Below are 57671 nucleotides of genomic sequence, written 5' to 3' on the forward strand. Positions count from 1 at the left end.
CGGTGGTCCCACCTGACCCCATGCCGAACTCAGAAGTGAAACGCCGCAGCGCCGATGGTAGTGTGGGGTCTCCCCATGCGAGAGTAGGGAACTGCCAGGCATCAAACCAGCGACGGAGCCTCAGCGAAAGCTGAGGCTTTTTCGTTTCTGTCATCAGAAAGATAGCTATCCGGGAAAACCAAAAAATACATTCTGCCGTTAAGCGCGCCAGCATCCTGCCAGACCAGACCAGACCAGACCAAACCAAACCAAACCAAACCAAACCAAACCAAACCAAACCAAACCAAACCAAACCAAACAAGCCAGACCAGACCGAATTTCTCCGGCCCGGCCCGCGTTAACTTTATCCTTAATGAATAACCTGCGATAAAAAAGTACGAGTTCGTTCAGATTTGGGATGAGCAAAGAACTCTTCCGGCGGCGCTTGCTCGACAATCTCACCACGATCCATAAAAATTACGCGGTCGGCAACCGTGCGGGCAAAGCCCATCTCATGCGTGACACAAAGCATCGTCATTCCATCCTCAGCCAGTCCAATCATCGTATCCAACACTTCCTTTACCATTTCTGGATCGAGCGCCGAGGTCGGTTCATCAAACAGCATAATTTTAGGCTTCATACAGAGTGAACGGGCAATGGCCACTCGCTGCTGCTGTCCCCCAGAAATCTGTCCGGGGAATTTATGCGCATGTTCAGCAATACGCACGCGTTCCAGGTAATACATAGCAAGCGCTTCGGCCTCTTTTTTAGGCATCTTGCGCACCCAAATCGGCGCCAGCGTACAGTTCTGTAAAACTGTCAGATGGGGAAAAAGATTAAAGTGCTGAAATACCATTCCCACTTCGGTTCGTACTTTTTCGATATTACGTAAATCATCATTCAAATGAATGCCGTCAACGATAATGCGCCCTTGTTGATGCTCTTCAAGATGATTGATACAGCGTATTGTTGTGGACTTCCCCGAGCCCGACGGGCCGCAAAGGACAATGCGCTCGCGTGGTTTAACCGTCAGATTGATATTTTTCAGCACATGAAATTGCCCATACCATTTATTCACATTTTCGAGCGTAATCATCGCATCGGCAGAATGAGTCACAGGTTTCATTAAAATATTCCTTAGTGCGCTTTACGCCCGGTGTTAAAACGTTTCTCAAGGCGCTGACTGTAGCGCGACATACTAAAACAGAAGATCCAGTAAACGAGGGCAGCAAAAACATAGCCTTCCGTCGACATGCCCAGCCAGGTGGGATCGACCGTAGCCTGCTGTACGCTACTGAACAGATCAAACAGACCGATAATGATCACCAGGCTGGTATCTTTGAACAGTGCGATAATGGTATTCACCAGGCCGGGGATCGTGAGTTTAAGTGCCTGTGGCAGGATCACCAGCAGCTGGGTTTTCCAGTAGCCCAGCGCCAGTGACTCAGCGGCTTCGGTTTGTCCTTTAGGCAATGCCTGTAAACCGCCTCGCACTACTTCCGCAACGTAGGCAGATTGAAAGAGAATCACGCCGACTAACGCCCTGACCAACTTGTCGATACTGGTGCCTTCCGCCATAAACAGCGGCAGCATGACCGATGACATAAACAACACCGTTATAAGCGGCACGCCGCGCCAAAACTCAATAAAGATCACAGCCAGAGCGCGCACGATCGGCATTTTCGAGCGGCGTCCCAACGCCAGTAAAATGCCCAACGGTAGTGCGCCGGCAATGCCTACCGCAGCAATAATCAGCGTCAGCGTTAAGCCGCCCCACTGGCGTGTTTCAACCTGTTCAAGACCAAAAAGCCCGCCATAAAGCATCAGCCAGACGAAAAGGGGAAAGACGACCGCCCAAACGGCAATATAACGTCCCCGGCGCGGCATCCGATTAATGAACATGGGAACAATCGAAAGCAGGCCGATAATTAAGGTGACATTAATACGCCAGCGTAGCTCGTGCGGATAAAGGCCATACATAAACTGACCAAAGCGTGCATGAATAAAGACCCAGCAGGCGCCTTCTTTGGTGCAGTCGGCGCGGCTATCACCAAACCAGTTGGCCTGGAAAATCAGCCAGTTAAGTGCAGGTGGAATAAGGCTCCATGCCAGCCATAAGCAGAACAAGGTCAGCAGGGAATTAAACCAGCTGGAGAAGAGATTTTTACGAGCCCAGGCCGAAATGCGTTTCACTGCATTGGTCGGAACGAGCGGCGTATCGTGTGTAGTTACTGTCATGATATTCCGTACCTTTTAACGCTCAACCAGCGCAATTTTGCGGTTATAGATATTCATCAGCAGTGAAATAAGCAGGCTGATAGTCAGGTAAACCGCCATCGTCATTGCAATGGTTTCAATCGCCTGGCCGGTCTGGTTGAGTACCGTCCCGGCAAATAGCGAAACCATATCGGGATAGCCGATCGCGGCCGCCAGCGAGGAGTTTTTCACGATGTTCAGGTACTGACTGGTTAACGGCGGGATAATGACCCGCATCGCCCGCGGGATAATGACCTGACGCAGCGTAACCTGTGCGGGCAGGGCCAGCGACATTGCGGCTTCATGCTGCCCATGCGGAACCGACTGAATACCGGAGCGAATCACCTCAGCGATAAATGAAGAGGTATAAATAGAAAGCGCAAGCGTCAGCGCCGCCAGTTCAGGAATTAATGCAAAACCGCCGCGGAAGTTGAAGCCGCGCAGTGCAGGGATATTCCAATGCATCGCCGCGCCAAACAGCAGGTGCGCAATCAGGGGAAAGATAATCAGCATTGCCAGCGCGGCGGGCCATGTGCGGCGCAGGCGGCCAGTCTTCAACTGAGAGGAGCGATTAAAACGGAACAGTGCGACGGTAGCGATAATGGCTAACAGAAGCGCAGCAATGAAAGGCAGCGTACCCGGCGTATATTCAGGCCAGGGAATATAGAGACCACGGTTACTGATAAAGGCGATGTCAAACGCGCTAAGCGCCTGACGGGGCCCAGGCAGATTGCGCAATACGGCGAAATACCAGAAAAAGATCTGCAGCAGCGGCGGGATATTGCGGAAGGTCTCAATATAACAAGCAGAGATTTTACGCAGCAGCCAGTTATCAGAGAGGCGCGCCAGACCGATAAAAAAGCCCAGCACAGAGGCAAATACAATACAGAGTGCGGAAACTAACAGCGTATTGGTTAAGCCAACCAGAAAAACGCGGGCGTAGGTATCGCCATCGGAATAATCGATGAGATGCTGCACAATGCCAAAGCCAGCGCCGCGTTCTAAAAAGCCAAAACCAGAAGTAATACCGCGGTTAGCCAGATTAATAACGGTGTTGTGGATTAGGTAACCCACCACGGCAAGGACCGCGAGAACCGCAAAAAGCTGGTAAACCCAGGCGCGAACCGCAGGATTAGAGAATGAAAAGTCCCTTTTTACGGTTGGGCGTTGAGACATGGTAGACCTCAGCAACGAGCATACTGACATGGGCACCGCGAACGGTGCCCTGTATGGGAGCAGAAATTAACGTACGGGCGGTGCGTACTGGATACCGCCATCTTTCCAGAGGGCATTTTGACCACGGGCTATTTTGAGCGGGCTATCTTTACCGACGTTGCGATCGAAACTCTCCTGATAGTTGCCGACCTGCTTGATAATGTTGTAAGCCCACTTATTATCCAGCTTCAGATCTTTGCCAAAATCGCCTTCTGAACCGAGCAGGTGCGCCATGTCCGGTGTGGTTGGTTTAGCTGCCATCTGGTCGACGTTTTTCGAGTTGATGCCCATCTCTTCGGCGTTAAGCATGGCGTAGAACGACCATTTTACGATGGTGAACCAGTCATCATCGCCACGGCGTACTAACGGCCCCAGCGGCTCTTTTGAAATGACTTCAGGCAGAACAATAAACTCATCGGGCTTGCCCAGCTTAATACGTAAGGCATAGAGCTGTGACTGATCGGAGGCCAGCGTATCGCAGCGGCCGCTATCGAGCGCTTTTGCTGATTCATCGGAACGGTCAAAGGTGACCGGCGTGTACTGCATCTTGTTGGCTTTAAAGTAATCCGCCACATTCAGCTCGGTATCGGTTCCCGCCTGAATACAGACGGTAGCGCCATCAAGCTCTTTGGCGCTCTTCAGTCCCGCTTTGTTATGAGTCAGGAAGCCGATGCCGTCATAGTAGTTAACGCCCGCGAACAGGAAACCCATGCCGCCATCGCGCGAAGAGGTCCAGGTAGTGTTGCGAGATAAAAGGTCGACTTCGCCAGACTGCAGCGCGGTAAAGCGCTCCTTGGCGGTCAGCGGGGTATATTTCACTTTGTTGGCATCACCAAATACAGCGGCAGCCGTCGCACGGCAAACATCAACATCCAGTCCGGTGAATTTGCCGCCTGCATCAGCGTAAGAAAAGCCTGGCAGGCCATCGCTGATACCACACTGGACGAATCCCTTTTTCTTAATGGCATCAAGCGTAGTGCCAGCGTGAGCCTGGTTAACGACGGCCATTAGCGACGTGGTTGCAACCAGAGCGGAGAGCATCATTTTATTCATAAATAATCCTGTGTGGCGTAATCGTATTGTTATGTTGGTGACGAGTGCTTTTGCTGCACTTTTCCTGTCTGTGGCGGTCAGCCATCCACAACTGTGCAAAGAAAATGCCAGAGTTGCGGAATCCTGATTATTTGTAGGGATAGTGTTAATAACTGAGGGTAATTGACGAGTTTGGTTACTATCGCGCACCAACATGAGGCGACGTAAGTCGCCGCGATCACAAAGAGTGCAAACAGTTTAACAATATCATCGCAATGTGAGCTGGCGCGCATATTAAAGCGCTATGAAGCTGCGCGCATAAAAAAGCCCGCTGGAGACCGCCAGCGGGCTGTGTTCAATGCAGATTGGGTTATTAATAAAGCGAGGTCACGCCTGCCGGGCGGGTTTTAAAACGGCGGTGCAGCCAGAGATACTGGCTCGGCGCACGCAAGATTTCCCGTTCGATAATTTTATTCATATAAGCGGCGGCGGCCTGCTCATCATCCAGCGGATAATCTCTCAGTTCCGGCTGAATCACCAGTTCATAGCCCTGGCCACGCTCTTTACGAATCAGAACCACGGTAATCATTGCCGGTTTCGCCATGCGGGCCAGCATAAAGGTGCCGCTGGTGGTAGCCGCCTGCGGTACGGCAAACAGCGGAGCGAACACGCTGCCTTTCGGACCGTAATCCTGATCGGGCGCAAACCAGACGGCTTCGCCTTGCTTAAGCGCCTTAACCATGCCGCGCAGATCGCGGCGGTCTATCATCGCTTTATTTGAGCGAGTGCGGCCTTTGGTTTGTACCCACTCCATCAGCTTGCTGTTGTGCGGGCGATACATAGCCATCATTGGCTGACACAGGCCCATGGTGCGGCCTCCCAGCTCCAGCGACATAAAATGCACGCCGATAATCAACGCGCCACGCTTATCTTTTTGCGCCGCCTGCAGATTGTGCAGGCCATTAACGGTAAACCAGCGTTTGACGCGCGCATCAGACCAAAACCAGGCCATACCGGTTTCCATCAGGCCCATGCCTAACGATTCAAAATTATGAACGATCCGCAGCTCCAGCTCCGCCTTATCCAGCTCGGGGAAACAAAGTTCCAGGTTACGTCGCGTAATACGAACCCGGCGCGGCAGGAAACGCATCGAGGTGCGGCCCATCCAGACACCGAGGCGCTCAAGCAACGGAAAGGGAAGCTGAACCAGCAGAAACAGGACGCCGAGTCCAAACCAGGTAAACCAATAGCGGGGATGTAACAGCTCAACAGTAAAACGTGGAGACGATTTCGATTTCATGACGCTCTCATATGCGTGAAAGAAGGATGTAACGCATAAAGGTGCCAATCAGTCGCGGTACAGATTCTCAGACAGCGGTTGGGTAAAGAAGTTAGGTAGGACGGCCCGTATTTACAAAAAACGGACAATTCTTGCGTGCCAGGCATTAAAAAAGGCGCACCCGGAAGATGCGCCTTTTTTTACAGCCGTGAAGATTAGTTCATGCCGTATTTTTTCAGTTTCTTACGCAGCGTACCGCGGTTGATGCCCATCATCAGGGCTGCACGGGTCTGGTTGCCACGGGTATATTGCATCACCATGTCCAACAGAGGCTGCTCTACTTCAGCCAGTACCAGCTCATACAGATCATTCACATCCTGACCATTCAGTTGAGCAAAATAGTTCTTCAGTGCCTGTTTTACCGAATCACGCAGCGGCTTTTGCGTCACCTGATCCTGTGAGTTAACGGTAGAAACGGTCAGTACGTCAGAATTTACGCGTTGTTCGAACATAGTTCTGTCAGCTCTTTATTTCGTTTACGCAAGTTTTTCGAAGTATGCCTCCAACGCCTCCAGCTGTTCGCTGGCATCCTCTATGGCGTTGAATGTGCGCCGAAACTGGTCGTTCGGGGCGTTCTCCTGGAGATACCAGGAGACGTGTTTTCGTGCAATACGGTATCCCTTGCCGTGACCGTAAAAGTCGTGCAGTTCCCGTATATGCCCGATTAGCAAGCGCTTCACTTCTGCCAGCGGCATGGGTGGGAGCAACTCCCCAGTGTCCAGATAATGCTGGATTTCCCGGAAGATCCACGGTCTTCCCTGAGCGGCACGGCCTATCATCAGAGCGTCAGCTCCCGTATAGTCGAGTACCGCCCTGGCCTTGTGCGGGTCAGTAATGTCTCCGTTCGCGATAACCGGAATGGAAACGTTCTGCTTAACTGTCCGAATGCTGTCGTATTCAGCATTGCCGTTGAACAAACAGGCGCGGGTACGTCCATGAATGGTCAAAGCCTGGATACCACAACGTTCAGCCAATTGGGCAATTTCAGTGCAATTACGATTGTCTCTATCCCAGCCGGTACGAATCTTTAAGGTAACCGGCACCTCTACGGCATTAACCACGGCGGTAAGAATATTCTTCACCACATCGGGATATTGCAGCAGCGCGGAGCCTGCCATCTTACGATTAACCTTTTTGGCCGGGCAGCCCATATTAATGTCGATAACCTGTGCGCCGGATGCCACATTAATCCGGGCCGCTTCAGCCATCTCATCAGGATCGCAACCGGCAATCTGCACGGCACGAATTCCGGGCTCGTCACTATGAACCATGCGCAAACGAGACTTATCGCTGGCCCAAACTTCTGGGTTCGACGACATCATCTCAGAAACGGTCATCCCGGCCCCCATCTGATAACAAAGCGTTCTGAAAGGCCTGTCAGTAATACCGGCCATCGGAGCGGCTATCAGTTGATTACGGAGCTGGTGTTGTCCAATGCGCATGAAAAGAAGTGACCGTATCTACTCGCAAGGCGGCGTATATTACGCATTTTTTAATGAAGATGAAAGGCCAAACTTTGAACAATCAGCGGGTAAAAATCATGGAAAAGCCGGTTACTGTTTGACCCTTTAAACTTTATCTTTAAAAAACATGACGTTAAAAATATAAGCCTGAATTGTGAGCAAAGATTTTTCTTAAAATGTGATCGCGTCGGCAGTATAAAAGCGCGTTTCCGACAGGTAAAACCAGAGGAACGACGTGAATAGCGCGCATCAAACTGGTCGTAATAACCACAAAAACGCCTTATTCCGTAATCTGCCTGCCATGCAGCGGCTGCAGCGGACGGTTATTTGCATTACGCAGCGCTCTAGCAAAACGCGCCAGCTGAGCGTGCGAAGCTTCTACCGGCCGTTTCATTACCAGGCAGATAAAGCCTTCGGTACAGGGTGGCGTGGTCAGCGAGCCGCTAAAGCGATAATAGTGTTTATCCTGAGGAAAGCGTTTTTCCAGCATCATATCCTGCTGTAAGGCTTGCTCCTGATGCACCGTCGTTGGCAAAACATCAAGTAAGATATCCAGCGCCGGGTTGGTTTTACCCGGCGTCAGCATGACGGCTAACACGGCCAGCTCGCCTTGACTGTTAGCGTGGAAAAAATGCAGCTCCAGAGGAAAACGCTGTCCGTTAATGTGGTTTTCGCTGGGCGAATGAAAGTGGAACTGTTTTAAATTCCAGATCTGCCCATCCAGCAAAAAATCATCTTCATCATGGACGGTAATTTGGATCGTATGGCCATTATTAACGATCGATTTCACATTGGTATGAAAATTAAAGTCTAACGGCGGCAGGTTGGCGGAAACGGGATGACTGATATTAATGGGCGACTGATACATGCCTTCCTTACAGGTTTGCCACTGTTCACTTAACTCACCCCAGTGTTCGGGCGAGCCTTTTCCTTCATATGACCGGGTCATCTGCGCGCATGTTGCTGAGAAGCAGGCCAGCGTCAAAGCCAGCAGTGTATAAGGGGTTTTTAGCATACCGAATCCTTTCCTGTTAATGCCGGCGCATCATGCGCCTTTAGATAGCCTGAAGATATTAAACGGGCGGAGTATAAAAAATAACCGGGTTAAATTATCAGGAAAGTCAACGATGGGGTAGCGCGCTGCGGCTGATATACGCAGCGCGCCGGGGATTAAGCACTAACGGCAAATACCGGTAATGCGGCACCATTCCTCTTTTTCTGCAACCGGATCGAGCGCAAAGCGTTCTGCATAGGCTTCGCACACGCTCTCTGCCTGGCTGGCGAGAATACCGGATAGGCCTAGATAGCCGCCCGATTTCGGCAGGGCGCTAATCAGCGGTGCCAGTTCACGCAGCGGTCCGGCAAGGATATTCGCCACCACAACATCGGCGCTCAGATCGGCAGGTTGCTGGTGGGGCAGATAGAGCGACAGCCGATCGGACACGCCATTACGCTCGGCATTATCCCGGCTGGCCTGGATCGCCTGCGGATCGATATCAATGCCGATCGCCTGTGCGGCGCCCAGCTTAAGCGCGGCGATCGCCAGGATGCCGGAACCGCAGCCAAAATCGATAACCGTCTTGCCCTGCAGATCCAAACCATCGAGCCAGCTCAGGCAGAGCGCGGTCGTGGGATGGGTGCCGGTGCCGAAAGCCAGACCGGGATCGAGCATGACATTCACCGCGTTGGGATCGGGCACGTCGCGCCAGCTTGGGCAGATCCACAGGCGCTCTCCGAAACGCATCGGATGAAAATTCTCCATCCATTCACGTTCCCAGTCCTTATCTTCGATCTGTTCGATCTTATGGCGGAAACCTTTCCCCAGCAGCGGATCCTGCTCCAGCAGCTGGATTACTTCCGCCATATCCGTTTCGGCATCGAACAGGCCAATCGCATCGGTATCGCCCCACAGGCGGGTTTCGCCCGGCAGCGGCTCGAATACCGGCGTGTCGTGCGTATCCTGGAAGGTTACCGACACGGCACCCTGTTCCATTAACAGGTCACCCAGCGCTTCAGCATCCGCGCCGGTAGTGTTGATCTTAATTTGTATCCAGGGCATAGCAATTCTCTTTATTCGTACAGTGAAGAGGTGTCGTCCGGCGACGACGCCGAACGGCCAAACAAGTTACCGATAATAAAGGCCAGCAGGCTTAACAGCAGCGCTGGCACTATCGGATGGAAGCCAGCCGGTTGCATATGCAGCGCAGCCAACAGCGTATAAGAGGCCGCGCCGGCAATCATGGCGCTCAGCGCGCCCGCGGCATTGGCTTTTTCCCAATAAAGGCCCAATACCAGCGGCCAAAGGAAAACCGCTTCCAGCCCGCCAAAGGCCAGCAGATTTAGCCAGATCAGCATATCGGGCGGGTTCCATGCCGCCAGCAGCAGCAGTAAGCCGATGACCAGCGTCACGACGCCAGAGAGGCGGCGCAGGCGCGGCTCGTTATCCATGTGCTGTGGATACAGACGCAGATAGAGATCTTTCACGATCGTCGCGGACGACTGCAGCAACTGAGCGTTAATGGTCGACATAATGGCCGCCATCGGCGCCGCTAAAAAGATCCCGGCGGCGAAAGGCGGCAACACGGTCAGCATCAGCGTTGGAATAACGCGATCCGGCACCGTCAGATCGGGCAGGATCGCCCGTCCCAGCGCGCCCGCCAGATGCATACCAAACATCAGCACTGCCACCACAACGGTGCCAACGATAATACCGCGATGCACCGCCTTGCTGTCTTTATAGGAGATGCAGCGCACCGCCGTATGGGGCAGACCGATAACGCCAAAGCAGACCAGCACCGCGAAGGAAGAGAGGAAAGTCGGCGTAATGATATTGTCCACGCCCTGCGGCGCAACCAGCTGCGGATCGATATGTTGCAGCTTGCTGACGGCGGCGGACATGCCGCCAGCCGCATGAACGACGGCAAACAGCAGCAAAAACGTACCGACCAGCATCACCAGTCCCTGCATTGCATCGTTCAGCACGCTGGCGCGAAAGCCACCGAAAGCGGTATAGAGCGCCACGGTTCCACCGAAAATCAGCAGGCCGGTATCGTAAGGAATGCCCGCTGCGGTCTCCAGTAGCCGGGCGCCGCCGATAAACTGCACCGTCATCGCGCCGACAAAGGCCACCAGCAGGCTCAGGCTCGACAGCCAAACCAGCAGCGGGCTGCGGTAGCGGGCATAGAGCATGTCATTCAGGGTAACCGCATTATAGCGGCGCGCCAGGATTGCAAACTTCTTGCCCAGAATGCCTAGCGACAGCCAGACGGCGGGCACCTGAATCATCGCCAGCAGCACCCAGCCGAGACCATATTTATAGGCTGCGCCGGGGCCGCCGATAAAAGAGCTGGCGCTGATATAAGTGGTGGTCAGCGTCATGGCCAGCACGAAGCCGCCCATAGAGCGACCGCCAAGAAAATATTCGTTAAGGAAGTTTCCCTGCTGACGTTTGCGCATGGCATACACGGACAGCACGCCAATCAGCAGCAGGTAGCCCAGCAGGGGAAGAATGACTTCAGCTTTCACGATCGTCCTCCAGCGAAATATCACGGAAGCAGATGCGGATCATCAGCCAGCAAAGGAAAATAAACAGCAGCGGAGCAAACAGACAGGAGAGTTCAAACCAGCGCGGCAGGCCGGTGAAGCCGGGCTGCGTGCCGCCGAGCCAGGCAGAGAGCGCCCAGACGGTGAGATAAGCGATCGCCAGCCAGAAAGACCAGCGGGCTTCACGGTGTGCCTGAATAAAGCGCGCATCAGTAATAGTGCTTTTCATCATCAGCAAAACCAAAAAGAGAAAAGGCCGGACAAGCCGGCCTCAGACAGGGCAACAGGAGAATTACTTCTCCGCCAGACCCAGTTTTTTCTCCAGATAGTGGATGTTCGTTCCACCGTGCTGGAAGTTTTCATCGCACATGATCTTCATCTGCAGTTCGACGTTGGTTTTAATGCCGTCGATGATCAGCTCAGCCAGCGCATTCTTCATGCGGGCGATGGCCACGTCACGGTTTTCGCCGTAAGCGATCAGTTTGCCGATCATGGAATCGTAGTATGGCGGCACGGTGTAGCCGGCATAAATATGCGATTCCCAACGTACGCCGAAACCGCCAGGCGCGTGGAAGCGGGTGATTTTGCCCGGACTCGGCAGGAAGGTGTTCGGATCTTCCGCATTGATACGGCACTCCACCGCGTGGCCTTTCACTACCACTTCTTCCTGTTTGATCGACAGCGGCTGACCGGCAGCGATACGCAGCTGCTCTTTAATCAGATCCACGCCGGTGATCATTTCGGTAACCGGATGTTCAACCTGAATACGGGTGTTCATTTCAATGAAGTAGAACTCGCCGTTTTCATACAGGAACTCGAAGGTACCTGCACCGCGGTAGTTGATTTCCACGCAGGCCTGGGTGCAGCGTTCGCCGATATAACGGCGCATCTCTGCGGTAATACCCGGCGCTGGCGCTTCTTCCACCACTTTCTGGTGACGACGCTGCATAGAACAGTCGCGTTCTGCCAGATAGATAGCGTTGCCCTGGCCATCCGCCAACACCTGAATTTCGATGTGGCGCGGATTTTCCAGGTATTTCTCCATATAAACCATGTCGTTGTTGAAAGCAGCTTTCGCTTCCGCACGGGTCATGTTGATGGAGTTTTCCAGCTCTTTATCGCTGCGAACTACGCGCATACCGCGTCCGCCGCCGCCGCCGGAGGCTTTGATAATAACCGGATAGCCGATGCGCTTGGCAATCGAACGGTTCTTATCCATATCATCGCCCAGCGGGCCGTCAGAGCCGGGTACACAAGGAACGCCAGCTTTTTTCATCGCGTTGATCGCGGAAACTTTATCGCCCATCAGACGAATGGTTTCAGCACGCGGACCGATGAAAATAAAGCCGGAACGCTCTACCTGCTCGGCAAAATCAGCGTTTTCTGACAGGAAGCCGTAGCCTGGGTGAATCGCTACCGCGCCGGTGATCTCCGCTGCGGAAATCAGTGCCGGGATATTCAGGTAGCTTTTTACTGACGGCGCCGGACCGATACAAACGGTCTCATCCGCCAACAGCACATGTTTTAAATCGCGATCCGCCGTGGAATGTACCGCAACGGTTTTGATGCCCAGTTCTTTACAGGCACGCAAAATACGCAGGGCAATTTCACCACGGTTGGCAATAACAATTTTATCCAGCATGGTTCGCCTCGTTATTCGATGACGACCAGCGGCTCGTCAAACTCAACAGGTTGACCGCTTTCGACCAGGATAGCTTTAACCACGCCCGCCTTGTCTGCTTCGATCTGGTTCATCATTTTCATCGCTTCAACGATGCAAAGGGTATCGCCGATGTTAACCTTCTGGCCCACTTCAACAAACGCTTTAGCGTCCGGGCTTGGGGTGCGGTAGAAGGTGCCGACCATCGGTGAACGAACAATATGACCACTCAGTTCAGCAGCGGCAGGTGCTTCCATCGCTGGCGTGCTGGCTGGCGCAACGGCGGTAGCCAATGCCGGCTGCGGAGCCGGTGCGGCGTAAGCCTGTTGCATCATGGGATAAGGAGCGGCTGCAGGTGCGCGGCTGATACGAACTGATTCTTCGCCTTCGGAAATTTCAAGTTCAGCGATACCGGATTCTTCAACCAGTTCGATCAGTTTTTTAATCTTACGAATATCCATGAGTGTGGTTCCGTACTCTGTTTAATTTGATTTTGACAGGCGTTTTACTGCCGTTTGTAAAGCCCAGGAGTAACCGTCGACGCCAAGTCCACAGATTACACCGGCAGCGATATCAGAAAGCCAGGAATGGTGGCGGAAAGGCTCGCGGGCATGCACATTGGAGATATGCACCTCGATAAAGGGAATCTCCACCGCCAGCAGCGCATCGCGCAGCGCTACGCTGGTATGAGTAAAAGCCGCCGGGTTGATGACGATGTAATCGACGTTGCCTCTCGCCTCGTGAATACGTTCAATCAGAACGTGTTCTGCATTCGACTGCAAATGGCTGAGTTTCACATTCAACGCGCTGGCCTGCGATGTCAGATCGTCTACGATCCCGGACAGCGTGGTGTGCCCATATTTGTCCGGCTCCCGCGTCCCCAGTAAATTGAGGTTGGGGCCATTCAAGAGCAGAATATGAAAATCATGCGCCATTTTGCTGCTATCTCCTGCAATAAGTGAGGCATCGCGTAAAATACCTTGGGAAAAGCCATTTGTCACCTTTCTCCAGCGAAAAATGGTCCTTCATAGCAACTAAGGTCGGGCATTATATCTATTTCGTTACTTTTCGCAGCTAAATACTGGTCTTATCTGCGAAGATTATCAACCGCAGGCGGGGAAACTTTTAGAGAAGTTAAACAGATATGTGGGATGCGGCACAGATTATGCCGCTATTTAACGAACCACTTACGTATCTTCTTGTGCCGATAAAGCAGCAAGATCGCCGCGATAAGCGCGTATATCACCGGCTGTGGCGAAATGACTTTTACCGACCAGATATAGTGAATCGGCGCCAGAATAGCGACCAGATAAATCGTATTATGTAGCGTTTGCCAGCGCCGTCCCAGTTTGCGCTGCGCCTTTTGAAAAGAGGTCAGCGCCAGCGCCATCAGGATTAGCCAACTGATAATACCGAGTGTTAAATAGGGGCGTGATATCAGCTCAGATCCCAACAGCCGCATATTGCTGAGGCCGAGTTCCAGCAGCGAATAACTCACGAGATGCAGCGTCGCCCAGGCAAAGCACCACAAACCCAGCAGACGGCGCACCCGAATCAGCAGCGGCTGACGACCATAGCGCGCCAGCGGCGTGACCAGTAGCGTGGCGAGCAAAAATTTCAGCGCCATCCTGCCGGTAAAATGTTGTATATCCTTCGCCGGATCGGCGCTGAAGCCGGTTCCCTGCCAGACGGCGAAAACCAGCCACAACAGCGGCAGCAATCCCGCCAGGTGCAGCAGCACCTTCAGGCCGGTCACCTGTTTTAACGTCAGACGCACTCAGAAGTTCTCCCGTAAATCGAGTCCGCGATAAAGCGACGCAACCTGTTCCGCATAGCCGTTAAACAGTAACGTCGGCTGCCGCTTCACATCTAAAATTCCGCCGCTGCCGATAAAGCGCTCGGTAGCCTGCGACCAGCGCGGGTGATCGACATGCGGATTTACATTGGCGAAAAAGCCATACTCATCCGGCGCCAGCTGGTTCCAGGTAGTAGGCGGCTGGTCGCGCGTCAGCTTGATATGAACAATGGATTTAATGCCTTTAAAACCATATTTCCATGGCACCGTTAACCGAATCGGCGCGCCATTTTGCGGCGGCAGCGCTTTACCGTAAACGCCGGTGGAAAGCAGCGTCAGCGGATGCATCGCCTCATCGAGGCGCAATCCTTCTATATAAGGGTAATCCAGCCCGCCACCGATAAAGCGATCTTTCTGGCCGGGCATTTGATCGGGCGCGTAAACCGTTTGAAAAGCGACGTAACGCGCATTGCTGGTGGGTTCGGCGGCTTTCAGCAATTGACTCAGTTCAAAGCCGACCCAGGGAACCACCATCGACCAGGCTTCAACGCAGCGCATACGATAAATGCGCTGCTGTTGCGGGAACCGTTTAAAAATATCATCCATATCCAGCGTCAGCGGCTTCGCCACTTCACCATCGATACGGATCTTCCAGTCTTCTGTTTTCAGCGTGCCGGCGTTAGCGGCAGGATCCGCCTTATCCAGGCCAAACTCATAAAAATTGTTATAACCGCTGACTTTATCTTCCGGCGTCAGGGGAAGCTGCGTCTGCCAAACTTCTGGTTTACTGAATTGCAGCGGACGACCCGCGGGCGCGGGCGGGCGATCGTTGCCCTTGAACCAGGAAAGCACATCGGCGCGAGCGCCTCCCGGTACGCTTAGCGCCGCCGCGCTCAGGCCTAGCGCTTTCAGCACCTGACGGCGCTGCTGATGGAAAATAGATTCGGGGGTTACATCGGCTTCGGTTAGCTTTTTCACCGGCTTCATGGCGTGGCTCCTGTGCAAGCTCCCCGCCATGCAAGCGGGGAGCGAATACCTAAGCATGAAGCAAAAAGCGCATCCGTCGCGCGTTTTAGCGCGAAAATATGAAATTTCCTGGGAAAGCTTATGTACGGCTTATTTTTACCAACGTGCGACCGGTGACTTCATTATTCAGCAGGCGCTGCGCTGCGTCCGCGGCTTCCGCTAAGGTCACTTCGGTGGTGGCCTGCTGGTAGAAGCTGGCTGGCACTGTTTTGACCAGGCGTTTCCATGCTTCAATACGGCGCGCCGCTGGCGTCTGGACTGAGTCCACGCCCTGCAGCCGCACATTGCGCAGAATAAACGGCATCACCGACGTCGGCAGAGCAAAACCGCCCGCCAGGCCACAGGCCGCGACCACGCCGGAGTAGTGCATTTGCGCCAGCACGCTGGCAAGCACCTTGTCGCCTACGGTATCAATCGCGCCGACCCAGCGCTGTTTTTCCAGCGGACGGCTGTCGGCGGCGAATTCGCTGCGCGGCAACACATTGACGGCGCCGAGCTGGCGTAAATAATCCGTATTGCTTTCGCGCCCGCTGACGGCGGTGATCTGATAGCCCAGCGCGCTCAACAGCGCGACCGCCGTGCTGCCAACGCCACCACTGGCGCCGGTCACCAGCACTTCGCCTTTTTCTGGCGTAATGCCGCCATCTTCCAGCGCCATCACACACAGCATGGCGGTAAAACCAGCGGTGCCGAGGATCATTGCCTGCCGCTCACTCAGTCCTTCCGGCAGCGGCACCAGCCAGTCGCCGTTTACGCGTGCTTGTTCTGCCAGGCCGCCCCAGTGCGTTTCGCCGACGCCGAAGCCGGTTAAAATCACCTGCTGCCCCACGTGAAAACGCGGATCTTCGCTGTGATGCACCGTACCGGCAAAATCGATACCGGGCACCATCGGGAACTGACGAATAATTTTGCCTTTGCCGGTAATCGCGAGCGCATCTTTATAGTTAATGCCTGACCAGCTAACATCCACGGTCACGTTACCCGACGGCAGCTGCTCTGGCGAAACATCACTCAATACCGTGCGGTATGCGCCGTCAGACTGCTCGATCAGTAAAGCCTGCATGAGATTCTCCTGAATTTTATTTTTCAATGGTAACGATAAGGTCTCTGGCAACTATACTCGCCGAATGTTAGCAGAGGCTGACCAGCCGCAAATAAACAACGGGCATATTCGGTTATTTTAACGCTGACAACGCTGGCAGTTTCAGATCGTTTACAATCTGGCACCCGCTTAATCGTTAATAGCGTGGTCATAACCGCAGTGAAAAAGGCACAGGGATGCGATTAACCACAAAACTATCAGCGTCTGTCACGCTGCTTATCACTCTGGCAATGGTTTTAATGTTGGTCGGCTGCGCGCTGAGTTTCTTCTGGCTGCGCAGCGAACGCGTTGAAAAACAGGTGCAGTCGCTGATGACAGAAGTGGATCAGGCGCTGCTGACGCAAAGCCCGACGGAGCTGAAGCCTTGGCTGCAACGCATGATGCCGCTTATGGACATTGAGCAGGTTCAGATCCTCGAAAGGCAAAAGGTTATTCTCTCACTTTCCCGCCATCAATATCCTCTGCTGGAGGATGTGCCGAATCGTTTTCGCCGCTACGACCTGCCGCTGCTACATCAGCAAGGCCTGATACTGCGCGTTGAACTGCTCGATCCGGCGAATACCTGGTTTAGCTCTTTTGTCGGCTCTTCAACCATTATTGTTATCGTGCTGGTGGCGGCATTTATGATGCTGTTGCTGCTTCCGACCCATCGTTGGCTATGGCGTCAGTTAAAAGGTATGGAAAGCCTGGAAACGCGGGCTGAGCGCATCCTTGAGGGCGAACGGCGGGGAATAGGGCGTGGTAATGTCAATGAATGGCCGCCGAAAGCTTCGACGGCGATCGATCTGCTGCTGGACGACCTTCAGGAAGCGGGCGAACAGCGTACCCGCATTGATACGCTGATTCGTGCTTTTACGGCGCAAGACGCCGCCACCGGCCTTAATAACCGGCTGTTTTTCGATAATCAGCTGGCAACGCTGCTGGAAGATCAGGAAAAAGTGGGAACGCATGGCGTGGTTATGATGATTCGCCTGCCTGATTTTGACAGCCTGAGCGAACACTGGGGCAACAGCGCCATGCAGGATTATCTTTTCTCGCTGGTGAATATGCTTTCCACCTTTGTTATGCGCTATCCCGGCGCCTTGCTGGCGCGCTACTTCCGCAGCGATTTTATGGTGCTGCTACCGCATCGCACCCTGAAAGAAGCGGGCACCATGGCCGAACAGCTGATAAAAGCGGTAGATGCGTTGCCGCCTACGCCGATGATCGACCGGCAAAATATGATTCATATCGGTATCAGCGCCTGGTGCAGCGGACAAACCACGCAGCAGGTAATGGAAAGCGTAGAGCAGGCCACGCGCCATGCCACCTTGCAGGGCGGCAATACCTGGATCGCTGGCGAAGGCGGCGATATGGAGAGCGGGCGCGGCAGCGTTAAATGGCGCACGCTGCTGGAACATACCTTAAAGCGCGGCGGCCCGCGGCTCTATCAAAAGCCCGCCGTGCTACGTAATGGACAGGTGCATCACCGCGAAATGCTGCCGCGCATCTTTGATGGCGAAAAAGAGCTGCTGGCCGCCGAGTTTATGCCGCTGGTTCAGCAAATGGGCCTTGCAGAAGCTTACGATCGCCAGATGATGCAGCGCATTATGGCGCTATCCGCCTGCTGGCCCGAAGAAACACTGGCGATCCCCGTTACCATCGACTCTTTATTACAGCCGGGCTTTCAGCGCACATTGCGCGATATGTTGCTTCAGTGTACAAAATCGCAGCGGCAGCGTTTTTTATTTGAACTTGCTGAGGCAGAAGTGTGTCAACACTTCAACCGTTTGCAGCCGGTGCTGCGTTTACTGAAAGGGTTTGGCTGCCGTCTGGCCGTCAGCCAGGCGGGATTAACCGTGGTCAGCACCGCCTATATTACCCAGGCTGGCGTAGAGCTGATTAAGCTCCATCCGGGCCTGGTACATAATATTGACCGTCGCACTGAAAACCAGCTGTTTGTGAAGAGTTTACTGGAAGTCTGTAAGATGACGCCGACACAGGTTTTTGCCGCAGGGGTCAAAACGCGCGATGAATGGCAAACGCTGTCGGCGCTAGGCGTTGCCGGCGGTCAAGGCGACTTTTTTTCCACTTCACAACTGGTTAACAGCAATGTGAAAAAATATTCGCAAAGAATTCGGGTTTAGCCGGATGATTTGACATAATAGCGCGCGGTTGTGGAGCCAGCGGCTGTTGCGGCGGCCAGCCGCCGTGGAATTTAAATGTTAGATTTTATAACTGTTATGTCCGCTTACCAGCCCGATTTCGTGGGCATTTAGCTGGTTTTAAGGCTGAATATTGTTGCCTCGCTTCGACGACTTGGTAACAAGCGCGAGATAGCGTGATTTTTCACCGAAGTAGAACGTTTTTGCGCCTTGTGGCGGCTTCGCGTGGTTGGTAAAGTAAGCGGATTTTATTTTCCGCCCCCAGCTTGCAGGATTATCCTTTAGTATGTTTAAAAAATTTCGTGGCATGTTTTCCAACGACTTGTCCATTGACTTGGGTACCGCGAATACCCTGATTTACGTCAAAGGCCAGGGTATCGTGCTGAATGAGCCCTCAGTCGTCGCCATCCGTCAGGATCGTGCCGGCTCCCCAAAGAGCGTTGCGGCAGTTGGTCATGATGCAAAGCAGATGCTTGGCCGTACGCCGGGTAACATTGCCGCTATTCGCCCAATGAAAGATGGCGTCATTGCTGATTTCTTTGTTACTGAAAAAATGCTTCAGCACTTTATTAAACAAGTGCATAGCAACAGCTTTATGCGTCCCAGCCCGCGTGTGCTGGTGTGCGTCCCGGTCGGCGCCACGCAGGTTGAGCGCCGCGCGATCCGTGAATCTGCTCAGGGAGCAGGCGCGCGCGAAGTGTTCCTGATTGAAGAACCGATGGCGGCGGCGATTGGTGCAGGCCTGCCGGTATCTGAAGCAACCGGCTCTATGGTGGTGGATATTGGTGGCGGTACCACCGAGGTTGCGGTTATTTCCCTGAATGGCGTGGTCTACTCTTCCTCCGTGCGTATCGGCGGCGACCGTTTTGATGAAGCTATTATTAATTATGTGCGCCGTAACTACGGTTCACTGATTGGTGAAGCGACCGCTGAACGTATCAAACATGAAATCGGCTCTGCCTATCCGGGCGACGAAGTGCGCGAAATCGAAGTGCGTGGTCGTAACCTGGCTGAAGGCGTACCGCGCGGCTTTACGCTCAACTCTAATGAGATCCTGGAAGCTCTGCAGGAGCCGCTGACCGGTATCGTGAGCGCGGTCATGGTAGCGCTGGAGCAGTGTCCGCCGGAACTGGCATCTGATATTTCCGAGCGCGGCATGGTATTAACCGGCGGTGGCGCGCTGCTGCGTAACCTGGATCGTCTGCTGATGGAAGAAACCGGTATTCCGGTCGTGGTGGCTGAAGATCCGCTGACCTGCGTCGCGCGCGGCGGCGGTAAAGCGTTGGAAATGATCGACATGCACGGCGGCGATTTGTTCAGCGAAGAATAATCTGCCAGAAGGGGAGCGACGGGCGAAAGCCACGCTCCCTCTTCTTGATGTCGGGGAATACGCAGAGTTTATGAAGCCAATTTTCAGCAGGGGGCCCTCCTTGCAGCTCCGCCTTTTTCTGGCGGTTATCGTGGCCATCGGCATTATTGTTGCCGACAGTCGCGTGGGTTCGTTTACCCAAATCCGTAACTACATGGACACGGCGGTAAGTCCATTCTATTTTCTGGCCAACGGGCCACGACAGATTCTGGACAGCGTTGCGGAAACGCTGGCCTCTCGCCAGCAGCTGGAGCAGGAAAATAAAGCGCTACAGCGCGAACTGTTTCTGAAAAACAGCGAACTGCTGATGCTGGGACAATACCGGCAGGAAAACGCGCGTCTGCGCGAACTGTTAGGCTCGCCGCTGCGTCAGGACGAGCAAAAAATGGTGACGCAGGTGATTTCCACCGGCACCGATCCCTATACCGATCAGGTGGTTATTGATAAAGGCAGCGTCAACGGCGTTTATGAAGGGCAGCCGGTTATTAGCGATAAAGGCGTAGTCGGCCAGGTCATTGCGGTAGGGCAAATGACCAGCCGCGTGCTGCTGATTTGCGATGCTTCCCATGCACTGCCGATTCAGGTATTGCGTAATGATATTCGTGTGATCGCCGCGGGCAACGGCTGCACGGAAGATCTGCAGCTGGAACATCTGCCGGGCAATACCGATATTCGCGTGGGCGATGTGCTGGTGACCTCCGGGCTCGGCGGCCGCTTCCCGGAAGGTTATCCGGTCGGCGTGGTGTCGTCCGTGAAGGTCGATACGCAGCGCGCCTATACTGTTATTCAGGCGAGGCCGACGGCCGGGCTTCAGCGTCTGCGCTATCTGCTGCTGCTGTGGGGCGCGGATCGTAACGGCGATCTGCCGATGGCGCCGGATGAGGTGCATCGGGTTGCGAATGAGCGTCTTATGCAAATGATGCCGCAGGTGCTGCCGCCTGCGGGAGAGATGGGGCCGCCGCTACCGCCAGAGGTACAAAATGCGCCAGCGGGAAGTGCCGCGCCCGCCAACGGCGCAGCGGTAAGCAACCCGACCGTCACGCAAAATAATCAGTCTGGCGCGCAGGGACGTCAACCCGCGACATCGGCCACAAACCCATCCGCTAACCCGCGTAATCAAGCGGCAGGCAGCCGACCTGTGACACAGGGAGGCCAACCTTGAGCCGCTACCGCAGTCATGGCCGCTGGGTGATCTGGCTTTCTTTCCTTGTCGCGCTGGTGCTGCAAATTATGCCGTGGCCGGACGATCTTTATATGTTCCGTCCCTCCTGGCTGCTGTTGATTCTGATCTACTGGCTGCTGGCGCTGCCGCATCGGGTAAGCGTCGGCACCGGTTTTCTGATGGGCGCGGTGATGGATCTCATCTCCGGCTCCACGCTTGGCGTACGTGCGCTGGCGCTCAGTATTATTGCCTACCTGGTCGCTTTCAAATTCCAGCTTTTCCGTAACCTGGCGTTGTGGCAACAGGCGTTAATGGTTATGGTGCTGTCGCTGGCGATGGACGTCATTGTTTTCTGGGCTGAGTTTTTAGTTATCAATATCTCGTTCCGACCAGAAATTTTCTGGAGCAGCGTGGTAGACGGTATTTTGTGGCCCTGGCTATTCTTATTGATGAGAAAGATTCGTCGTCAATTCGCAGTTCAGTAAGGACAACTATGCTATCCCTTTATCTTGCCTCCGGTTCACCGCGTCGTCGTGAACTGCTGACGCAGCTTGGCCTGCATTTTGAGCGCGTCATCACTGACGTGGAAGAGCTGCGTCGCGAGGAGGAGAGCGCGCAGCAGTATGTCCGTCGGCTGGCACGAGAAAAAGCGCAGGCGGGCGTGGCAGCCGCGCCGCAGGATCTGCCGGTGCTGGGTGCGGATACCATTGTGGTGCTGAATGGCGAAGTGCTGGAAAAACCGCACGATGCGCGTCACGCGGCGGATATGCTCGCACGCCTCTCTGGGAAAACGCATCAGGTTATGACGGCGGTGGCGCTGGCCGATCGTCAGCGTGAACTGGATTGTCTGGTGATAACGGAAGTGACCTTCCGTTTGCTGACACCGCAGGATATTCACGACTATATCGCCAGCGGCGAACCGATGGATAAGGCGGGCGCCTACGGTATTCAGGGGCTTGGCGGCAATTTTGTCAGAAAAATTAACGGAAGCTATCATGCTGTGGTTGGCCTGCCGCTGGTGGAAACCGGCGAACTGTTCAGTCATTTTCAATCATTGCGTGAGGTAGGTAAGGGGACATGATGACGGCTGAGCTACTGGTTAACGTTACGCCATCGGAAACGCGCGTAGCCTATATTGACGGCGGAATCCTGCAAGAAATCCATATTGAACGTGAAGCGAAGCGCGGTATTGTCGGTAATATTTATAAAGGCCGCGTAAGCCGCGTCTTGCCGGGAATGCAGGCGGCGTTTGTCGATATTGGTCTGGAAAAAGCGGCGTTTCTGCACGCCTCCGACATCATGCCGCATACAGAATGCGTGGCGGGCGAAGAGCAAAAAAACTTTAGCGTCCGGGATATTGCCGAGCTGGTGCGCCAGGGACAGGATCTCATGGTGCAGGTGGTGAAAGATCCGCTGGGCACCAAAGGCGCGCGCCTGACGACAGATATTACATTACCTTCGCGTTACCTGGTTTTTATGCCCGGCGCCTCGCACGTTGGCGTATCGCAGCGCATTGAAAGCGAAGCGGAACGCGATCGCCTGAAGGCGGTGGTTTCGGCCTACTGCGATGAGCAGGGCGGATTTATTATTCGCACCGCGGCGGAAGGTATTGGCGAAGAAGAGCTGGCGCAGGATGCCGCCTTTCTTAAACGCCTGTGGACGAAAGTCATCGAGCGTAAAAAACGCAATAAAACCCGCTGCCGTCTTTATGGCGAACTGGCGCTGGCGCAGCGCGTGCTGCGTGATTTCGCCGGCGCCGCGCTCGATCGTATTCGCATCGATTCACGCCTGACTTATGAACTGCTGCTGGAATTTACCTCTGAATATATGCCAGAGATGACTGCCAAACTGGAGCTTTACAGTGGGCGTCAGCCGATTTTCGATCTTTATGATGTGGAAAATGAAATTCAGCGTTCGCTCGATCGTAGGTCGAGCTTAAATCGGGCGGTTACCTGATTATCGATCAGACTGAAGCGATGACCACTATCGATATTAATACCGGCGCCTTTGTCGGCCATCGCAATCTCGATGAAACCATTTTTAATACCAATATCGAAGCGACGCAGGCGATTGCGCGCCAGCTGCGGCTGCGTAATCTCGGCGGCATTATCATCATCGACTTTATCGATATGAATAATGAAGAGCATCGCCGCCGCGTGTTGCACTCACTGGACAGCGCGCTCAGTAAAGATCGGGTGAAAACCAGTATTAACGGTTTCTCGGCGCTGGGGCTGGTGGAGATGACGCGCAAGCGTACCCGCGAAAGCATTGAGCATGTGCTGTGCCAGGATTGTCCGGTTTGCAAAGGGCGCGGCACGCTGAAAACGGTAGAAACTGTCTGCTACGAAATTATGCGGGAAATTGTGCGTGTGCATCACGCCTACGACTCCGATCGCTTCCTGGTCTATGTTTCGCCAAGCGTGGGCGAAGCGCTGAAAAGTGAAGAATCGCATGCGCTGGCCGAAGTGGAGCTATTTGTCGGCAAGCAGGTTAAGGTGCAGATCGAGCCGCTCTATACCCAGGAGCAGTTCGACGTGGTGATGATGTAAAATCTGGTTAATATTTTGGCTTGTCTTTGACTCTTTCTCTCCAGTCAAGCGCTAAAAATGCGCGTCGGTTTCAGGTAAACTCTGCTGACCTGATTCTCCCTGGCTGCTGCAACGGCACGTTCGGGAATATGAGCCAGCTTATTCATCCGTTCAGTTTGCGCAAAACAAGGAGAGGAGTGTGAGGCAACTGCCCAGGATCCTGTTACTTACAGGCGCTGCGGTAATCGTTATCGTTGCGCTACTGGTCAGTGGCTTGCGGCTGGTGATGCCGCAGATCAATCATCATCGCGGCACGCTACTTAACGCTGTCTCCTCCGCGACCGGATTAACCATCAATGCCGCCTCGCTACAGGGACGCTGGGAAAACTTTGGCTCCACGCTGGATGTTCGCCAGCTCGCGGTCGCCCTGCCTGACGGCGACTCGTTGAATATTGGCCGCGTCACGCTGGCGCTGGATGTCTGGCAATCCCTGCTGCATGCCCGCTGGCAGTTTCGTGAGCTGACTTTCTGGCAGCTTGATTTCGACAGCCACTCGCCTCTTATCAGTAACGACACCACCAACCATACGCTAAAGGCGGGACAGATTAACGATCTGTTCCTGCGCCAGTTCGACCATTTTGATTTGCGCGACAGCCGTATCCGTTTCCAGACGCTCTCCGGCCAGCGTGCCGAACTGTCGATCCCGCGTCTGAGCTGGCTAAATGAAAAAGCCCGCCATCGTGCGGAAGGCGAAGTCAGCCTTTCCAGCTTTACCGGACAGCACGGCGTGGTGCAGGTGCGTCTGGATCTGCGTGATGAGAACGGCTTGCTGAACAGCGGACGCATCTGGATGCAGGCTGATGACGTAGATGTGAAGCCGTGGCTGGGGCAGTGGATGCGCGATAACACCACGCTGCAGAGCGCGCGCTTTAGCCTGGCGGCCTGGCTGAGCCTGAAAGAGGGCGAAGTTTACGATGGCGATGTCTGGCTGAAGCAGGGCGGTGCCCGCTGGCAGGGCGATAAGCAGGCGCATCGTCTGGAAGTGGATAACCTGACCATGCATCTGGCGCGCTGGCACAGCGGCTGGACGGTCACCGTGCCGCAAAACAGTCTGCGTACCGACGGCGTTGCCTGGCCGCAAGGGCACTTTTCGCTGGCGTGGCTGCCGCCGCACGGTATCGGGCCGGAATCACAGAGCGCGGAAGAGTTGCGCGTACGCGCTACTGGCTTAAACCTTCAGCGTCTGGAGCCGCTGATTCCCTTATTCGCACAGCTGTCCCCGCAGCTGTTGGAAAACTGGCGTACCCTTCAGCCGCAGGGACAGATTGATGCGCTGGCGCTGGATATACCGCTCAAGCAGCCGGATCAGAGCCGTTTTCAGGCGCGCTGGCGCGACCTGAGCTGGCAGCACTGGCAGCTGCTGCCGGGCGCGCAGCATGTAAACGGCGAGCTGAGCGGCAGTCTGGCGGATGGGCGGCTGGATATCGGGCTGCACGATGCTGTGATGCCCTACGGCACCATGTTCCGCGCGCCGCTGGAAGTTCAACGCGCCACCGGCACGCTCAGCTGGCAGCACAGTGAACATGCGCTGGCGCTGCAGGGCACAAATCTTGATGTGCAGGCGCGTTCGCTTTGGGCGAAGGGCGATTTTAGCTATCGCCAGGGCGACGGCCTGACGCCGCGACTGGATATTCTGGCGGGCATTAACGTCACCAACGCGGGCGATGCCTGGCGTTATTTCCCGGAGCCGTTAATGGGAACCGGTTTAACCAACTACCTCAGCGGCGCCATCAAGGGCGGACAGGTTAACAACGCCACGCTGCTGTTCGCCGGTAATCCTAAGCTGTTCCCCTTCCGACATAACGACGGCATGTTTGAAGTCTGGGTGCCGCTGCGCAATGCCAGCTACGCTTTCCAGCCGGGCTGGCCGGCGATCGATAATCTCGATATCGACCTCGATTTTGTTAATGACGGCCTGTGGATGAAGGCGCAGCAGGCAATGCTGGGCAAGGTGCAGGCGAACAATGTCAGTGCCGTGATCCCCGATTACCTGAAAGAGAAGCTGATCATTAACGGCGATCTACGCGGCGAAGCGGCGGATATTCATGACTACTTTAAACAAACGCCGCTGAAATCTTCCCTGGGCGCGGCGCTGGACGAACTACAGCTGGGAGGGCAGACCGGTGGACATCTGAAGCTCGATATTCCGCTGGACGGTGAACTGGTTCATGCGCGCGGCGACGTGCAGCTGGCCGATAACACCCTGTTTATCGCACCGCTGGAGACCCGTTTAACGGCGCTTAACGGCAGCTTCACTTACGATAACGGTAACCTGCGCAGCGATACGCTGCATGCCAGCTGGTTTGGTCAGCCGGTTAACGTTGATTTTCACACCACAGAAGGGCCGCAGGATTATCAGATTGGCGTTAACCTGGCGGCGGACTGGCAGGTTAATAAACTTACGCCGTTACCGGCAGGCGTCAGCCAGCAGCTGAACGGTACGCTTCCCTGGCAGGGTAATGTGGCTATTACGCTACCGCATCAGGGCGGGGCGAATTACAAGATTAACCTGGCGGGCGATCTGAAGAATGTAAGCAGTAACTTACCTGCTCCGCTGGCAAAAGCGCGTGATGAAGTGCTGCCGCTGAACGTCACCGCCACGGGCGATCTGAATCATTTTGATTTGCAGGGCGTGGTAGCGAAGCAGCAGCGCTTTAACAGTCGCTGGCTGTTGGGCAAACAGCTGCGGCTCGATCGCGGTATCTGGCTGAATAATGCCAAAACCACGCCGGCGCTGCCGGATACGCGCGGTATAACGCTGAATCTGCCGCCGCTGGATGGCGATAGCTGGTTGAAACTGCTGATGGCGAGCGGCGGAACGGCAGGAAGCGCTAAAAAAACGGGCGGCAACGCGTTTAACAAGAACGCGCTGCCGGGTGATATTACGCTTAGCACGCCCGCGCTCCAGCTGGCGGGCCAGCAGTGGCACGATATACAGGTTACGCTGCGTCAGCTGATGGCTGGCGGCATGCAGGTAGAAACCAAAGGCCGTGAAATCAGCGGTCAGCTCGATATTCCCAACAGCGGCCCGTGGCGCGCGCATCTCGGTTGGCTCTATTACAACCCTGAATGGCAAAGCAGCGGAGGGGCACTCTCCTCCGGTTCAGCACAAAACAGCAGCACCATTAAGTTTGCAGGCTGGCCGGCGTTGCAAATCCGCTGCGATGACTGCTGGCTGCGTGGGCAGAAGTTTGGCCGGATGCAGGCCAACCTGACGCCACAGAATGATACGTTAGCGCTTACTGACGGGCTGGTAGATACCGGCAGCTCCCGTTTGCAGATCAACGGAGAATGGGTTAACCGGCCCGGCGAGCAGCGTACATCGCTTAAAGGTAAGCTGAGCGGCAGCAATATCAACAATGCAACCAACTGGTTTGGCGTGAATACGCCACTGCGTGATGCTTCGTTCGCGCTTGATTACGATCTGCACTGGCGCGCCGCGCCCTGGCAGCCGTCGGCTTCCTCGCTGAGCGGCCTGTTGAAAACGCACTTTGGCAAAGGGCAGATTGCCGATGTCAGCAGCGGACGCGCCGGACAGCTGCTGCGGCTGGTCAGTTTTGACGCGCTGCTGCGCAAGCTGCGCTTCGATTTCAGCGATACCTTTAGCGAAGGCTTCTGGTTCGATTCTATTAACGGCACAGCCTGGATTAAAGACGGCATTATGCAGACCGACAACCTGCTGGTGGACGGGCTGGAAGCGGATATTGCGATGCAGGGCAAGCTGGATCTGGTGCAGAGGCAGATTGATATGGAGGCGGTTGTTGCGCCTGAAATTTCCGCTTCGGTTGGCGTCGCCACTGCTTTTGCGATTAATCCAGTGGTCGGTGCGGCGGTCTTTGCCGCCAGTAAGGTGCTGGGCCCGCTATGGAATAAAATTTCGCTGCTGCGCTATCACATCAGCGGCCCGCTGGATAAACCGGAAATTAACGAAGTGCTGCGTAAACCGCGTGAAAAGAGCGCGAAGTGAATTTGACGCCGCAGGGGAATTACCGCAGGCTATAGCAATAATGTCACACAACGAGTGAGAAACGATGAGTCTGAACCTGGTAAGTGAGCAATTGCTAACTGCGAACAACATCAATCAGCAGGATCTGTTCACCCTGCTTGGGCAGCTTTCAGAACGTCGTCTGGATTATGCCGATCTCTATTTCCAGTCCAGCTACCATGAATCCTGGGTGCTGGAAGACCGCATTATTAAAGATGGCTCCTGGAATATCGATCAGGGCGTTGGCGTTCGCGCTGTGAGCGGCGAGAAAACCGGCTTCGCCTATGCCGATCAGATCACCCTGAATGCCCTGCAGCAGAGTGCGCAGGCTGCGCGCAGCATCGTGCGCGAACAGGGCAACGGCAAAGCGCAGGTGCTGGCGGCGATCCAGCATCAGGCGCTCTATCCTGCACTCGATCCGCTACAAAGCCTGTCGCGTGAAGAGAAAATTGCGCTGTTGCATCGCGTAGACAGCGCGGCGCGCGCGGCGGACAAGCGCGTACAGGAAGTGAGCGCCAGCCTGACCGGCGTTTATGAGCTGGTGCTGGTTGCGGCCACTGACGGTACACTGGCGGCGGATGTGCGTCCGCTGGTGCGTCTGTCGGTAAGCGTGCAGGTGGAAGAAGACGGTAAACGCGAGCGCGGCGCCAGCGGCGGCGGCGGGCGTACCGGCTACGATTTCTTCCTGGCCGATGAAGAAGGCGAAGTGCGTGCCGAGCGCTGGGCGCGTGAAGCGGTGCGCATGGCGCTGGTCAACCTTTCCGCCGTTGCGGCGCCGGCAGGCTCTATTCCGGTAGTTCTGGGCGCGGGCTGGCCGGGCGTGCTGCTGCACGAAGCGGTCGGACACGGGCTGGAAGGCGATTTCAACCGTCGCGGCACTTCCATGTTCAGCGGTCAGATGGGCAAGCTGGTGGCTTCTGAACTCTGTACCGTGGTGGATGACGGCACGCTGAACGGTTTACGTGGCTCGCTGGCTATCGATGATGAAGGCGTGCCGGGCCAGTATAACGTGCTGATCGAAAACGGCGTGCTGAAAGGCTATATGCAGGACAAACTCAACGCGCGTCTGATGGGCGTTAAGCCTACAGGTAACGGTCGCCGCGAATCCTATGCGCATCTGCCGATGCCGCGCATGACCAATACCTATATGCTGGCGGGCCAGTCTACGCCGCAGGAAATCATTGAAAGCGTTGAGTATGGCCTGTATGCACCTAACTTCGGCGGCGGTCAGGTGGACATCACCTCCGGCAAGTTTGTCTTCTCTACCTCAGAAGCCTATCTGATTGAAAAAGGTAAAGTGACGCGGCCGGTAAAAGGCGCCACGCTGATTGGCTCTGGTATTGAAGCGATGCAGCAAATCTCAATGGTCGGCAACGACCTGGCGCTGGATAAAGGCGTGGGCGTTTGCGGTAAGGAAGGGCAAAGCCTGCCGGTTGGCGTGGGTCAGCCAACGCTGAAACTGGATCGCCTGACCGTGGGCGGCACCGCCTGATCTCTTTCCCCCGGCTGGCGTCCGCTGCCGGGGGCTTAACCGCCGTTGCGGTGTTCCTGATAAATTTGCGCCACTTTTTTGAACCAGGCGCTGAGATAATCGATACAAACCTGAACTTTTAACGGCAGCTTATCTTTCTGCGTGTAGAGCGCATAAACCGGGCGCGGGTCGGACTGATAGCGGCTAAACAAAATCTCAACCTCGCCCGCCTTAATCTCATCAATCACCCACATCAGCGGCACATACGCGATCCCGCAGCCCGCCTTTAGCCAGCGAATCAGCGTTTGTGAATCGTTAGTCACAAAGCGCCCCTGCGGCGAAAGATGCGTACTGATCCCTTCCGGTGCGATAAGCTCGAAATCGCTGTCAGGCCGCACGCTGTATTCCAGCCAGGAAAAGTTAGCGATGTCGGCCGGTTTGTCGGGCGTGCCATGTTGCTCCAGATAGTGTTTCGCAGCGCACACCACCATCGGCATCGAACCGAGACGGCGGGAAAACAGGCTGGAGTCCTGCAGCGCCCCAACGCGGATCACCACGTCCAGCCCGTCGGCAATCAAATCCGGCGCCGGAATACCGGTAACCAGATTCACCGTCAGGCCAGGATATTCCTGCAGCATTTCCGCCGTCATGGTTGCCAGCACGTTCTGCGCCATGGTTGAAGAACTGCCAATGCGCAGCGTGCCAATTGGCGAGTTATTAAAGGCGTAAAGCTGTTCATGCACCTGATGCGCTTCGGCTAACATTCGTCGGCAGCCCTGATAATAGATGCGTCCCGCTTCGGTCAGCCCAATACTGCGCGTGCTGCGATTCAACAGCTTCACCTGCAGTTCATCTTCCAGTTTAGCGACAGTTTGGCTTATGGATGAGACGCTCATCTGTAGCTGACGCGCAGCGGCAGTAAATGAACCTAATTCAACCACTTTGGCGAAAACCGACATACCTTTGAGTCGTTCCATTATTCACTCTGGCTTAAAAGTGATTTAGATCACATTATGTAGATAACTTATAGTCATGCGCGTTACTATATGACGGCCGGGTCGCCGTCTGGCCGCTCACACTTCTGTGCCAGGATCTTTAGTACACGCTATGCTTTAGGTGCTGATATTCGTCTGACAGTGTACCTGTCGCCCGATCATCATCAACCCGTAATGCGAAACATCCTGTATCGACAGGCTGGTTTCGTGCTGGCAAACGGAATGGCCCGGCTACGTATCAACAAGGATAAAAGATGAGTGTGCTACCGGTTATCGTCATATTTGGGCTCTCTTTCCCGCCCATATTTTTTGAAATTATCGTTTCGCTTTTGCTGTTCTGGCTGGTACGTCGCGTACTGTTGCCGATCGGCCTGTATGACTTTGTCTGGCATCCGGCGCTGTTTAATACCGCACTCTACTGCTGCCTGTTCTATTTAGTATCCTGTCTGTTCGTCTGAGGTTATAAGTGAAAGCTCTAATAAGAAAAATTACGCGCTATGCCATTACGCTAATTCTGGTTGTCATCGCCGTGGTGGTGGTTTTCCGCGCCTGGGCTTTTTATACCGAATCGCCCTGGACGCGAGATGCTAAATTCGCCGCTGACGTGGTCGCTATCGCGCCCGACGTCACGGGCCTGGTGACCGATGTGCGCGTGCATGATAACCAACTGGTGAAGAAGGGCGAGGTACTGTTTACCATCGACCAGCCACGCTTTGAAAAAGCGCTGGATGAAGCGGAAGCGGATGTGCAGTACTACCAGGCGCTAGTTAATGAGAAACGGCGCGAAGCCGCCCGCCGTAATAAGCTGGGCGTGATCGCCATGTCGCGCGAAGCGATCGAGCAATCCAATAACGATCTGCAGACGGCTGAACACCAGCTGGCGAAGGCGCAGGCCTCGCGCGATCTGGCGAAGCTGGATCTGGAGCGCACGGTGATCCGCGCGCCGGCGAATGGCTGGGTCACTAACCTGAATGTCTTCTCCGGTGAATTTATTACGCGCGGTACCACCTCGGTGGCGCTGGTCAAACAGAATTCCTACTACGTTCTGGCCTATATGGAAGAAACCAAGCTGGAGGGCGTACGCCCCGGTTACCGCGCGGAGATTACGCCGCTGGGCAGCAATCGTGTGATGCTCGGAACGGTAGATTCCGTCGCAGCGGGTGTGACCAACAGCAGCAGCACCGTGGACAGCAAGGGCATGGCGACCATCGACTCGAATTTGGAATGGGTGCGCCTGGCGCAGCGTGTTCCGGTTAAGATCCTGCTCGATCATCAGCCGGGCAATCTCTATCCGGCGGGCACCACCGCGACCATCGTGGTGACCGGCGAGAAAGATCGTGAGCAGAAGCCGCAGTCGCCGTTAACCCGGTTGCTTCATCGCCTGCGTGAGTTCGGTTAAGCGAGGGCGTGATGCAGCTCGAACGGTTACGCTTCCCGATTAAACTGACGTTCGCCATTCTGACGGCGCTATTAATCGGCTTTCATTTTAATCTGGAAACGCCGCGCTGGGCGGTGATGACCGCCGGGATTGTAGCGGGCGGCACCGCTTTTGCCGCTGGCGGCTCCTTACTCCGGCGCGCTGCGTCATCGCGGTATATTGCGTATTATCGGGACTTTCCTTGGCTGCCTGGCGGCGCTGGTGATTATGATCGCCACCATCCGCGCGCCGGTGGTGATGATGCTGCTCTGCTGTATCTGGGCGGGCGTTTGCGTCTGGCTCTCATCGCTGATCCGCGTCGAAAACTCCTACGCGCTGGGGCTGGCTGGCTATACCGCGTTGATTATTGTCATCAGCGTCGATCTCTCTGCGGAAACACCAATGCTGGCACCGCAGTTTGCCGTCGAGCGCTGCAGCGAGATTGTGATTGGTATTGTCTCAGCAATTCTGGCGGATATGGTTTTTTCGCCGCGCTCAATTAAAAAAGTCATTGATAAAGAGATCGAGACGCTGCTGCTTGAGCAGTATCGCCTGCTGCAACTCTGCGTAGCGCATGGCGATAAAGAGGAGGTGGATAAGGCCTGGAGCAACCTGGTACGCCGCACCACCACGCTTAACGGGATGCGCAACCAGCTGAACATGGAATCCTCACGCTGGCAGCGCGCCAATCGTCGCCTGAAAGGGATCCATATGCTTTCGCTGACGTTAATTACCCAGGCGGCAGAAACCTTTCTGATCCAAAACTCCCGGCCGGAATATATTCCACCGCAGTATCGTGTACTACTGGAAAAGAATGCCGATAGCCTCAGCGATCTGCACAAGCACCTGAAGAACCTGCGACGCGTGGTCAGCGCTTCCGGCAGTAAAAGCACGCCGATTACGCTGGTCAGCTGGATTGGCGCCGCCACGCAATATCTGATGCTGTTAAAAGGCGTGCAAACGAACAGCAGCATTAGTCAGCAGGAGGAAGCGCTGCTGAGCAAAGAGGTGGAAGTGGTGCGCGCGCGATCGGCGGAAACCCATCACGCAATGATTAACGGCATCCGTACTTTTGTGGCAACGGCGCTGGGCACGCTGTTCTGGTTGTATAGCGGCTGGACCTCCGGCAGCGGCTGTATGCTGATGCTGGCGGTGATTACCGCGTTGGCAATGCGCGCGCCCAATCCGCTAATGATGGCGAAAGACTTTCTCTACGGTATGACGGTGGCGATTCCGCTTGGCGCGCTCTACTTTATGGTGATCATGCCCGCCACGCAGCAAAGCATGCTGCTGCTCTGTATTGCGATAGGTACGCTGGCATTTGTGGCCGGTATCTTTATTCAACGGCGGCAGATAGGCACGCTGGGCGCCTTTGTCGGTACGCTTAACATACTGGTGTTGGATAATCCGATGTCCTTTTCGGTGGATGCGTTTTTGGATAACGCGTTGGGTCAGGTTATTGGCTGTTTCGTGGCGCTGATGGTGATTCTGATTATTCGCGATAATTCACGGGCGCGTACCGGTCGCACGTTGCTGAACCGCTTTATGTATGCGGCGGTATCGGCCCTGACGACCAATCAGGCGCGCCGTAAGGAAAATCATCTGCCCGCGCTCTATCAGCAGCTGTTCTTACTGCTGAATCTGTTTCCCGGCGACATTGATAAATATCGCCTGGCGCTGACGCTGATTATCGGACACCAGCGCTTACGTAATGCGGAGATCCCGGTAAATGCCGATCTGTCAGCGTTTCATAAGCAGCTGCGCTATACCGCAGATCGGGTTATCGCCTCGCGCAGCGACGAGAAGCGCCGCTATTACTATCAAAAGCTGCTGCGTGAGTTTGATACCTATCAGGAAAAGCTGCACCAGTATCAGGCGCCGCTGAGTGTGACCGAGCCGGTGCAACGCCTGGCCGATATGCTAAAAAAATATCAGAACACGCTGATCAATATCTGATCCTGCTACCGGCGCCATCCAGGCGCCGGTTTTTTATGATTTCCTCTTTTACTCCTGTACTGCGGCCAAAGGCTGCTTTTTTGCCAACTATACTTGGCAAAACAGGATGGCAATAACAGGAGCGAAACATGGCGCAGTCCCTGCAGGATCACGAACTTTTTCAAACCGGCTGTTTCATCAACGGCCAGTGGCAAACCCTGAGCGAAACCTTTGACGTGCTGAATCCGGCGACCGGAGAAATCATCGCGCGCGTGGCGAAGGGCGGCAAAAAAGAGACCGAACAGGCGATCGCCGCCGCCGAACAAGCCTTCCCTGCCTGGCGCGCTCTGACGGCAAAGCAGCGTTCGGAAATTCTCTATCGTTGGTATCAACTGATTATCGAACATAAAAGCTGGCTGGGACAGCTGATGACGGCCGAGCAGGGCAAGCCGCTGAAAGAGGCGGAAGGCGAAGTGGAATATGCCGCCAGCTTTATTCAGTGGTTTGCTGAACAGGCCAAACGCGCGAACGGCGAAATTATTCCACCGACGAAAAGCGGCGCGCGAATTCTGGCGACGCGTGAGCCCGTCGGTGTGGTTGCTGCCATTACGCCATGGAATTTTCCAATGGCGATGTTAACGCGCAAGCTGGGGCCGGCGCTGGCTGCAGGCTGTACCGGCATCATTAAGCCAGCCAATAACACGCCGCTGTCTGCCTTTGCGCTGTTAGCGCTGGCGCAAAAAGCGGGGATTCCCGATGGCGTCCTTAACGGCGTGGCGGGTGATACGCACGCCATCAGCGATGCCATTATGGCCAGTGGTGCGGTGCGCAAAATCTCCTTTACCGGATCCACCGCCGTCGGCAAAACGCTGATGCGTAACGCCGCAGAAACGATGAAAAAGATCTCTATGGAGCTGGGCGGCAACGCACCTTACATCGTGTTCGACGATGCGGATATTGATGCGGCAGTGAAAGGCGCGATTGCCAATAAATTTCGTAACACCGGACAGGTTTGCGTTAGCGTCAACCGCTTCTTTATTCAGGATGGAATTTACGATCGTTTCGTCAGCCAGCTGGCGGAAGAGGTAAACAAGCTCAAAACCGGCAACGGCATGGATGAAGGCGTGGTGGTCGGCCCGTTAATTAATCAGGCTGCCGTGGAGAAAGTGGAAGAGCATGTGAAAGATGCACAGGCGAAAGGCGGACGTATCGTCGCTGGCGGTGCGCGCCATGAACTGGGCGGCAATTTCTGGCAGCCTACGGTGATTGCCGATGCCAGCGAAGAGATGAAGCTGGCGCATGAAGAGACTTTTGGCCCGGTAGCGGCCTGTTTTCGCTTTACCGATGAAGAGGAAGTTATTCGGCGGGCGAATGCCACCGAATACGGTCTGGCTGCCTATTTCTATACGCAAAATCTTCAGCGGGTGTTTCGCGTCTCTTCCGCGCTGGAGAGCGGCATGATTGGTATTAACGAATGTGCGGTCTCTACCGAGGTAGCCCCGTTTGGCGGTGTTAAGGAATCTGGGTTGGGACGCGAAGGATCGGTACTGGGAATGGAAGAGTATCTGGAAGTAAAAACTTTACATATTGGTAGCCTGTAGCAAATTGGGCGCGTCCGCGCCCGATTTTCTGGTAAGGAGCAACCGGCATGAAGAAAGAGCGTTTTGATTTTAATGAGATTGTTGACCAGGCGCACTTTTACCGGCAGTTCAGCGAACGCTTTGCCCTGGCGGATCGTTTAGTGGTTGATCTCGATTCGTTGTGGGACGCCGTTACCGGCTCTGTGATCCCACTGCCGGTAGAGATTGAGTTCGTGCATTTAGGCGCTGGACAAAAGCGTCGTTATGGCGCGCTGATACTGCTTTTTGACGAAGCGGAAGAGGAGCTGGAAGGGCAGCTCCGCTTTAATATTCGTTAGCAGCAGCCCATAAAAAAGGCCCCGACGAGCAGGGCCAAAGGGTTCGTCAAGCAGTTGACGAGGAATTACTTGTAGAGTTCTGCCGTAGCATGCCAGCTGTCACCGCTGCGCGCTTCGATGACGCGATAAGCGCGGGCACCTTGCGCATCCGCTTTTTCAGAAAGCTGCGCACGATAATCCATGGGAGAGCCGCCAGTCCCGCTCACGGTGATGATTCCCGCAGGCTGCAAATTCTGCGCCTCTTGCCGGGTAATCTGTTCAGCAGCGGTTGCGCCGAACGTTACCAGCGATAACAGGCCAAGAGCTTTAATAGCCGTTTTAATTCTCATTGTTCATCTCCTCCTGTGATCAACAACCTGCGGTTTACAACATCAAGACCGGGTTTTTGGGCAATTATTTATAAATTTCAGCGGTCGCGTGATAGTTACCGTTGGCATAGGCCTCAATCACACGGTAGGACGACGCGCCTTCTTTATCCGCTTTTTGCGACAGATGCTGACGAATAGCGGTAGGGCTGGCATCGATACCGCTAACGGAGATCGTACCTATAGGTTGCAGGTTCTGGCTGACGACATCTTGTTGTGTGACCAGATCCGCGGCGGCTGCGCCGAATGAAAGGACGGAAGCCAGGCCTAAAGCAGCAAAGGTATAAGTGGTTTTCATGGTTTACTCCTGAATATCTCTGATTACGGCAGCCGGTATGGCTTGATAGCGATTGTTATTTCTGAAGCTGCCTGAACGTATGGTTGTTAAAAACGAGTGCTTATTTATACAGCTCAGCGGTAACGTGCCAGTTATCGTTATTACGTGCTTCGATAATGCGATAGGCGCTGGCACCCTGTCGGTCCGCTTTTTCCCGTAACGCCTGATGTATATCCATCGGCGCACCTGCTACACCGCTGAGGCTTACTGTGCCGACCGGCTGCAGATTTTTCGCCTGTTCAGCATTGACAGATTCTGCGGCGAAAGCACCAAATGAAAGTGCAGATAGCAGGCCAGCGGCTGCGATAGTAGTTTTAATGTTCATTGATCTGTTCCTCGTCTTCTGTTTTTGTCTTTATTTGCTCTGTGATCCGCATCACGAAAACAAGTATAGATCTAATAACGCATGAAATTAATATTCTGCTAATAATGATTTGTTGTGACACTTTAGCGATTTAGCGCTTTTTTATATCGAAAAGTTATAAAAAATGAGTGTTTTTCGATCAATTAGCGTTAAATTTACTTAAAAACAGTAACATAAGTGGCTTTATCTATTTGTGCTTTGCTTTGCAGTCGATCACTCTGTTGAGTTTTAAAAACTAGCCAGATGCACTAAATATGCCGTCTAAAGGCAGCACAAAATGCGAATTGTGTGGTAAGGATAGCAATAGGTGAGTAGAAGCTTATTCCTTTTGGCAATACTTACGCGGCGCTGGCTTTGGGCCGATTAGGTAAAGACAGGCGTAAAGGTGGAGCGAAGAATAAGAATAAATAGAGGCAGCACCACGCGAACAGAGGCGTAGCGGAGAAGCAGTTGAATTACCAAAACGGTTAAGGAGACTGTTTTCTGAGAGGGGTATGAAGAAAAAAGATCACCGGCGGCTGTACCAATGATCTTTCTCTTTTATAGTTCTTGCTCAAACAGATTCAGGATGGCTTCGTAAAGCTGCTTCACGGTAAATGCGCGGGCAGGCGTAATGAAAATCGTGTCGTCGCCAGCGATGGTGCCGAGAATGCCTTCCGCTTTTCCCAGCGAATCCAGCAGACGAGCAATCAGCTGTGCCGCGCCAGGACTGGTATGAATCACTACCAGCGCATCATTGTAATCAATATCCAGTACCAGATTTTTAAGCGGGGAGGTCGTTGTTGGCACGCCCAGCTCGGCGGGCAGACAGTAGACCATTTCCATCTTCGCGTTGCGGGTACGCACCGCGCCAAACTTGGTCAGCATGCGCGATACTTTCGACTGATTGATATTGTCGAAGCCTTCTTCCTGCAGGGCGGTGACGATTTCACCCTGCGAGCTGAACTTTTCCTCTTTCAATAAAGCTTTAAACGCTTTAATCAGATCTTCTTGTTTCGATGGGTTACGCATAGGCTACCGATAATATAAAAATGCTGTGAAGCCCGGCCAGCAGGCGATACATTATTATGCAATTATATGAATGTTTATGCAAACAGGTTGCGGGGCGTTAACGCTTTACTTCCCGATGGGCGCGCATTTTACCAGACTTTCAACACAGAGAAAATTTTCCCCCGACGCATAGCTATGGCAGACGAAGTGAACGAATTGTTATAAAATTGATGTTGTTCTGCTAAGCGCGAACGGTGTAAGGTACTGCTGGTTAAACTGTCTGCATCTGGTTACGGTCAGCTTTCAGCCTGTACGTAATGCTGTCATTCTCACCCGTTTTGCATCCTGTTTGTGCCTTACTACGCAAAACGATGACAACGTCCTCGCTATTACTTCTCAGGCCGTCCAGCATAGTACCCCACTGGATCCCGGCATTTTTCTGCTCACTATAATAAGGAGTTTAGGATGAAAGTTGCAGTTCTCGGTGCGGCTGGTGGTATCGGCCAGGCACTCGCACTTCTGCTGAAAACCCAGCTACCTGCGGGTTCAGAACTCTCTCTGTATGATATTGCTCCCGTTACGCCCGGTGTGGCCGTTGATTTAAGCCACATTCCTACGCCGGTTAAAATCAAAGGGTTCAGCGGTGAAGATGCGACGCCTGCGCTGCAGGGCGCCGATGTAGTTTTAATCTCTGCTGGTGTGGCGCGTAAGCCAGGCATGGATCGCTCTGACCTGTTTAACGTCAATGCAGGGATTGTGCGTAACCTGATTGAACAGGTTGCGAAAACCTGTCCGAAAGCGCTGATCGGCATTATTACCAACCCGGTTAACACGACCGTGGCTATCGCCGCCGAAGTGCTGAAGAAAGCGGGCGTGTATGATAAAAACCGTCTGTTCGGCGTCACGACGCTGGATATTATCCGCTCGAATACATTTGTCGCTGAGCTGAAAGGCAAGCAGCCAACCGAGCTGAATGTACCGGTTGTGGGTGGTCACTCTGGCGTGACTATTCTGCCGTTGCTGTCTCAGGTTCCGGGCGTCTCTTTCAGCGAGCAGGAAGTGGCCGACCTGACCAAACGTATCCAGAATGCGGGTACGGAAGTGGTGGAGGCGAAAGCCGGAGGCGGATCGGCTACGCTGTCGATGGGGCAGGCTGCGGCCCGCTTTGGCCTGTCGCTGGTGCGCGCGTTGCAGGGTGAAAGCAACGTGGTTGAGTGCGCCTATGTAGAAGGCGACGGCGAATATGCGCGCTTTTTCTCTCAGCCACTGCTGCTGGGCAAAGAAGGCGTCGTGGAGCGCCGTCCTGTTGGCCAACTGAGCGACTTTGAGCAAAAGGCGCTGGAAGGCATGCTGGATACGCTGAAGAAAGATATTCAGCTGGGCGAAGAGTTCGTTAAGTAAATCTGCAAATTAACAAAAGGGAGCCTGCGGGCTCCCTTTTTTGTCTGCATCAGAAAGAAATTTCGGGTTCCTGTTTGTTGGTATCGGAAAGAAGCCCTTCGTCTCTTTTTGAATATCAGGACTGCGCCGGATATTCCTGAATGGTGACTTTCAGCGTTAACTTCTTATCGTTACGGATCACCTGCACATCAATCACCGAACCCGGCCGTATCTCGGCAACCTGATCCATTGTTTCCTGCGCCGATACAGCGGGCTTGCCGTTAACGCTGGTAATCAAATCGTTCGCCTGGATACCCGCTTTAGCGGCCGGGCCATCGGGCGCAACATTATTAACCACAATGCCCTGGATGCGATCGATTCCGGCATTTTGCCCATGCAGCGGCGGAACTTCACGGCCGGTGATGCCGATATAGCCACGGATTACCCGCCCGTCACGAATCAGCTTATCCATGATTTTTGTCGCCAGCGCGGTCGGTATAGCGAAACCGATACCTTCCGGCGTTTCACCGTCATTACTTTTGTCAAAAGAGAGCGTGTTGATACCCATCAGTTCGCCGAGCGAGTTAATGAGCGCGCCACCCGAATTGCCGCGGTTAATCGACGCATCGGTTTGCAGGAAGTTTTGTCGTCCTGACGGGCTTAAACCCACACGTCCGGTTGCGCTGATAATCCCCTGCGTTACCGTTTGTCCAAGGTTATAAGGATTACCGATAGCCATCACGATATCGCCTACGTGAGCGACCCGTTCGCGGTTGATAGGAATGACCGGCAGATTAGCCGCGGTAATCTTCAGAACCGCCAAATCGGTGAGGCTATCCGAACCGACCAGCATCGCTTCAAAAAAGCGCCCATCCTGCAGAGCAACGATAATCTGATCGGCACCATTAATTACGTGGCGATTGGTCAGAATATAACCTTTGCTGTTCATGATCACACCGGAGCCGAGCGTGGTGATGCCTCGCCCGTTACTGCTTGACGCGCTACGGTTATAGACGTTTACCACGGCCGGAACGGCGCGGCGCACACCCTGATTAAAACTGAACGGCGCTTGATCGGCACTGTTTTCAGGCACAGAAAGCAGATTGTTGCCGATACGTAACGCAGGCATAACCGCCAGTAGAATACCTGCGACGATCAGCCCCAGAACTACCGAGCGCAAGAGTTTAAGAAACATGATGTTAAGCTATACCGGAAAATAACTGGGGCAGAATATCATGAGTTAAGCGGACACACACGGGCTTGTGTCCGCAACTTGATACCGTTCTTTTTAGCGCAGCAGCAGGTAGATGCTTTCTCCGCCGCGCACCACATTCAGCGCCAGGAACGGCGGCTTGCTGGCCAGCACTTTCCGCATCTCATCCAGGTTCTGCACGCGGGTGCGGTTCACACCAATAATGACATCATCCTTTTGCAAACCAACCTGTTCCGCTGGCGTTCCTTTTTGCACGCTGTCTACCTTAACGCCCTTATTGCCGTCCGCTAACTGGCCATCGCTGAGTGCCGCGCCCTGTAAAGCCGGTGTCATCAGTTCATCGCTGTTCATGGAACGGGTGCTGGCATCGAGCTTAACGGTAACGCTAAGCGGTTTTCCTTCGCGTAGCAGGCCGATTTTGACTTCCTGGCCGGGCGGCGTGGTGCCAATTTTTACCCGCAGTTCGGCAAAGCTGGCGATCGGCTTATCATTAATTGAGGTAATAATATCGCCCGCCTTGATCCCGGCGTTTGCCGCTGCGGACTTAGGCAGCACTTCTGAGACAAAGGCGCCGCGCTGGGCTTCAACATTAAAGGCGCGCGCCATATCCGCGGTCATTTCCGTGCCCTTGATGCCCAGCTGGCCGCGTTTGACCTCGCCAGTTTCAATCAGCTGCTTCGCCAGCTCCATCGCCATATTGCCGGGAATGGCGAAGCCGATACCGATATTGCCGCCGCTGGAGGCAAGGATCGCCGTGTTAATACCGATCAGTTCACCGTTCAGGTTAACTAACGCGCCGCCTGAGTTGCCGCGGTTGATGGCGGCATCGGTCTGAATAAAGTTTTCCAGCCCTTCCAGGTTGAGACCGCTGCGTCCCAGCGCTGAAATAATGCCGGATGTCGCCGTTTGGCCAAGGCCGAACGGGTTACCGATAGCGATAGCGAAGTCGCCGACGCGTAGCTGATCGGAGTCGGCAACTTTAATTTGCGTCAGATCTTTGGCGCCCTGCAGCTGAATAAGCGCAATGTCAGTTTGATCATCGCGACCAATCAATTTCGCATCATATTCGCGTCCGTCGCCCAGCTGGACGCTGATTTTATCGGCGCCTTTGACCACGTGGTTATTCGTCAGCACGTAACCTTTTTGCGCATCAATAATGACGCCCGATCCCAGACCTTCAAAAGGCTGAGGCTGAGCGTCTTCCTGACCCTGGCCAAAGAAGCGCTTTAACGGCTCAGGCAGATCCTGCGTCTGGTCTTCCGTCGCGGTGCCTTCCACATGAACGCTGACTACCGCAGGCAGGACTTTTTCCAGCATCGGCGCCAGGCTTGGCAAAGCCTGATTCTGGATCTGGGCAGGAAGCGATGCCATGGCCGAAGGTGCCAGGGCCAAATTTAAACCAACGGATAAGGCTACCGCGCTCAACAATAATGATTTTTTCTTCATCGTTACGACGCTCTCGCTGCTCAACAGGGGGAAAAGATAGAGTTGCGTGCCAAATAAAGGTGGCCGGCCTGATAAATCATTGAGGAAAAGGGCGCTGGCGCGCCCTGTTAATCAGTCGCGTGGCGTACGCTCGCTACGCAGCAGACCGGAAGCATTTTCCGAATAATCGCGCGGCATTTGTACCGGCGCCTGATCGTTATCCGCTTCCGCTTCAGTCAGCTGGTAAGCGAACGGGTTTTTCTCGCCTGGCAGATTGGGTAACAGATCGTTAGATCCTTTCGCCATATGCTGATAGAGCTGGCGATAATCACGCGCCATGTTGTCCAGCAGCTCAGCGCTATGGGCAAAGTGGTTGGTTAACTCTTCGCGATAATCCGCCAGCTCCGCTTTGGATTTCTCCAGCTCATACTGCAGGCTGCGCTGCTCGCGCAATTTTTTATTACCAAAACGCATGGCGACGGCGCCGATAATAATGCCAATGACTAAACCAATTAGCCCGTATTCCCAGGTCATAATGACTCCCGTATTGTCCTCGTTGTTCCGTAGGGCGTTCCACTTCAATAATAGCCACTATAACCGTTAATCTTATGGAAGTGGAATCCTGCGGCAGCATCGCTTAGTGTAGAACGAACTTTTTTTCGGCAAACAGAGAGTTGCCTGACATTTTTTAGGAAAGCAGGATTAACAATGCAAACCATCTCTCCGCTGGCGCGCTATCAGCAGGCGCTGGATAAAGGCGAATATCAGCCTGATGAAGTACAGCATGCTGCCATAAGCCGTTTAGAGGCGATCCAGCAGGCACTTATCGCCCGGCAATCCGCAGCGCAGGCGCCTGCGTCGGGCTGGCGCGGCAAGTTGGGTAAGCTGCTGGGCAAGGAGAAAAGCGGTGATTTGCTGCCGGTGCGCGGGCTGTATATGTGGGGCGGAGTCGGTCGCGGAAAAACCTGGGTAATGGATCTCTTTTTTCAGTCTATTCCTGGCGAGCGCAAGCTGCGGCTCCACTTTCATCGTTTTATGCTGCGCGTGCATGAAGAGCTGACTGCGCTACAGGGCGAAAGCGATCCGCTGGAAATCGTCGCCGATCGTTTTAAAGCGCAAACAGATGTACTGTGCTTCGATGAGTTTTTCGTTTCCGATATTACCGACGCCATGCTGCTGGGTACGCTGATGGAAGCGCTATTTGCGCGCGGCATTACGCTGGTGGCAACCTCCAATATTCCGCCTGATGAACTCTATCGCAACGGTCTGCAGCGCGCGCGTTTCTTACCTGCTATTGACCAGATAAAGCAGCATTGTGAAATTATGAACGTCGATGCGGGCATTGATTACCGCTTGCGCACCTTAACGTCGGCACATCTCTGGATCTCACCGCTCAATGAGGAAACGCAGCGCGAGATGGAACGGATGTTTGTTGCGTTGGCGGGACAAACTGCGCAAGAGAAGCCGGTGCTGGAAATCAATCATCGCCAGCTGCCGACGCAGGGCGTCGAAAAAGGCGTGCTGGCGATAGATTTCGCCACGCTTTGCGGAGAAGGGCGCAGCCAGCATGACTATATTGAGCTGTCGCGCCGCTTTCATAGCGTTTTGTTGCTGGATGTGCCGGTAATGCGGGCGCGCAGCGAAGACCGGGCGCGCCGCTTTCTGGCGTTGGTGGATGAATTTTACGAACGTCACGTCAAGCTAGTGGTTTCCGCCGAGGCGTCGCTGTTTGAGATTTATCAGGGCGAACGGCTGAAATTCGAATATCAGCGCTGTCTGTCGCGCCTGCAGGAGATGCAGAGCGAAGAGTATTTGCGTCTGAAGCACCTCTCCTGAAGCAGGCACTTTTTTTGAAGAAAAGTGATCGATTTTTAGCAACGACTTCTCTATAATCTTGCGACCCCACGTTACGGCAAAGTTTTTTTTCCCAGAAACTTTGTAGCACCGGCAAAACTGTCCGAGGGGGTGGCTTGCTGGTCGATAAGGTCGTGTGAGCCTCAACCGTTTATTCAAGCGTTTGGGATTTCACCAACGTGTAACTTAATTTGGGTAAGCTTTTAGATGAAAACTTTTACAGCTAAGCCAGAAACCGTCCAACGTGACTGGTATGTCGTTGACGCGACGGGCAAAACTTTAGGTCGTTTAGCGACTGAACTGGCTCGCCGTCTGCGTGGCAAGCATAAAGCGGAATACACTCCGCACGTTGATACAGGTGATTACATCATCGTTCTGAACGCAGAAAAAGTTGCCGTAACCGGTAACAAGCGTAGCGATAAGATCTATTATCACCACACCGGTCACATCGGTGGTATCAAGCAAGCGACCTTCGAAGAGATGATTGCTCGCCGTCCTGAGCGTGTAATTGAAATCGCGGTTAAAGGTATGCTGCCGAAGGGCCCGCTGGGTCGTGCTATGTACCGTAAACTGAAAGTTTACGCGGGCAACGAGCACAACCATGCGGCACAGCAACCGCAAGTTCTTGACATTTAATCGGGATTACAGGCAATGGCTGAGAATCAAAACTACGGCACTGGTCGCCGCAAAAGCTCTTCCGCTCGCGTCTTTATCAAGCCGGGTAGCGGTAACATCGTAATCAACCAGCGTTCTCTGGAACAGTACTTCGGTCGTGAAACTGCCCGCATGGTAGTTCGTCAGCCGCTGGAACTGCTGGACCTGGTTGGTAAATTCGATCTGTACATCACCGTTAAAGGTGGTGGTATCTCCGGTCAGGCTGGTGCGATCCGTCACGGTATCACCCGCGCTCTGATGGAGTACGACGAGTCCCTGCGTGGCGAACTGCGTAAAGCTGGCTTCGTTACTCGTGATGCTCGTGAAGTTGAACGTAAGAAAGTCGGCCTGCGTAAAGCACGTCGTCGTCCGCAGTTCTCCAAACGTTAATTGTTTCTGCTTCGGCAGCAGCAGTTGCAAAAAACCCGGCGCCTGGCGCTGGGTTTTTTTATGCCCGAAAAGCAGTGAAACAGAGGGAAACACTGGCTTTTAAGCGGCAATTCTTTTGTTGCTTCCCCACAAACTGCCTAAAATCTGGTAAACTGACTGTCACTTTGCGCCCGTTAAACGGAGAGCGTCCTGACAGGAAAGGATCGACGTAGCTTTGGCTAACGGGTGGTTTCGTCAAGCAGGTTAGTCGCCGCGCGGTTGGCTATTCGCACTGTATTCTGGATAAACTTGGAGGTTTTCATGGCTGTCGCTGCCAACAAACGTTCGGTAATGACGCTGTTTTCTGGTCCGACTGACATTTTCAGCCATCAGGTGCGTATCGTACTGGCAGAAAAAGGTGTCAGCGTAGAGATCGAGCAGGTTGAAATGGATAATCTGCCGCAGGATCTGATTGACCTCAACCCGTATCGTACCGTGCCTACGCTGGTCGATCGTGAGCTGACGCTGTATCAATCACGCATCATTATGGAATACCTCGACGAACGTTTCCCGCATCCGCCGCTGATGCCTGTTTATCCGGTTGCCCGTGGTGAAAGTCGTTTGATGATGCATCGTATTGAGCAGGACTGGTACAGCCTGATGCGCACCATCGAAACCGGCTCCGCTCAACAGGCGGAAACGGCGCGCAAACAGCTGCGTGAAGAGCTGCTGGCCATTGCGCCGCTGTTTACCCGCACACCTTTCTTCCTGAGCGAAGAGTTTAGCCTGGTGGACTGCTATCTGGCTCCGCTGCTGTGGCGTTTGCCGCTGCTCGGCGTAGAACTGGTCGGAAGCGGTACGAAAGAGCTGAAAGGCTATATGACGCGCGTTTTTGAGCGTGACTCTTTCCTCGCTTCGCTGACCGAAGCAGAACGCGAAATGCGCCTGCAAGCCCGGGGCTAACGGCTATGGAAATGTCTCAGCTTACCGCTCGCCGTCCTTATCTGTTGCGCGCCTTCTATGAATGGTTGCTGGATAACCAGTTGACCCCGCATTTGGTGGTGGACATTAATCAGCCTGGCGTTTTGGTGCCGCTCGAATATGCGCGCGACGGACAGATTGTATTGAATATCGCGCCACGCGCGGTGGGTAATCTGGAGCTAGGTAATGATGAAGTGCGCTTTAACGCGCGCTTCGGCGGCGTTCCACGTCAGGTAACCGTGCCTATCGCAGCGGTGCTGGCAATCTATGCGCGTGAAAATGGCGCGGGCACCATGTTTGAGCCTGAGCCTGCTTATGAGCTACAGGATACGGATGAGCTGTCACAAGGTCAGGAAGAAACGGTTATGTCAGTGATTGATGGCGATCGTCCTGATGATGCTGAATCTGACAGTGATAATCCTGACGACGATCCGCCGCCGCGTGGCGGGCGTCCAGCTTTACGCGTCGTTAAATAAAAGAGCGGGCCTGAAGGCCCGTTTTTTTTATTGGCGTTTACCTTACTTTTTCTCATTATGGATAACCTGACGTCGCGTTATAGCGGAGCCAGACGGCCATCATAAAAAAGCCCGCAATGCTTCATTGCGGGCTTTTTTCATCGGGTGAGATGATTAAACTTCCAGGTAGTTCATAATCCCTTCTGCAGCCTTACGTCCTTCCGCAATCGCAGTTACCACTAAATCAGAACCGCGCACCGCATCACCACCGGCGAAGATTTTCGGGTTAGTGGTCTGGAAGGCATTTTCATGACCTTCTGGTGCGATGATGCGTCCCTGGCTGTCCAGCTCAACGCTAAACTGCTCCAGCCATTCCATTTTATGTGGACGGAAGCCGAAGGCGACCACTACGGCGTCCGCAGGCAGAATATGCTCAGAGCCCGGCACGATTTCCGCGCGACGACGGCCTTGCGCATCGGGCTGTCCCATTTCAGTGCGGGCAACCCGCACGCCACAAACGCGGCCATTGCCGTTCACTTCAATTCCCAGCGGCTGCAGGTTGAACTGGAACTCTACGCCTTCCTCACGCGCGTTTTTAACTTCACGGCGTGAGCCCGGCATATTTTCTTCATCACGACGATAGGCACAGGTAACGTGAGTCGCGCCCTGACGAATAGAGGTACGCACGCAGTCCATCGCCGTATCGCCGCCGCCCAGCACCACGACGCGTTTATTCTGCATATTGATATAGGGCTGCTCAGTCAGTTCGCTGAATCCCATAATCTGACGCGTGTTGGCAATCAGGAAAGGAAGCGCATCATAGACGCCCGGCGCATCTTCGTTTTCCAGGCCGCCACGCATGGACTGATAGGTGCCGACGCCAAGGAAAACAGCATCAAACTCGCTAATCAGGTCACTGAGCTGGATATCACGGCCGACCTCAGTATTGAGCTGGAACTCAATACCCATTTCGGTAAACATTTCACGGCGGCGCGTCATCACTTCTTTTTCCAGCTTAAAGGCCGGAATGCCGAAGGTCAGCAGGCCGCCAATCTCTGGATGACGATCGTAAACCACCGCTTTCACGCCGTTACGGGTTAATACGTCAGCGCAGGCGAGACCAGCCGGGCCCGCGCCAATAATCGCAACGCGTTTTCCGGTGGGCTTAACGTGCGACAGATCGGGGCGCCAGCCCATTTCCATCGCCTTATCGTTAATATAGCGTTCGATATTGCCGATGGTGACGGCGCCGAACTCATCGTTAAGCGTGCAGGAGCCTTCGCACAGGCGATCCTGCGGGCAAACGCGCCCGCAAACTTCTGGCAGACTGTTCGTCTGGTGCGATAGCTCAGCGGCCTCGATAATGCGACCTTCATTGGCCAGCTTCAGCCAGTTCGGAATGTAGTTATGAACCGGACACTTCCATTCGCAGTAGGGGTTACCGCATGACAAGCAGCGATCCGCCTGCGCCTTAGCCTGACTCTCCGAAAAAGTTTCGTAGATTTCTACAAACTCAATTTTACGGATCTTGAGCGGCTTTTTCGGCGGATCAACGCGCTGCAAGTCGATAAACTGATAAACGTTTTGACTCATGGTGACCTCTTACTGCGCCTGCACCCGCAGCTCTGCTGCGGAACGACTACGATGCCCCAACAATGCTTTGACATCACTGGATTTAGGTTTGACCAGCGCAAATTTGGCTGACCAGGCTGGCCAGTTAGCCAGAATTTCTTCGCCACGCGACGAGCCGGTATGTTGAACATGCTCGGTAATCAGACCGCGCAGATGTTCTTCATGAATCGCCAGTTCGTCCACGCTCAGCACTTCCACCAGCTCCGGGTTAACACGTTTGCGGAACTCGCCGTCTTCATCCAGTACATAGGCGAAGCCGCCGGTCATGCCCGCGCCAAAGTTGACGCCGGTTTTACCCAGTACGCAAACAATGCCGCCGGTCATATATTCACAACCGTTGTCGCCAATACCTTCGACGACGGTAATGGCGCCGGAGTTACGTACCGCAAAGCGTTCGCCTGCGCGACCTGCTGCAAACAGTTTGCCGCCGGTGGCGCCATACAGGCAGGTGTTGCCGGCGATCGTGGCTTCATGGCTGCGGAAAGCGGAGCCAACCGGCGGACGAATAGCGAGAATGCCGCCAGCCATGCCTTTACCAACGTAGTCGTTGGCGTCGCCGGTAAGGGTTTGCTCAACGCCGCCGGCATTCCATACGCCGAAGCTCTGTCCCGCCGTACCGCTGTAGTGGATCTTAATCGGATCGGCGGCCAGGCCCTGATCGCCATGGATCGCGGCAATGGCGCCGGAGAGCGTCGCGCCAACGGAACGATCGGTATTGCGAATATCAAACCAGAACGTTTTGCTCTGCTTCGCTTCCACATAAGGCATCGCCTGCTGCAACAGCGCTTTGTTAAGGTCGCCCTTATCAAACGGCGGGTTGCTGCCTTCGGTACAGTAGACCGCTTTGCCTGGCATCGGCGTTGCCGTAACCAGCAGCGATGAAAGATCCAGGTTCTGCTGTTTCGCTGTAAAGCCGTCCAGCACTTTCAGCAGATCGGTACGACCGATAAGGTCTACCAACCGCGTAACGCCCAGCTCGGCCATAATTTCCCGCGTTTCCTGCGCGATAAACTGGAAGTAGTTCGTCACGCGATACGGCAGCCCGTGGTAGTGGTTTTTACGCAGTTTTTCATCCTGCGTCGCCACGCCAGTCGCACAGTTGTTCAGATGGCAAATACGCAGATATTTACAGCCCAGCGCCACCATCGGCCCGGTTCCGAAGCCGAAGCTTTCCGCGCCCAGAATCGCCGCCTTGATGATGTCGCGTCCGGTTTTCAGGCCGCCGTCCACCTGAAGGCGGATCTTGTGACGCAGGCCGTTAGCGACCAATGCCTGCTGCGTTTCAACCAGCCCCAGCTCCCACGGACAGCCGGCATATTTCACCGAGCTGAGCGGGCTGGCGCCGGTGCCGCCATCATAGCCAGCAATGGTAATCAAATCGGCATAGGCTTTCGCTACGCCGGTAGCGATAGTGCCCACGCCCGGTTCGGAAACCAGCTTCACGGAAATCATCGCTTTCGGATTGACCTGCTTCAGGTCGAAAATCAGCTGCGCCAGGTCTTCAATCGAGTAGATGTCATGGTGCGGCGGCGGTGAAATCAGCGTAACGCCCGGCACGGAATAACGCAGCTTGGCAATATAAGGCGTGACCTTATCGCCCGGCAGCTGGCCGCCTTCGCCGGGTTTCGCACCCTGCGCGACTTTGATCTGAATGACATCGGCATTGACCAGGTAAGCAGGCGTTACGCCAAAACGACCGGAAGCCACCTGCTTGATACGCGAAACCTTATTGGTACCGTAACGTGCCGGATCCTCGCCGCCTTCGCCGGAGTTAGAGTAGCCGCCCAGGCTGTTCATCGCTTCCGCCAACGACTCATGCGCCTCCGGGCTCAGCGCGCCGATAGACATGGCTGCGGTATCGAAACGCTTGTACAGTTCGCTGGCAGGCTCAACCTCATCCAGTCTGACCGGCTGCGTGCCTGGCTGGATCTCCAGCAAATCGCGCAGCGTTGCGACCGGACGCTCATTGACCGTACGGGCATAAAGCTGGTAGTCGCTGTATTCTCCGCTCTGTACCGCTTTTTGCAGCGTGCCTACGACGTCCGGGTTATAGGCGTGATATTCCCCGCCGTGAACATATTTCAGCAATCCGCCCTGATCGAGCGGTTTACGCTGCAGCCAGGCGCGTTTCGCCAGGTTAACCAGATCCTGTTGGAAATCGGTAAAGTTCGAACCGTTAATACGGCTGACGACACCCTGGAAACAGAGCGAAGAGACATCTTTATGCAGGCCGACCGCCTCGAACAGCTTAGAACAACGGTAAGAAGCGATAGTTGAGATGCCCATTTTGGACATGATTTTATACAGACCTTTGTTGATGCCGTTACGGTAGTTCAACATCAAGGTGCGGTAATCTTTTTCGATCACGCCGCTGTCAGCCATTTTCGCCAGCGATTCATAAGCGAGGTAAGGATAGATAGCTGTCGCGCCGAAGCCCAACAGCACAGCGAAATGATGCGGATCGCGTGCGCTGGCGGTTTCAACGATGATATTGGCGTCGCAGCGCAGATTTTTTTCTACCAGGCGCGTCTGAACCGCGCCCACGATCATCGGCGCCGGAACCGGCAGACGATGCTCGGCAATCGCCCGATCGGAAAGTACCAATAACACCGTGCCGTTGCGCACCATGCTTTCAGCCCGATCGCAGAGTTGATGGATGGTTGCTTCCAGCGTCTGCTCGGCCGGATTAAAGGTGCAGTCCAGCGTGTCAGCGCGATAGTATTCGCCTTCCATCGTGGTCAGCTGACGGAAATCTGAATAGAGCAGAATCGGTGATTTAAACGAGACGCGATGCGCCTGGCCTTCCGCTTCGCAAAAGACATTCATCTCGCGACCAATACTGGTTGCCAGCGACATCACATGATTTTCGCGCAGCGGATCGATTGGCGGGTTGGTCACCTGCGCAAACTGCTGACGGAAATAGTCATAAATAATGCGCGGACGGCTGGACAACACGGCGAACGGCGTATCGTCACCCATTGATCCCACCGCTTCCTGACCATTCTCGCCCAGCACGCGAATAATCTGATCCAGCTCTTCGCTGCTGTAACCGAACTGTTTCTGATAAGTCGCCAGCGACGTATCGTCCAGCTCGCGGCTGCCCACCTGATCGTCAGGCAGATCTTCAAACGGCACCAGACGCTTAACGTTTTTCTCCATCCACGACTGATAAGGATGACGGCTTTTCAGATCGTTATCGGTTTCAGCGGAATGCAGAATACGGCCAGAGCGTGTATCGATGACCATCAGCTCGCCAGGCCCTACGCGGCCTTTCTCCAGCACTTCATCCGGCTGGTAATCCCAGATGCCGACTTCAGAGGCGCAGGTGATCAGCTTGTCTTTGGTAATGACATAGCGCGCCGGACGCAGGCCGTTACGGTCGAGGTTACAGGCGGCATAACGGCCGTCCGACATAACGATACCGGCCGGGCCGTCCCAAGGTTCCATATGCATGGAGTTAAAGTCAAAGAAGGCGCGCAGCTCTGGGTCCATATCGGGGTTGTTCTGCCAGGCCGGTGGCACCAGCAGACGCATTGCACGGATCAGATCCATGCCGCCGTTAAGGAACAATTCCAGCATGTTATCCATTGAGCTGGAATCGGAGCCGGTTTCATTAACGAAAGGCGCAGCGTCCTGTAAATCGGGAATCAGCGGCGTCTGGAACTTGTAGGCGCGCGCGCGCGCCCACTGGCGATTGCCGGCAATGGTGTTGATTTCGCCATTGTGCGCCATATAGCGGAACGGCTGGGCCAGCGGCCAGCGCGGTACGGTGTTAGTCGAAAAACGCTGATGGAACAGGCAAATGGCCGATTCCAGACGCAGATCCGCCAGGTCCAGGTAAAAGCGCGGCAGATCTGCCGGCATACAGAGACCTTTATAAATATTGACCTGGTTAGAGAAGCTACAAATATAGAATTCTTTATCGCCTAACGCTTCAATACGTTTTTCAATACGGCGGCGCGCCATATAGAGACGACGCTCCATATCGCGTGGACGCCAGCCCGCAGGCGCATTAATAAAAATCTGCTCAATGCGCGGCAGAGAGGAGAGGGCAATCTCACCGAGAACGTCCTGATTGGTCGGCACGTCACGCCAGCCGACAATCGATAAGGTTTCACGCAGCACTTCTTCTTCGACAATGCGGCGGCTGGCGCGGGCTTTCTCATCGTCCTGGCTAAGAAACAGCATGCCTACAGCGTAATTTTTCGCTAAGCGCCAGTTCTGTTCTTCGGCGACAACGCGAAAAAAGCGGTCAGGCTTTTGTAATAACAGGCCGCAGCCGTCACCGGTCTTGCCGTCAGCAAGGATTGCGCCACGGTGCTGCATACGAGCCAGGGCGTGAATAGCGGTGCGAACCACTTTATGGCTGGGTTCGCCTTCAATATGAGCGATCAGGCCGAAACCACAGTTATCCTTTTCAAGGGATTTATCGTACAACATTTCAGTGAACCTCCCCAGGCTCTGCGGATTCCCGGCGCCGATGGCAGGCGTAGAAAGGGCTGGCGGCAGGCTGGCGTTTCATACGCTCACATGTCGCATTAGCTCCCATTCATAGCCTCAGGCATCGGTGTCACAAGTATTGCGGACTTGTTTCAGAGGGAATCTCAATTACTGCATAAATATGATGAGTGGAACACTCATCCGAAAAGCTTCCAGCGGATTTCCAACTTATCGGGAAAGCGCAAAGAGGTCAAATAGCGTTCTTACTTATGCTTTTTGCGACTTTATTCGATTAAATATTTGTTTTATATGGTTTTTATGGTGTTTATTGTCCTGCTGTAATAACAAGCCTGACGGGAAGAAGTGTGAGCTGACTCACTATGGGGTAGTGGCCAAATCTCTGCACCATGCTAGTGCTGGCGCGTATTGTAGTATTATCTGCTACCAAATACCCTTCAGAGGCGGAATGTATCTGTTTTTCTTATGGCAACTTATTGAAGGTAAATTGCGACGTGTTATAAGGAAAATTAATCAAGCAAAGAGTGCCTAAAAAAACGCTTAATTTGAATGATTATTCGTTTGGATAAAAGAAAAGAGAAGAGAAGACACTGCGATGGCATTGCCTTGAAAAGCATCAATTGTGGGAATAAACCTGCCTGGACAGGGCCTTCAATGTATGCGACTTCATAAAATAGTCAATACTTTTAGCCCGCTAACCTTAATTTTCGAGCAAAGCCGCTTTATTTGCACTTTAATAGTGCAGAGCCACGCTATTTCCTGCCTGAGGTGAGTTTGAGCCAGCCATCTCCCGTCGGCATTAAAGTGGGGTATGATGGGAAAAGAGACCGGGAAGGAAACAGCTATGAAACAAATTCGCCTGTTGGCGCAATATTATGTCGATTTGATGGTTAAGCTGGGTTTAATTCGTTTTTCCCTGCTGTTGGCTTCTGCGCTAGTGGTGTTGGCCATGGTGGTGCAAATGGCCGTCACGATGCTGCTGCGCGGCCATGTTGAAAGTATTGATATGGTCCGTTCCGTTTTTTTCGGCCTGTTGATTACGCCGTGGGCAGTCTACTTTCTCTCCGTTGTGGTTGAGCAACTGGAAGAATCACGCCAAAGGTTGGCGCGGCTGGTAGATAAGCTGGAAGAGATGCGCAAACGTGATTTGGAACTTAACCACCAGATGAAGGAGAACATCAGCCAGCTCAACCAGGAAATCACCGATCGTATCAAAGCCGAAGAGGCGCGTTTGCTGGTTGTCGATAAGCTGAAAGAGGAGATGGCGCGGCGCGAACAGGCGCAAATCGAACTTGAGCAACAATCTTCCTTCTTACGTTCTTTCCTCGATGCCTCGCCCGATTTAGTCTTTTACCGCAATATCGATCAACAATTTTCCGGCTGTAACCGGGCGATGGAGCTGCTAACCGGGAAAAGCGAGAAGCAGCTGATCGGCCTGACACCGAAAGAAGTCTACGACGAAGAAGCGGCAGCGAAAGTGCTGGAAACTGACGAAAAAGTGTTCCGGCATAACGTTTCTCTAACCTATGAGCAGTGGCTGCAATACCCAGATGGTCGCAAAGCCTGTTTTGAAATTCGAAAAGTACCTTATTACGACCGCGTCGGTAAACGTAGCGGTCTGATGGGCTTTGGACGCGATATAACGGAACGCAAGCGTTACCAGGACGCGCTGGAAAACGCCAGCCGCGAGAAGACCACCTTTATTTCTACTATCAGCCATGAACTGCGTACGCCGTTAAACGGCATTGTAGGGTTGAGCCGCATTCTGCTGGATACCGAACTCAATCAGGAACAGTTGAAATACCTGAAAACTATCCACGTTTCAGCGATAACGCTGGGCAATATTTTCAATGACGTTATTGAGATGGATAAGATCGAGCGCCGCAAGGTACAGCTCGATAATCAGCCGCTCGATTTCACCGGTTTCCTGGCGGATTTAGAAAATCTCTCCGGCCTGTTAGCCCAGCCGAAAGGGCTAAAATTTGTCTTGCAGCCGCATCTGCCGCTGCCGCATAAAATCATCGCCGACGGTACGCGTCTGCGCCAGATTCTGTGGAACCTCATCGGTAATGCGGTGAAATTTACCCAGCAGGGCGAAATTATCGTGCGGGTATCCTACGAAGCGGAGCAGCTACGCTTTGAAGTTGAAGATTCAGGGATGGGTATTCCACTGGACGAACAGGACAAGATCTTTGCGATGTATTATCAGGTTAAAGATCAGCACGGCGGTAAACCTGCAACCGGCACCGGCATTGGGCTGGCTGTTTCACGGCGGCTGGCGCAGACAATGGGCGGCGATATTACTGTGCGCAGCCAGCCCGGCGAGGGTGCTTGCTTTACGGTGACATTAAATGCGCCGCATATTGCTGAGGAAGTGGAGGATGAAATGCCTGCGGATGAGATGCCATTACCGGCGCTGCATGTACTGCTGGTGGAAGATATTGAGCTGAACGTAATCGTGGCGCGTTCGGTACTGGAGAAGCTGGGAAATAGCGTTGAGGTCGCCATGACCGGGCAGGCCGCTCTGGACATGTTTGACCCTGATGAGTTCGATCTGGTCCTGCTGGATATTCAGCTGCCGGATATGACCGGGCTGGACGTAGCGCGCGCTATTCATCAACGTTTTAGCGGGCAAACATTGCCGCCGTTAGTGGCATTAACCGCAAACGTACTCAAGGATAAAAAAGAGTATCTGGATGCCGGTATGGATGATGTCCTCAGCAAACCGCTGGCGGTGCCGGCTCTGACCGCGATGATTAAAAAGTTCTGGGACTATCAGGAAACGGCGCTGACGGAGCCTCAGGCCGATTTAGACAATAAGAAGCTGGCTCTGCTCGATCTGCCGATGCTGGAGCAATATATCGAGCTGGTCGGCCCCGATTTAATCACGCGCAGCCTGGATATGTTTGAACAGATGTTGCCTGGCTATCTGGCAGTGCTTGATTCGAATATGATGGCGCGCGATCAGAAGGGCATTGCGGAAGAAGGACATAAAATTAAAGGCGCCGCAGGGTCGGTTGGCTTACAACATCTTCAACAGCTGGCGAAGCAGATCCAAAGCCCGGAATTACCTGCCTGGTGGGATAACGTTCAGGAATGGATTGACGAGTTAAAACAGGAGTGGCAGCACGACGTAGCGGTATTACGGGAGTGGGTTGCACAACAGGAAGCGAGAAAAAAGCAGTAGCCTGAAAAAAAATGACCCCGGCTTATGCCGGGGTGCGCGAATACTGCGCCAACACCAGGGAAAAGGGTCGCTCAGGCCATTTTTCGTAGAGTTCACAAGCGGCATAAGCTCGGTATTGGTTAACGCTTTGACACACCTTAGCAAATCTCAACGTATCTGTTAAATGATTCATTAAAATATGTGATGTAGTCCAGCCTTTACACTCAGAAAACATTAATTTGCTGACACAGTCAGACAGCAAGTTAACTGAGGGCCTATCTTGGCGTCAATTTGAGCTTTTGTAAAGGATTTCATTGCAAAAATCTTCTCCTTTTCTGGACTCATGGATGAACAGCGAAACTTCGCCAGCGTGCGTTAAAAATAACAGGTTTTATCTTTTCTTAATCTATTGTAATTAAAGAAAATAAAAGCCATGCATTCGACTGCTGTCTGATGCAAGAAGGAGCGCCTTGCTGTCGTGTAAACCTGGTTTTACTTGCCAGCGTTGAGTAAAATTTTAAGACAAAATAAAAGGATATGGTGAACGATAAACGTGCTGTAAAGCGGGCACCTGTTTTCAGCTTTACTTCAGTTAATTTTGTATTTTTCATCACGATAGTGTTCATTTATCAGGCTATTCATAAAAAGTTTAAATGTTTTTTCTAATGGGTGAGCAGGGCTGATTTAAGCAAAATATGCGAAAACAGCAAAGCAACTAAACTTTGGAACCGATTCCCTTGGAATGGAACTCATTGATGTAATAAGAAATTAACAATTTCTGAAATTATGAATCATAAAATAGTGTGTGAAAAAAAGCCTTTTTGTGATTGCCGCAGGAGCGTAATTACACCCTGGAACAGAGCGGTATCAAGAGTAATTGATAAGTGAAAAAAACATGTAATGGACAAAAACGCATGGGAAAAATTAAAAGCGGTGTATTACGTACCGGCAGGCGTTGGCTGACGCGTTTGCTGATAGCGGTTATTGGTCTTTGGCTGGCGGGCATCATCATTTTCGCCTTTCTTCCGGTTCCATTTTCAGCCGTTATGGCAGAGCGGCAAATTTCTGCCTGGCTTCGGGGTGATTTTTCCTGGGTTGCGCATTCCAGCTGGGTTTCCCGAGATGGAATCGCGCCGTGGATGCCGCTGGCGGTTATCGCTGCTGAGGATCAAAAGTTTCCTCAACATTGGGGATTTGATGTCGAAGCGATTGAATCAGTACTTGATAAAGAGAACGGACGCTTGCGTGGCGCCTCGACGATTTCACAGCAAACGGCAAAGAATTTGTTCCTCTGGGATGGACGCAGCTGGGTACGCAAAGGGCTTGAGGCGGGCTTGACGCTAGGATTAGAAGGCGTCTGGAGTAAAAGACGTATTCTCACCGTCTATTTAAATATTGCAGAATTCGGTGACGGTATTTTTGGCGTTGAGGCTGCATCGCAACACTATTTTCATAAACCTGCCAGCCGTTTGACGATGGCTGAGGCCGCGTTGCTGGCGGCGGTATTACCTAATCCGCTGCGTTTTCGGGTTGATGCGCCTTCGGCTTATGTCCGCCAGCGTCAGGCGTGGATTATGCGTCAGATGCGCCAGCTGGGCGGCGTCGGCTTTATCCAACGGCAGCATCTGTAATTTAATTACTCTTCGTCAAAACCTGCTTCAAAAAGCTCAATGACGGCTGCCAGCGCCTGCTGTTCTTGCGGGCCGCTGGCTTCAATTTCAATATGTCCGCCTTTTGCTGAATCGAGCATTAGCAGGGCAATCACGCTGCTGGCTTCGGCCTCGGTGCCCGCCTCATTACGCAGCAGCACTTCCGCATCAAAACTCTGTACCAGCTCAAACAGCTTCATTGCCGGGCGTGCGTGCATGCCCAGCTTATTTTTAATCTCAACGGTTTGTCTGGCGGTCATGATTTACGTTTTTCCAGCGTGCGATGACGGGATTGAACATTTTTACCGCGCGAGCGGAAATAATCAGCCAGCTGTTCGGCAATATAAACGGAGCGGTGCTTGCCGCCGGTACAGCCGATAGCCACCGTTAAATAGCTGCGATTATTGGTTTCCAGCATCGGCAGCCAGAGTTCCAGATAGCTGCGCGTCTGATAAATGAAGTTATGAACTTCCGTATGACGATCGAGGAATGCCGCAACGGGACGATCGAGGCCGGTCATCGGGCGCAGTTTGGGATCCCAGTGCGGATTGGGAAGAAAGCGCACGTCGAAGACATAATCGGCGTCGATAGGAATCCCATGCTTGTAGCCAAAAGATTCAAACACCATAGTCAGTTCGCGTTCACGCTTGCCAAGCAGGCGCGTACGCAGCATTTCGGCCAGTTCATGCACAGACATTTCAGAGGTATCAACGATCAGATCGGCGCGTGAGCGTAGCGGCTCCAGAAGATCGTTCTCTTCATCAATGGCGCTTTCCAGCGACAAATTTTTGCTGGAGAGTGGATGCAGGCGGCGGGTATCGCTATAACGACGAATCAGTGTATTACGATCGGCATCAAGAAAAAGTAGCTGGGGCGAGAAGCTGCCGGGCAGGTTAGTTAATGCTTTTTCCAGTACATCCGGCGACTCCGGCATATTGCGCACGTCAATACTGACAGCAGCGGAAATGTTACGTTCTACCAGCGA

Annotated in this window: 48 protein-coding genes, 1 rRNA gene and 2 pseudogenes (1 of these 51 running past the window's edge); 22 read left to right on the forward strand and 29 right to left on the reverse strand. The window is 53.8% G+C overall.

Translation table 11 applies throughout. The features are described from left to right. Nucleotides 1-100: ribosomal RNA gene (gene rrf / locus P3C52_RS13790) — 5S ribosomal RNA — on the forward strand; the annotation flags it as partial. A gap of 249 nt (nucleotides 101-349) precedes the next feature. Here the strand turns inward: rrf and P3C52_RS13795 are convergent. The 17 genes from P3C52_RS13795 to P3C52_RS13875 form a co-directional block, all read right to left on the reverse strand. Continuing rightward, the gene (locus P3C52_RS13795; protein WP_275555554.1) at nucleotides 350-1105 is read right to left on the reverse strand and encodes an amino acid ABC transporter ATP-binding protein; all 756 of its coding nucleotides are present in this window, start codon (nucleotides 1103-1105) and stop codon (nucleotides 350-352) included. Between the two features lie 11 nt (nucleotides 1106-1116). Further along, a complete protein-coding gene (locus P3C52_RS13800; RefSeq protein WP_275555555.1) occupies nucleotides 1117-2217 on the reverse strand; it encodes an amino acid ABC transporter permease in 1101 nt (366 codons plus the stop codon). A gap of 15 nt (nucleotides 2218-2232) precedes the next feature. Continuing rightward, a complete protein-coding gene (locus P3C52_RS13805; RefSeq protein ID WP_275555557.1) occupies nucleotides 2233-3411 on the reverse strand; it encodes an amino acid ABC transporter permease in 1179 nt (392 codons plus the stop codon). A gap of 66 nt (nucleotides 3412-3477) precedes the next feature. Then, complete coding sequence (locus tag P3C52_RS13810; RefSeq protein WP_275555558.1) at nucleotides 3478-4503, reverse strand: amino acid ABC transporter substrate-binding protein; 1026 nt, start codon at nucleotides 4501-4503, stop codon at nucleotides 3478-3480. A gap of 352 nt (nucleotides 4504-4855) precedes the next feature. Beyond that, a complete protein-coding gene (gene lpxP, locus P3C52_RS13815; protein WP_275555559.1) occupies nucleotides 4856-5782 on the reverse strand; it encodes a kdo(2)-lipid IV(A) palmitoleoyltransferase in 927 nt (308 codons plus the stop codon). A 194-nt stretch (nucleotides 5783-5976) separates the two neighbouring features. Further along, nucleotides 5977-6273 (reverse strand): DNA-binding transcriptional regulator Fis, encoded by a 297-nt coding sequence (fis, locus tag P3C52_RS13820; RefSeq protein WP_000462905.1) that lies wholly within the window; start codon nucleotides 6271-6273, stop codon nucleotides 5977-5979. Nucleotides 6274-6297: 24 nt separating this feature from the next. Beyond that, nucleotides 6298-7263: a tRNA dihydrouridine synthase DusB gene (gene dusB / locus P3C52_RS13825; RefSeq protein ID WP_250651569.1), complete on the reverse strand. Its 966-nt coding sequence runs from the start codon at nucleotides 7261-7263 to the stop codon at nucleotides 6298-6300. A 301-nt stretch (nucleotides 7264-7564) separates the two neighbouring features. Then, nucleotides 7565-8233 carry a carbonic anhydrase family protein gene (locus P3C52_RS13830; RefSeq protein ID WP_275555560.1) on the reverse strand — a complete coding sequence of 223 codons (669 nt, stop codon included), beginning with the start codon at nucleotides 8231-8233 and terminating at the stop codon, nucleotides 7565-7567. A gap of 228 nt (nucleotides 8234-8461) precedes the next feature. Continuing rightward, a complete protein-coding gene (prmA, locus tag P3C52_RS13835; RefSeq protein ID WP_275555561.1) occupies nucleotides 8462-9343 on the reverse strand; it encodes a 50S ribosomal protein L11 methyltransferase in 882 nt (293 codons plus the stop codon). An 11-nt stretch (nucleotides 9344-9354) separates the two neighbouring features. Further along, nucleotides 9355-10809 carry a sodium/pantothenate symporter gene (panF, locus tag P3C52_RS13840; protein WP_275555562.1) on the reverse strand — a complete coding sequence of 485 codons (1455 nt, stop codon included), beginning with the start codon at nucleotides 10807-10809 and terminating at the stop codon, nucleotides 9355-9357. Continuing rightward, entirely contained in the window at nucleotides 10799-11059 is a 261-nt protein-coding gene (locus P3C52_RS13845; RefSeq protein WP_275555563.1) for a YhdT family protein, read from the reverse strand. Before P3C52_RS13845 ends, panF begins: the two co-directional genes overlap by 11 nt. 60 nt (nucleotides 11060-11119) lie before the next feature. Next, entirely contained in the window at nucleotides 11120-12469 is a 1350-nt protein-coding gene (accC, locus tag P3C52_RS13850) for an acetyl-CoA carboxylase biotin carboxylase subunit (protein WP_275555564.1), read from the reverse strand. A gap of 11 nt (nucleotides 12470-12480) precedes the next feature. Next, complete coding sequence (accB, locus tag P3C52_RS13855; protein ID WP_275555565.1) at nucleotides 12481-12948, reverse strand: acetyl-CoA carboxylase biotin carboxyl carrier protein; 468 nt, start codon at nucleotides 12946-12948, stop codon at nucleotides 12481-12483. Between the two features lie 21 nt (nucleotides 12949-12969). Continuing rightward, on the reverse strand, nucleotides 12970-13422 hold the full coding sequence (gene aroQ, locus P3C52_RS13860; RefSeq protein WP_275555618.1) for a type II 3-dehydroquinate dehydratase: 453 nt from the start codon (nucleotides 13420-13422) through the stop codon (nucleotides 12970-12972). Between the two features lie 236 nt (nucleotides 13423-13658). Continuing rightward, the gene (msrQ, locus tag P3C52_RS13865) at nucleotides 13659-14264 is read right to left on the reverse strand and encodes a protein-methionine-sulfoxide reductase heme-binding subunit MsrQ (protein ID WP_275555566.1); all 606 of its coding nucleotides are present in this window, start codon (nucleotides 14262-14264) and stop codon (nucleotides 13659-13661) included. After that, nucleotides 14265-15269, reverse strand: coding sequence for a protein-methionine-sulfoxide reductase catalytic subunit MsrP (msrP, locus tag P3C52_RS13870; RefSeq protein ID WP_275555567.1), 1005 nt, complete (start codon nucleotides 15267-15269; stop codon nucleotides 14265-14267). It abuts the gene before it with no gap. Nucleotides 15270-15387: 118 nt separating this feature from the next. Next, nucleotides 15388-16371 (reverse strand): MDR family oxidoreductase, encoded by a 984-nt coding sequence (locus P3C52_RS13875; protein WP_275555568.1) that lies wholly within the window; start codon nucleotides 16369-16371, stop codon nucleotides 15388-15390. A 215-nt stretch (nucleotides 16372-16586) separates the two neighbouring features. Here P3C52_RS13875 and csrD point away from each other — a divergent pair, with 215 nt between their 5' ends. From csrD to tldD, 8 genes and pseudogenes are all read left to right on the forward strand, one after another. Beyond that, nucleotides 16587-18536, forward strand: a complete 1950-nt coding sequence (csrD, locus tag P3C52_RS13880) for an RNase E specificity factor CsrD (RefSeq protein WP_275555569.1) — start codon at nucleotides 16587-16589, stop codon at nucleotides 18534-18536. Between the two features lie 304 nt (nucleotides 18537-18840). After that, a complete protein-coding gene (mreB, locus tag P3C52_RS13885; RefSeq protein WP_003855260.1) occupies nucleotides 18841-19884 on the forward strand; it encodes a rod shape-determining protein MreB in 1044 nt (347 codons plus the stop codon). A gap of 70 nt (nucleotides 19885-19954) precedes the next feature. Continuing rightward, nucleotides 19955-21085, forward strand: a complete 1131-nt coding sequence (gene mreC, locus P3C52_RS13890; RefSeq protein WP_275555570.1) for a rod shape-determining protein MreC — start codon at nucleotides 19955-19957, stop codon at nucleotides 21083-21085. Beyond that, nucleotides 21082-21570 carry a rod shape-determining protein MreD gene (gene mreD, locus P3C52_RS13895; protein ID WP_275555571.1) on the forward strand — a complete coding sequence of 163 codons (489 nt, stop codon included), beginning with the start codon at nucleotides 21082-21084 and terminating at the stop codon, nucleotides 21568-21570. The genes mreC and mreD overlap by 4 nt, the downstream gene beginning before the upstream one ends. 8 nt (nucleotides 21571-21578) lie before the next feature. After that, nucleotides 21579-22166, forward strand: coding sequence for a Maf family protein (locus P3C52_RS13900; protein ID WP_275555572.1), 588 nt, complete (start codon nucleotides 21579-21581; stop codon nucleotides 22164-22166). Further along, nucleotides 22166-23634: pseudogene (rng, locus tag P3C52_RS13905) on the forward strand (ribonuclease G). The gene P3C52_RS13900 and the pseudogene rng overlap by 1 nt, the downstream one beginning before the upstream one ends. Nucleotides 23635-23812: 178 nt before the next feature. Further along, nucleotides 23813-27640, forward strand: coding sequence for an AsmA2 domain-containing protein YhdP (gene yhdP / locus P3C52_RS13910; protein ID WP_275555573.1), 3828 nt, complete (start codon nucleotides 23813-23815; stop codon nucleotides 27638-27640). Between the two features lie 64 nt (nucleotides 27641-27704). Then, nucleotides 27705-29150, forward strand: coding sequence for a metalloprotease TldD (gene tldD, locus P3C52_RS13915; RefSeq protein ID WP_275555574.1), 1446 nt, complete (start codon nucleotides 27705-27707; stop codon nucleotides 29148-29150). A 35-nt stretch (nucleotides 29151-29185) separates the two neighbouring features. On the opposite strand, the gene aaeR is transcribed toward tldD, so the two are convergent. Next, complete coding sequence (aaeR, locus tag P3C52_RS13920) at nucleotides 29186-30106, reverse strand: HTH-type transcriptional activator AaeR (RefSeq protein WP_275555575.1); 921 nt, start codon at nucleotides 30104-30106, stop codon at nucleotides 29186-29188. 272 nt (nucleotides 30107-30378) lie between these two features. Here aaeR and aaeX point away from each other — a divergent pair, with 272 nt between their 5' ends. The 5 genes and pseudogenes from aaeX (at nucleotide 30379) to P3C52_RS13945 (ending at nucleotide 35394) form a co-directional block, all read left to right on the forward strand. Then, the gene (gene aaeX, locus P3C52_RS13925) at nucleotides 30379-30582 is read left to right on the forward strand and encodes a p-hydroxybenzoic acid efflux pump operon protein AaeX (RefSeq protein ID WP_275555576.1); all 204 of its coding nucleotides are present in this window, start codon (nucleotides 30379-30381) and stop codon (nucleotides 30580-30582) included. Nucleotides 30583-30590: 8 nt separating this feature from the next. Further along, a complete protein-coding gene (gene aaeA, locus P3C52_RS13930) occupies nucleotides 30591-31523 on the forward strand; it encodes a p-hydroxybenzoic acid efflux pump subunit AaeA (protein ID WP_275555577.1) in 933 nt (310 codons plus the stop codon). Nucleotides 31524-31534: 11 nt separating this feature from the next. After that, nucleotides 31535-33497: pseudogene (gene aaeB / locus P3C52_RS13935) on the forward strand (p-hydroxybenzoic acid efflux pump subunit AaeB). 128 nt (nucleotides 33498-33625) lie between these two features. Then, nucleotides 33626-35077 (forward strand): NAD-dependent succinate-semialdehyde dehydrogenase, encoded by a 1452-nt coding sequence (locus P3C52_RS13940; RefSeq protein ID WP_275555578.1) that lies wholly within the window; start codon nucleotides 33626-33628, stop codon nucleotides 35075-35077. A gap of 47 nt (nucleotides 35078-35124) precedes the next feature. After that, nucleotides 35125-35394, forward strand: a complete 270-nt coding sequence (locus tag P3C52_RS13945; protein WP_275555579.1) for a hypothetical protein — start codon at nucleotides 35125-35127, stop codon at nucleotides 35392-35394. Between the two features lie 65 nt (nucleotides 35395-35459). Here the strand turns inward: P3C52_RS13945 and yhcN (P3C52_RS13950) are convergent, their stop codons facing one another. The 4 genes from yhcN (P3C52_RS13950) to argR all read right to left on the reverse strand — a co-directional run bounded on the left by yhcN (P3C52_RS13950) (nucleotide 35460) and on the right by argR (nucleotide 37471). After that, nucleotides 35460-35723 (reverse strand): peroxide/acid stress response protein YhcN, encoded by a 264-nt coding sequence (gene yhcN, locus P3C52_RS13950; RefSeq protein ID WP_275555580.1) that lies wholly within the window; start codon nucleotides 35721-35723, stop codon nucleotides 35460-35462. 64 nt (nucleotides 35724-35787) lie between these two features. Beyond that, on the reverse strand, nucleotides 35788-36057 hold the full coding sequence (gene yhcN / locus P3C52_RS13955) for a peroxide/acid stress response protein YhcN (protein ID WP_275555581.1): 270 nt from the start codon (nucleotides 36055-36057) through the stop codon (nucleotides 35788-35790). 100 nt (nucleotides 36058-36157) lie between these two features. Beyond that, entirely contained in the window at nucleotides 36158-36421 is a 264-nt protein-coding gene (gene yhcN, locus P3C52_RS13960) for a peroxide/acid stress response protein YhcN (RefSeq protein ID WP_275555582.1), read from the reverse strand. 579 nt (nucleotides 36422-37000) lie between these two features. Further along, complete coding sequence (argR, locus tag P3C52_RS13965; protein ID WP_038628827.1) at nucleotides 37001-37471, reverse strand: transcriptional regulator ArgR; 471 nt, start codon at nucleotides 37469-37471, stop codon at nucleotides 37001-37003. Between the two features lie 444 nt (nucleotides 37472-37915). Here argR and mdh point away from each other — a divergent pair, with 444 nt between their 5' ends. Next, nucleotides 37916-38851: a malate dehydrogenase gene (gene mdh, locus P3C52_RS13970; RefSeq protein WP_275555583.1), complete on the forward strand. Its 936-nt coding sequence runs from the start codon at nucleotides 37916-37918 to the stop codon at nucleotides 38849-38851. A 115-nt stretch (nucleotides 38852-38966) separates the two neighbouring features. On the opposite strand, the gene degS is transcribed toward mdh, so the two are convergent. The 3 genes from degS to zapG all read right to left on the reverse strand — a co-directional run bounded on the left by degS (nucleotide 38967) and on the right by zapG (nucleotide 42002). Beyond that, nucleotides 38967-40025 carry an outer membrane-stress sensor serine endopeptidase DegS gene (gene degS / locus P3C52_RS13975; protein WP_275555585.1) on the reverse strand — a complete coding sequence of 353 codons (1059 nt, stop codon included), beginning with the start codon at nucleotides 40023-40025 and terminating at the stop codon, nucleotides 38967-38969. Nucleotides 40026-40118: 93 nt separating this feature from the next. Further along, nucleotides 40119-41468: a serine endoprotease DegQ gene (gene degQ / locus P3C52_RS13980; protein ID WP_275555619.1), complete on the reverse strand. Its 1350-nt coding sequence runs from the start codon at nucleotides 41466-41468 to the stop codon at nucleotides 40119-40121. A gap of 132 nt (nucleotides 41469-41600) precedes the next feature. Continuing rightward, nucleotides 41601-42002, reverse strand: coding sequence for a Z-ring associated protein ZapG (gene zapG, locus P3C52_RS13985; protein WP_275555587.1), 402 nt, complete (start codon nucleotides 42000-42002; stop codon nucleotides 41601-41603). Nucleotides 42003-42176: 174 nt separating this feature from the next. Between zapG and zapE the strand changes: the two genes are divergently transcribed. The 5 genes from zapE (at nucleotide 42177) to sspB (ending at nucleotide 45802) form a co-directional block, all read left to right on the forward strand. Beyond that, nucleotides 42177-43304 carry a cell division protein ZapE gene (zapE, locus tag P3C52_RS13990; protein WP_275555589.1) on the forward strand — a complete coding sequence of 376 codons (1128 nt, stop codon included), beginning with the start codon at nucleotides 42177-42179 and terminating at the stop codon, nucleotides 43302-43304. Between the two features lie 225 nt (nucleotides 43305-43529). Beyond that, nucleotides 43530-43958, forward strand: a complete 429-nt coding sequence (gene rplM / locus P3C52_RS13995) for a 50S ribosomal protein L13 (RefSeq protein WP_006121722.1) — start codon at nucleotides 43530-43532, stop codon at nucleotides 43956-43958. Between the two features lie 15 nt (nucleotides 43959-43973). Beyond that, complete coding sequence (gene rpsI, locus P3C52_RS14000) at nucleotides 43974-44366, forward strand: 30S ribosomal protein S9 (RefSeq protein ID WP_085068355.1); 393 nt, start codon at nucleotides 43974-43976, stop codon at nucleotides 44364-44366. Nucleotides 44367-44666: 300 nt separating this feature from the next. Continuing rightward, complete coding sequence (gene sspA / locus P3C52_RS14005) at nucleotides 44667-45308, forward strand: stringent starvation protein SspA (RefSeq protein WP_249893174.1); 642 nt, start codon at nucleotides 44667-44669, stop codon at nucleotides 45306-45308. A 5-nt stretch (nucleotides 45309-45313) separates the two neighbouring features. Next, nucleotides 45314-45802: a ClpXP protease specificity-enhancing factor gene (gene sspB / locus P3C52_RS14010; protein ID WP_275555590.1), complete on the forward strand. Its 489-nt coding sequence runs from the start codon at nucleotides 45314-45316 to the stop codon at nucleotides 45800-45802. 153 nt (nucleotides 45803-45955) lie between these two features. Here the strand turns inward: sspB and P3C52_RS14015 are convergent, their stop codons facing one another. Together P3C52_RS14015 and gltB are read right to left on the reverse strand one after the other, a co-directional pair. After that, nucleotides 45956-47374 carry a glutamate synthase small subunit gene (locus tag P3C52_RS14015; RefSeq protein WP_275555591.1) on the reverse strand — a complete coding sequence of 473 codons (1419 nt, stop codon included), beginning with the start codon at nucleotides 47372-47374 and terminating at the stop codon, nucleotides 45956-45958. 9 nt (nucleotides 47375-47383) lie between these two features. Beyond that, nucleotides 47384-51853: a glutamate synthase large subunit gene (gltB, locus tag P3C52_RS14020; protein WP_275555592.1), complete on the reverse strand. Its 4470-nt coding sequence runs from the start codon at nucleotides 51851-51853 to the stop codon at nucleotides 47384-47386. An 862-nt stretch (nucleotides 51854-52715) separates the two neighbouring features. Here gltB and arcB point away from each other — a divergent pair. Together arcB and mtgA are read left to right on the forward strand one after the other, a co-directional pair. Continuing rightward, the gene (arcB, locus tag P3C52_RS14025) at nucleotides 52716-55058 is read left to right on the forward strand and encodes an aerobic respiration two-component sensor histidine kinase ArcB (RefSeq protein ID WP_275555593.1); all 2343 of its coding nucleotides are present in this window, start codon (nucleotides 52716-52718) and stop codon (nucleotides 55056-55058) included. An 893-nt stretch (nucleotides 55059-55951) separates the two neighbouring features. After that, on the forward strand, nucleotides 55952-56668 hold the full coding sequence (mtgA, locus tag P3C52_RS14030) for a monofunctional biosynthetic peptidoglycan transglycosylase (RefSeq protein WP_275555594.1): 717 nt from the start codon (nucleotides 55952-55954) through the stop codon (nucleotides 56666-56668). Between the two features lie 5 nt (nucleotides 56669-56673). Here mtgA and npr read toward each other — a convergent pair whose 3' ends face one another. Continuing rightward, nucleotides 56674-56946 carry a PTS phosphocarrier protein NPr gene (gene npr / locus P3C52_RS14035; RefSeq protein ID WP_275555595.1) on the reverse strand — a complete coding sequence of 91 codons (273 nt, stop codon included), beginning with the start codon at nucleotides 56944-56946 and terminating at the stop codon, nucleotides 56674-56676. Further along, nucleotides 56943-57671 carry the 3' portion of an RNase adapter RapZ gene (gene rapZ / locus P3C52_RS14040; protein WP_275555596.1) on the reverse strand. The gene runs 126 nt beyond the window's last position, so the window shows 729 of its 855 coding nt (coding positions 127-855); the start codon falls outside the window, past its right edge — the gene reads right to left on this strand; the stop codon is at nucleotides 56943-56945. Before rapZ ends, npr begins: the two co-directional genes overlap by 4 nt.

The organism is Mixta sp. Marseille-Q2659, assembly GCF_940807255.1.
Lineage (GTDB): Bacteria > Pseudomonadota > Gammaproteobacteria > Enterobacterales > Enterobacteriaceae > Mixta.

Excerpts from the sequence above, each read along its gene's own strand:
- P3C52_RS13795 (WP_275555554.1), bottom strand. The coding sequence starts at position 1,105 with ATGAAACCTGTGACTCATTCTGCCGATGCGATGATTACGCTCGAAAAT.
- P3C52_RS13800 (WP_275555555.1), bottom strand. The coding sequence starts at position 2,217 with ATGACAGTAACTACACACGATACGCCGCTCGTTCCGACCAATGCAGTG.
- P3C52_RS13805 (WP_275555557.1), bottom strand. The coding sequence starts at position 3,411 with ATGTCTCAACGCCCAACCGTAAAAAGGGACTTTTCATTCTCTAATCCT.
- P3C52_RS13810 (WP_275555558.1), bottom strand. The coding sequence starts at position 4,503 with ATGAATAAAATGATGCTCTCCGCTCTGGTTGCAACCACGTCGCTAATG.
- lpxP (WP_275555559.1), bottom strand. The coding sequence starts at position 5,782 with ATGAAATCGAAATCGTCTCCACGTTTTACTGTTGAGCTGTTACATCCC.
- fis (WP_000462905.1), bottom strand. The coding sequence starts at position 6,273 with ATGTTCGAACAACGCGTAAATTCTGACGTACTGACCGTTTCTACCGTT.
- dusB (WP_250651569.1), bottom strand. The coding sequence starts at position 7,263 with ATGCGCATTGGACAACACCAGCTCCGTAATCAACTGATAGCCGCTCCG.
- P3C52_RS13830 (WP_275555560.1), bottom strand. The coding sequence starts at position 8,233 with ATGACCCGGTCATATGAAGGAAAAGGCTCGCCCGAACACTGGGGTGAG.
- prmA (WP_275555561.1), bottom strand. The coding sequence starts at position 9,343 with ATGCCCTGGATACAAATTAAGATCAACACTACCGGCGCGGATGCTGAA.
- P3C52_RS13845 (WP_275555563.1), bottom strand. The coding sequence starts at position 11,059 with ATGATGAAAAGCACTATTACTGATGCGCGCTTTATTCAGGCACACCGT.
- accC (WP_275555564.1), bottom strand. The coding sequence starts at position 12,469 with ATGCTGGATAAAATTGTTATTGCCAACCGTGGTGAAATTGCCCTGCGT.
- accB (WP_275555565.1), bottom strand. The coding sequence starts at position 12,948 with ATGGATATTCGTAAGATTAAAAAACTGATCGAACTGGTTGAAGAATCC.
- aroQ (WP_275555618.1), bottom strand. The coding sequence starts at position 13,422 with ATGGCGCATGATTTTCATATTCTGCTCTTGAATGGCCCCAACCTCAAT.
- msrP (WP_275555567.1), bottom strand. The coding sequence starts at position 15,269 with ATGAAGCCGGTGAAAAAGCTAACCGAAGCCGATGTAACCCCCGAATCT.
- P3C52_RS13875 (WP_275555568.1), bottom strand. The coding sequence starts at position 16,371 with ATGCAGGCTTTACTGATCGAGCAGTCTGACGGCGCATACCGCACGGTA.
- csrD (WP_275555569.1), top strand. The coding sequence starts at position 16,587 with ATGCGATTAACCACAAAACTATCAGCGTCTGTCACGCTGCTTATCACT.
- mreB (WP_003855260.1), top strand. The coding sequence starts at position 18,841 with ATGTTTAAAAAATTTCGTGGCATGTTTTCCAACGACTTGTCCATTGAC.
- mreC (WP_275555570.1), top strand. The coding sequence starts at position 19,955 with ATGAAGCCAATTTTCAGCAGGGGGCCCTCCTTGCAGCTCCGCCTTTTT.
- P3C52_RS13900 (WP_275555572.1), top strand. The coding sequence starts at position 21,579 with ATGCTATCCCTTTATCTTGCCTCCGGTTCACCGCGTCGTCGTGAACTG.
- tldD (WP_275555574.1), top strand. The coding sequence starts at position 27,705 with ATGAGTCTGAACCTGGTAAGTGAGCAATTGCTAACTGCGAACAACATC.
- aaeR (WP_275555575.1), bottom strand. The coding sequence starts at position 30,106 with ATGGAACGACTCAAAGGTATGTCGGTTTTCGCCAAAGTGGTTGAATTA.
- aaeX (WP_275555576.1), top strand. The coding sequence starts at position 30,379 with ATGAGTGTGCTACCGGTTATCGTCATATTTGGGCTCTCTTTCCCGCCC.
- P3C52_RS13940 (WP_275555578.1), top strand. The coding sequence starts at position 33,626 with ATGGCGCAGTCCCTGCAGGATCACGAACTTTTTCAAACCGGCTGTTTC.
- P3C52_RS13945 (WP_275555579.1), top strand. The coding sequence starts at position 35,125 with ATGAAGAAAGAGCGTTTTGATTTTAATGAGATTGTTGACCAGGCGCAC.
- yhcN (WP_275555580.1), bottom strand. The coding sequence starts at position 35,723 with ATGAGAATTAAAACGGCTATTAAAGCTCTTGGCCTGTTATCGCTGGTA.
- yhcN (WP_275555581.1), bottom strand. The coding sequence starts at position 36,057 with ATGAAAACCACTTATACCTTTGCTGCTTTAGGCCTGGCTTCCGTCCTT.
- yhcN (WP_275555582.1), bottom strand. The coding sequence starts at position 36,421 with ATGAACATTAAAACTACTATCGCAGCCGCTGGCCTGCTATCTGCACTT.
- argR (WP_038628827.1), bottom strand. The coding sequence starts at position 37,471 with ATGCGTAACCCATCGAAACAAGAAGATCTGATTAAAGCGTTTAAAGCT.
- mdh (WP_275555583.1), top strand. The coding sequence starts at position 37,916 with ATGAAAGTTGCAGTTCTCGGTGCGGCTGGTGGTATCGGCCAGGCACTC.
- degS (WP_275555585.1), bottom strand. The coding sequence starts at position 40,025 with ATGTTTCTTAAACTCTTGCGCTCGGTAGTTCTGGGGCTGATCGTCGCA.
- zapG (WP_275555587.1), bottom strand. The coding sequence starts at position 42,002 with ATGACCTGGGAATACGGGCTAATTGGTTTAGTCATTGGCATTATTATC.
- zapE (WP_275555589.1), top strand. The coding sequence starts at position 42,177 with ATGCAAACCATCTCTCCGCTGGCGCGCTATCAGCAGGCGCTGGATAAA.
- rplM (WP_006121722.1), top strand. The coding sequence starts at position 43,530 with ATGAAAACTTTTACAGCTAAGCCAGAAACCGTCCAACGTGACTGGTAT.
- rpsI (WP_085068355.1), top strand. The coding sequence starts at position 43,974 with ATGGCTGAGAATCAAAACTACGGCACTGGTCGCCGCAAAAGCTCTTCC.
- sspA (WP_249893174.1), top strand. The coding sequence starts at position 44,667 with ATGGCTGTCGCTGCCAACAAACGTTCGGTAATGACGCTGTTTTCTGGT.
- sspB (WP_275555590.1), top strand. The coding sequence starts at position 45,314 with ATGGAAATGTCTCAGCTTACCGCTCGCCGTCCTTATCTGTTGCGCGCC.
- P3C52_RS14015 (WP_275555591.1), bottom strand. The coding sequence starts at position 47,374 with ATGAGTCAAAACGTTTATCAGTTTATCGACTTGCAGCGCGTTGATCCG.
- gltB (WP_275555592.1), bottom strand. The coding sequence starts at position 51,853 with ATGTTGTACGATAAATCCCTTGAAAAGGATAACTGTGGTTTCGGCCTG.
- arcB (WP_275555593.1), top strand. The coding sequence starts at position 52,716 with ATGAAACAAATTCGCCTGTTGGCGCAATATTATGTCGATTTGATGGTT.
- mtgA (WP_275555594.1), top strand. The coding sequence starts at position 55,952 with ATGGGAAAAATTAAAAGCGGTGTATTACGTACCGGCAGGCGTTGGCTG.
- npr (WP_275555595.1), bottom strand. The coding sequence starts at position 56,946 with ATGACCGCCAGACAAACCGTTGAGATTAAAAATAAGCTGGGCATGCAC.